General features: G+C 74.5%; 56 protein-coding genes (2 of these 56 cut by a window edge). 28 read left to right on the top strand and 28 right to left on the bottom strand.

The features are described from left to right. Both AC07A4_RS33675 and AC07A4_RS33670 read right to left on the bottom strand, forming a co-directional pair. Nucleotides 1-1,213: the 5' portion of an amidase gene (locus tag AC07A4_RS33675; protein ID WP_478606166.1), read on the bottom strand. 446 nt of this gene lie to the left of the window's left edge; only the first 1,213 of its 1,659 coding nucleotides appear in the window; it begins with the start codon at nt 1,211-1,213; its stop codon lies off the left edge, out of view. Nucleotides 1,214-1,265: 52 nt separating this feature from the next. Next, a complete protein-coding gene (locus AC07A4_RS33670; RefSeq protein WP_478606163.1) occupies nt 1,266-1,838 on the bottom strand; it encodes a PadR family transcriptional regulator in 573 nt (190 codons plus the stop codon). 152 nt (nt 1,839-1,990) lie between these two features. On the opposite strand from AC07A4_RS33670, the gene AC07A4_RS33665 reads away from it, so the two are divergent. Next, on the top strand, nt 1,991-2,443 hold the full coding sequence (locus AC07A4_RS33665; protein ID WP_478606160.1) for a nuclear transport factor 2 family protein: 453 nt from the start codon (nt 1,991-1,993) through the stop codon (nt 2,441-2,443). 52 nt (nt 2,444-2,495) lie between these two features. On the opposite strand, the gene AC07A4_RS33660 is transcribed toward AC07A4_RS33665, so the two are convergent. From AC07A4_RS33660 to AC07A4_RS33650, 3 genes are read right to left on the bottom strand one after another with little or no spacing between them, the layout of a single operon-like run. Next, nucleotides 2,496-3,839 (bottom strand): aldehyde dehydrogenase family protein, encoded by a 1,344-nt coding sequence (locus AC07A4_RS33660; protein WP_478606158.1) that lies wholly within the window; start codon nt 3,837-3,839, stop codon nt 2,496-2,498. A 14-nt stretch (nt 3,840-3,853) separates the two neighbouring features. Beyond that, complete coding sequence (locus AC07A4_RS33655; RefSeq protein WP_478606155.1) at nt 3,854-4,462, bottom strand: TetR/AcrR family transcriptional regulator; 609 nt, start codon at nt 4,460-4,462, stop codon at nt 3,854-3,856. Between the two features lie 2 nt (nt 4,463-4,464). Then, nucleotides 4,465-5,160 carry a type 1 glutamine amidotransferase domain-containing protein gene (locus AC07A4_RS33650; RefSeq protein ID WP_478606152.1) on the bottom strand — a complete coding sequence of 232 codons (696 nt, stop codon included), beginning with the start codon at nt 5,158-5,160 and terminating at the stop codon, nt 4,465-4,467. A gap of 241 nt (nt 5,161-5,401) precedes the next feature. Here AC07A4_RS33650 and AC07A4_RS33645 point away from each other — a divergent pair, with 241 nt between their 5' ends. The 5 genes from AC07A4_RS33645 (at nt 5,402) to AC07A4_RS33625 (ending at nt 10,592) form a co-directional block, all read left to right on the top strand. Next, complete coding sequence (locus tag AC07A4_RS33645) at nt 5,402-6,343, top strand: LysR family transcriptional regulator (protein ID WP_478606150.1); 942 nt, start codon at nt 5,402-5,404, stop codon at nt 6,341-6,343. Nucleotides 6,344-6,589: 246 nt separating this feature from the next. Further along, on the top strand, nt 6,590-7,096 hold the full coding sequence (locus tag AC07A4_RS33640; RefSeq protein WP_478606148.1) for a hypothetical protein: 507 nt from the start codon (nt 6,590-6,592) through the stop codon (nt 7,094-7,096). 249 nt (nt 7,097-7,345) lie between these two features. Continuing rightward, nucleotides 7,346-8,089, top strand: coding sequence for a sugar phosphate isomerase/epimerase family protein (locus AC07A4_RS33635; RefSeq protein WP_478606146.1), 744 nt, complete (start codon nt 7,346-7,348; stop codon nt 8,087-8,089). Then, complete coding sequence (locus AC07A4_RS33630) at nt 8,086-9,276, top strand: Gfo/Idh/MocA family protein (RefSeq protein ID WP_478606144.1); 1,191 nt, start codon at nt 8,086-8,088, stop codon at nt 9,274-9,276. Before AC07A4_RS33635 ends, AC07A4_RS33630 begins: the two co-directional genes overlap by 4 nt. A 107-nt stretch (nt 9,277-9,383) precedes the next feature. Then, nucleotides 9,384-10,592 carry a serine hydrolase domain-containing protein gene (locus tag AC07A4_RS33625; protein WP_478606141.1) on the top strand — a complete coding sequence of 403 codons (1,209 nt, stop codon included), beginning with the start codon at nt 9,384-9,386 and terminating at the stop codon, nt 10,590-10,592. A 38-nt stretch (nt 10,593-10,630) separates the two neighbouring features. Here AC07A4_RS33625 and AC07A4_RS33620 read toward each other — a convergent pair whose 3' ends face one another. The 3 genes from AC07A4_RS33620 to AC07A4_RS33610 form a co-directional block, all read right to left on the bottom strand. Then, nucleotides 10,631-11,191 carry a PadR family transcriptional regulator gene (locus AC07A4_RS33620; protein WP_478606138.1) on the bottom strand — a complete coding sequence of 187 codons (561 nt, stop codon included), beginning with the start codon at nt 11,189-11,191 and terminating at the stop codon, nt 10,631-10,633. Between the two features lie 62 nt (nt 11,192-11,253). After that, nucleotides 11,254-13,284 (bottom strand): FAD-dependent oxidoreductase, encoded by a 2,031-nt coding sequence (locus AC07A4_RS33615; RefSeq protein WP_478606135.1) that lies wholly within the window; start codon nt 13,282-13,284, stop codon nt 11,254-11,256. A gap of 190 nt (nt 13,285-13,474) precedes the next feature. After that, the gene (locus tag AC07A4_RS33610; protein WP_478606132.1) at nt 13,475-14,008 is read right to left on the bottom strand and encodes a hypothetical protein; all 534 of its coding nucleotides are present in this window, start codon (nt 14,006-14,008) and stop codon (nt 13,475-13,477) included. A 452-nt stretch (nt 14,009-14,460) separates the two neighbouring features. On the opposite strand from AC07A4_RS33610, the gene AC07A4_RS33605 reads away from it, so the two are divergent. Together AC07A4_RS33605 and AC07A4_RS33600 are read left to right on the top strand one after the other, a co-directional pair. Then, a complete protein-coding gene (locus AC07A4_RS33605; protein WP_478606129.1) occupies nt 14,461-14,958 on the top strand; it encodes a methylated-DNA--[protein]-cysteine S-methyltransferase in 498 nt (165 codons plus the stop codon). After that, complete coding sequence (locus tag AC07A4_RS33600; RefSeq protein WP_478606126.1) at nt 14,955-15,674, top strand: 2OG-Fe(II) oxygenase; 720 nt, start codon at nt 14,955-14,957, stop codon at nt 15,672-15,674. The genes AC07A4_RS33605 and AC07A4_RS33600 overlap by 4 nt, the downstream gene beginning before the upstream one ends. Nucleotides 15,675-15,685: 11 nt before the next feature. Here AC07A4_RS33600 and AC07A4_RS33595 read toward each other — a convergent pair whose 3' ends face one another. The 5 genes from AC07A4_RS33595 to lnt form a co-directional block, all read right to left on the bottom strand. Continuing rightward, nucleotides 15,686-16,369 (bottom strand): alpha-ketoglutarate-dependent dioxygenase AlkB family protein, encoded by a 684-nt coding sequence (locus AC07A4_RS33595; RefSeq protein WP_478606124.1) that lies wholly within the window; start codon nt 16,367-16,369, stop codon nt 15,686-15,688. Continuing rightward, complete coding sequence (locus AC07A4_RS33590; protein WP_478606121.1) at nt 16,366-17,553, bottom strand: methyltransferase; 1,188 nt, start codon at nt 17,551-17,553, stop codon at nt 16,366-16,368. Before AC07A4_RS33590 ends, AC07A4_RS33595 begins: the two co-directional genes overlap by 4 nt. A gap of 67 nt (nt 17,554-17,620) precedes the next feature. Further along, nucleotides 17,621-18,334, bottom strand: coding sequence for a hypothetical protein (locus AC07A4_RS33585; protein WP_478606119.1), 714 nt, complete (start codon nt 18,332-18,334; stop codon nt 17,621-17,623). A gap of 125 nt (nt 18,335-18,459) precedes the next feature. Next, nucleotides 18,460-18,930 (bottom strand): NUDIX hydrolase, encoded by a 471-nt coding sequence (locus tag AC07A4_RS33580; RefSeq protein ID WP_478606117.1) that lies wholly within the window; start codon nt 18,928-18,930, stop codon nt 18,460-18,462. Between the two features lie 10 nt (nt 18,931-18,940). Continuing rightward, nucleotides 18,941-20,530 (bottom strand): apolipoprotein N-acyltransferase, encoded by a 1,590-nt coding sequence (gene lnt, locus AC07A4_RS33575; protein WP_478606114.1) that lies wholly within the window; start codon nt 20,528-20,530, stop codon nt 18,941-18,943. Nucleotides 20,531-20,742: 212 nt separating this feature from the next. Here lnt and AC07A4_RS33570 point away from each other — a divergent pair, with 212 nt between their 5' ends. After that, entirely contained in the window at nt 20,743-21,771 is a 1,029-nt protein-coding gene (locus tag AC07A4_RS33570; RefSeq protein WP_478606112.1) for an O-antigen ligase family protein, read from the top strand. Nucleotides 21,772-21,896: 125 nt separating this feature from the next. Here AC07A4_RS33570 and AC07A4_RS33565 read toward each other — a convergent pair whose 3' ends face one another. Continuing rightward, nucleotides 21,897-22,448 carry a hypothetical protein gene (locus AC07A4_RS33565; RefSeq protein ID WP_478606110.1) on the bottom strand — a complete coding sequence of 184 codons (552 nt, stop codon included), beginning with the start codon at nt 22,446-22,448 and terminating at the stop codon, nt 21,897-21,899. Between the two features lie 85 nt (nt 22,449-22,533). Continuing rightward, complete coding sequence (locus AC07A4_RS33560; protein WP_478606107.1) at nt 22,534-23,322, bottom strand: glutamate racemase; 789 nt, start codon at nt 23,320-23,322, stop codon at nt 22,534-22,536. A 58-nt stretch (nt 23,323-23,380) separates the two neighbouring features. Here AC07A4_RS33560 and AC07A4_RS33555 point away from each other — a divergent pair, with 58 nt between their 5' ends. Continuing rightward, complete coding sequence (locus tag AC07A4_RS33555) at nt 23,381-24,568, top strand: glycosyltransferase (RefSeq protein ID WP_478606105.1); 1,188 nt, start codon at nt 23,381-23,383, stop codon at nt 24,566-24,568. Between the two features lie 4 nt (nt 24,569-24,572). On the opposite strand, the gene AC07A4_RS33550 is transcribed toward AC07A4_RS33555, so the two are convergent. Further along, on the bottom strand, nt 24,573-25,865 hold the full coding sequence (locus AC07A4_RS33550; protein ID WP_478606102.1) for a TerD family protein: 1,293 nt from the start codon (nt 25,863-25,865) through the stop codon (nt 24,573-24,575). A gap of 292 nt (nt 25,866-26,157) precedes the next feature. Here AC07A4_RS33550 and AC07A4_RS33545 point away from each other — a divergent pair, with 292 nt between their 5' ends. From AC07A4_RS33545 to AC07A4_RS33530, 4 genes are all read left to right on the top strand, one after another. Further along, entirely contained in the window at nt 26,158-26,628 is a 471-nt protein-coding gene (locus tag AC07A4_RS33545) for a DUF6643 family protein (RefSeq protein ID WP_478606100.1), read from the top strand. 211 nt (nt 26,629-26,839) lie between these two features. Then, nucleotides 26,840-26,974, top strand: a complete 135-nt coding sequence (locus AC07A4_RS33540) for a hypothetical protein (protein ID WP_478606097.1) — start codon at nt 26,840-26,842, stop codon at nt 26,972-26,974. A gap of 210 nt (nt 26,975-27,184) precedes the next feature. Further along, nucleotides 27,185-27,790 carry an Rv1733c family protein gene (locus AC07A4_RS33535; protein WP_478606095.1) on the top strand — a complete coding sequence of 202 codons (606 nt, stop codon included), beginning with the start codon at nt 27,185-27,187 and terminating at the stop codon, nt 27,788-27,790. 153 nt (nt 27,791-27,943) lie between these two features. After that, nucleotides 27,944-30,367 (top strand): right-handed parallel beta-helix repeat-containing protein, encoded by a 2,424-nt coding sequence (locus tag AC07A4_RS33530; protein ID WP_478606093.1) that lies wholly within the window; start codon nt 27,944-27,946, stop codon nt 30,365-30,367. Here the strand turns inward: AC07A4_RS33530 and AC07A4_RS33525 are convergent. Next, nucleotides 30,318-32,621, bottom strand: a complete 2,304-nt coding sequence (locus AC07A4_RS33525; RefSeq protein WP_478606267.1) for a hypothetical protein — start codon at nt 32,619-32,621, stop codon at nt 30,318-30,320. The genes AC07A4_RS33530 and AC07A4_RS33525 overlap by 50 nt on opposite strands. A 312-nt stretch (nt 32,622-32,933) precedes the next feature. Here AC07A4_RS33525 and AC07A4_RS33520 point away from each other — a divergent pair, with 312 nt between their 5' ends. Together AC07A4_RS33520 and AC07A4_RS33515 are read left to right on the top strand one after the other, a co-directional pair. Beyond that, nucleotides 32,934-33,827 carry a DeoR/GlpR family DNA-binding transcription regulator gene (locus AC07A4_RS33520; RefSeq protein ID WP_478606090.1) on the top strand — a complete coding sequence of 298 codons (894 nt, stop codon included), beginning with the start codon at nt 32,934-32,936 and terminating at the stop codon, nt 33,825-33,827. 130 nt (nt 33,828-33,957) lie between these two features. After that, nucleotides 33,958-34,437, top strand: a complete 480-nt coding sequence (locus tag AC07A4_RS33515; RefSeq protein WP_478606087.1) for an SRPBCC family protein — start codon at nt 33,958-33,960, stop codon at nt 34,435-34,437. Nucleotides 34,438-34,448: 11 nt separating this feature from the next. Here AC07A4_RS33515 and AC07A4_RS33510 read toward each other — a convergent pair whose 3' ends face one another. The 3 genes from AC07A4_RS33510 to cds1 form a co-directional block, all read right to left on the bottom strand. Further along, the gene (locus tag AC07A4_RS33510; RefSeq protein WP_478606084.1) at nt 34,449-34,835 is read right to left on the bottom strand and encodes a MerR family transcriptional regulator; all 387 of its coding nucleotides are present in this window, start codon (nt 34,833-34,835) and stop codon (nt 34,449-34,451) included. 90 nt (nt 34,836-34,925) lie between these two features. Beyond that, nucleotides 34,926-35,360 (bottom strand): nitroreductase family deazaflavin-dependent oxidoreductase, encoded by a 435-nt coding sequence (locus tag AC07A4_RS33505; protein WP_478606081.1) that lies wholly within the window; start codon nt 35,358-35,360, stop codon nt 34,926-34,928. 67 nt (nt 35,361-35,427) lie between these two features. Next, entirely contained in the window at nt 35,428-36,564 is a 1,137-nt protein-coding gene (gene cds1 / locus AC07A4_RS33500; protein WP_478606078.1) for an L-cysteine desulfhydrase Cds1, read from the bottom strand. Nucleotides 36,565-36,934: 370 nt separating this feature from the next. On the opposite strand from cds1, the gene AC07A4_RS33495 reads away from it, so the two are divergent. Beyond that, nucleotides 36,935-37,261 carry a hypothetical protein gene (locus AC07A4_RS33495; RefSeq protein WP_478606075.1) on the top strand — a complete coding sequence of 109 codons (327 nt, stop codon included), beginning with the start codon at nt 36,935-36,937 and terminating at the stop codon, nt 37,259-37,261. A gap of 191 nt (nt 37,262-37,452) precedes the next feature. Continuing rightward, nucleotides 37,453-37,968 (top strand): ATP-binding protein, encoded by a 516-nt coding sequence (locus AC07A4_RS33490; protein WP_478606073.1) that lies wholly within the window; start codon nt 37,453-37,455, stop codon nt 37,966-37,968. 41 nt (nt 37,969-38,009) lie between these two features. On the opposite strand, the gene AC07A4_RS33485 is transcribed toward AC07A4_RS33490, so the two are convergent. The 3 genes from AC07A4_RS33485 to AC07A4_RS33475 are packed head-to-tail and all read right to left on the bottom strand — an operon-like array spanning nt 38,010 to nt 41,757. After that, nucleotides 38,010-40,571 carry an ABC transporter permease gene (locus tag AC07A4_RS33485; RefSeq protein ID WP_478606265.1) on the bottom strand — a complete coding sequence of 854 codons (2,562 nt, stop codon included), beginning with the start codon at nt 40,569-40,571 and terminating at the stop codon, nt 38,010-38,012. Nucleotides 40,572-40,585: 14 nt separating this feature from the next. Beyond that, on the bottom strand, nt 40,586-41,476 hold the full coding sequence (locus AC07A4_RS33480) for an ABC transporter ATP-binding protein (RefSeq protein ID WP_478606070.1): 891 nt from the start codon (nt 41,474-41,476) through the stop codon (nt 40,586-40,588). Further along, entirely contained in the window at nt 41,473-41,757 is a 285-nt protein-coding gene (locus AC07A4_RS33475) for an SHOCT domain-containing protein (RefSeq protein WP_478606069.1), read from the bottom strand. Before AC07A4_RS33475 ends, AC07A4_RS33480 begins: the two co-directional genes overlap by 4 nt. Before the next feature lie 228 nt (nt 41,758-41,985). Between AC07A4_RS33475 and AC07A4_RS33470 the strand changes: the two genes are divergently transcribed. The 6 genes from AC07A4_RS33470 (at nt 41,986) to AC07A4_RS33445 (ending at nt 46,564) form a co-directional block, all read left to right on the top strand. Beyond that, nucleotides 41,986-42,567 carry a TetR/AcrR family transcriptional regulator gene (locus AC07A4_RS33470; protein WP_478606066.1) on the top strand — a complete coding sequence of 194 codons (582 nt, stop codon included), beginning with the start codon at nt 41,986-41,988 and terminating at the stop codon, nt 42,565-42,567. Between the two features lie 35 nt (nt 42,568-42,602). Then, the gene (locus tag AC07A4_RS33465) at nt 42,603-43,001 is read left to right on the top strand and encodes a (R)-mandelonitrile lyase (protein ID WP_478606063.1); all 399 of its coding nucleotides are present in this window, start codon (nt 42,603-42,605) and stop codon (nt 42,999-43,001) included. 34 nt (nt 43,002-43,035) lie between these two features. Continuing rightward, nucleotides 43,036-43,620 carry a DUF4865 family protein gene (locus tag AC07A4_RS33460; RefSeq protein WP_478606061.1) on the top strand — a complete coding sequence of 195 codons (585 nt, stop codon included), beginning with the start codon at nt 43,036-43,038 and terminating at the stop codon, nt 43,618-43,620. Continuing rightward, on the top strand, nt 43,614-44,537 hold the full coding sequence (locus AC07A4_RS33455) for a phosphotriesterase family protein (protein WP_478606058.1): 924 nt from the start codon (nt 43,614-43,616) through the stop codon (nt 44,535-44,537). The genes AC07A4_RS33460 and AC07A4_RS33455 overlap by 7 nt, the downstream gene beginning before the upstream one ends. Nucleotides 44,538-44,639: 102 nt before the next feature. Further along, a complete protein-coding gene (locus AC07A4_RS33450; RefSeq protein WP_478606056.1) occupies nt 44,640-45,239 on the top strand; it encodes a TetR/AcrR family transcriptional regulator in 600 nt (199 codons plus the stop codon). 128 nt (nt 45,240-45,367) lie between these two features. Continuing rightward, the gene (locus tag AC07A4_RS33445; RefSeq protein ID WP_478606054.1) at nt 45,368-46,564 is read left to right on the top strand and encodes an MFS transporter; all 1,197 of its coding nucleotides are present in this window, start codon (nt 45,368-45,370) and stop codon (nt 46,562-46,564) included. On the opposite strand, the gene AC07A4_RS33440 is transcribed toward AC07A4_RS33445, so the two are convergent. Further along, nucleotides 46,561-47,781 carry an ROK family protein gene (locus AC07A4_RS33440; RefSeq protein WP_478606052.1) on the bottom strand — a complete coding sequence of 407 codons (1,221 nt, stop codon included), beginning with the start codon at nt 47,779-47,781 and terminating at the stop codon, nt 46,561-46,563. The genes AC07A4_RS33445 and AC07A4_RS33440 overlap by 4 nt on opposite strands. A 195-nt stretch (nt 47,782-47,976) precedes the next feature. Between AC07A4_RS33440 and AC07A4_RS33435 the strand changes: the two genes are divergently transcribed. Next, the gene (locus AC07A4_RS33435; RefSeq protein ID WP_478606050.1) at nt 47,977-49,191 is read left to right on the top strand and encodes an MFS transporter; all 1,215 of its coding nucleotides are present in this window, start codon (nt 47,977-47,979) and stop codon (nt 49,189-49,191) included. A gap of 116 nt (nt 49,192-49,307) precedes the next feature. Next, nucleotides 49,308-50,039, top strand: coding sequence for a maleylpyruvate isomerase family mycothiol-dependent enzyme (locus AC07A4_RS33430; protein ID WP_478606048.1), 732 nt, complete (start codon nt 49,308-49,310; stop codon nt 50,037-50,039). Nucleotides 50,040-50,069: 30 nt separating this feature from the next. Here the strand turns inward: AC07A4_RS33430 and AC07A4_RS33425 are convergent, their stop codons facing one another. Then, nucleotides 50,070-50,489, bottom strand: coding sequence for a MarR family winged helix-turn-helix transcriptional regulator (locus tag AC07A4_RS33425; protein ID WP_478606046.1), 420 nt, complete (start codon nt 50,487-50,489; stop codon nt 50,070-50,072). Nucleotides 50,490-50,575: 86 nt separating this feature from the next. Between AC07A4_RS33425 and AC07A4_RS33420 the strand changes: the two genes are divergently transcribed. Together AC07A4_RS33420 and AC07A4_RS33415 are read left to right on the top strand one after the other, a co-directional pair. Further along, a complete protein-coding gene (locus AC07A4_RS33420; protein WP_478606044.1) occupies nt 50,576-52,102 on the top strand; it encodes an MFS transporter in 1,527 nt (508 codons plus the stop codon). Between the two features lie 73 nt (nt 52,103-52,175). Next, nucleotides 52,176-52,514: a DUF6332 family protein gene (locus tag AC07A4_RS33415; RefSeq protein WP_478606042.1), complete on the top strand. Its 339-nt coding sequence runs from the start codon at nt 52,176-52,178 to the stop codon at nt 52,512-52,514. On the opposite strand, the gene AC07A4_RS33410 is transcribed toward AC07A4_RS33415, so the two are convergent. The 3 genes from AC07A4_RS33410 to AC07A4_RS33400 all read right to left on the bottom strand — a co-directional run. Then, the gene (locus tag AC07A4_RS33410; protein WP_478606039.1) at nt 52,475-53,140 is read right to left on the bottom strand and encodes a response regulator; all 666 of its coding nucleotides are present in this window, start codon (nt 53,138-53,140) and stop codon (nt 52,475-52,477) included. The two genes, AC07A4_RS33415 and AC07A4_RS33410, sit on opposite strands and share 40 nt — an antisense overlap. Then, entirely contained in the window at nt 53,137-54,396 is a 1,260-nt protein-coding gene (locus AC07A4_RS33405; protein WP_478606036.1) for a sensor histidine kinase, read from the bottom strand. The genes AC07A4_RS33410 and AC07A4_RS33405 overlap by 4 nt, the downstream gene beginning before the upstream one ends. 101 nt (nt 54,397-54,497) lie before the next feature. After that, a protein-coding gene (locus AC07A4_RS33400; RefSeq protein ID WP_478606033.1) for a response regulator crosses the window boundary here: on the bottom strand, nt 54,498-54,822 show its 3' portion. Its footprint extends 197 nt past the window's final position; the window shows 325 of its 522 coding nt (coding positions 198-522); the start codon falls outside the window, past its right edge; it ends in the stop codon at nt 54,498-54,500.

The following is a 54,822-nucleotide window of genomic DNA, read 5'->3' as shown; positions in this document are numbered from 1 at the left end:
ACTCGATGAGCCCGGCGAGGTCGCGCGGGCCCTCGCGGGTGGCGAGGTAGGCGTCGATGTCGCGGTGGAACTCGCTGAGCAGCGCCGGGAACTCGAGTTCGGCGATGCGCGCCTGGTACGGGGGCGTCACCTCGATGACGACGGCGCCCGCGGCCCGCAGCCTCTTCGCGGTGCGCGTCATCACGGCGTCCACGTCGGGCCCGAGCGAGGGCAGCCGCCACAGGCCGATCCGCTTGCCGCGCAGGCTCCCCGGGCGGATCACCGTGCCGGACGGCCGCGCGTCCGCGCGGCCCGGCTTACCGCCGCTCAGGACCGCGAGGGTGAGCGCGGTGTCGACGACGTTGCGCGCCATCGGGCCCGCGGTGTCCTGCTCGGCGGAGATCGGCACCACTCCGGCCTGGCTGACCAGGCCGAGGCTGGGCTTGAGGCCCACCACGCCGTTCATCCCGGCCGGGCACACGATGGAGCCGTCCGTCTCGGTGCCGATCGCGACCTGCGCCAGGGACGCGGCGAGGGCGGCGCCCGAACCGGCGGAGGAGCCGCAGGGGTTGCGGTCGAGGACGTACGGGTTATGGGTCTGCCCGCCCACCGCCGACCAGCCCGACGTCGGCTTCGCGGCGCGGAAGTTCGCCCACTCGGAGAGGTTGGTCTTGCCGAGGATCACCGCTCCGGCCTTCCGCAGCCGCTTGACGAGCGGGGCGTCCGCGTCCGGCGCCCGCCCGGCGAGGGCCAGCGAACCGGCCGTCGTGGGCAGGCCGCGGGTGTCCACGTTGTCCTTGATGAGGACGGGGATGCCGTCGAGGGGGCCGCGGGCGCGCCCCTCGCGGTGCCGGGCGTCGCTGGCGGCGGCCTGGCGCCGGGCCGTCGGGTCGGTGCGCAGGACCGCGTTGATCTTCGGGTCGATCCGGTCGATCCGGCGCAGATAGGCGGCCGTCAGACGCGTCGGGGTCAGGGAGCCGTCCGCCATGCGGGCCTGCAGCTCCGGGATGGTCACCGTGTCCAGGTCGAGCCCGAGTCCGGTGGCCGCGGCCCGGCCTCCGTTCTCGGCGGCCTGTGCGCGGGGGCTCGGCGCCCCCGCGCAGAGCGTGCCCGCGACCAGGGCCGCGGTCACGGTCGCGACGCCCGCCCGCCGTGCGCCCCTCAAGTCGGCCCGGGCGGCCGTCCGCGAACTCCCGGGCGTCACCGGGGCCTTCGTGTCTCTCGCGCTCCTCATGGTCCACATGGGGCCTAGCGCACTACACGCGCGCGTCCCACGCAAGGGCGGTTCAGGCACGCCCCCGGGCAGCCGCCGCGCGCCGGTCGAGCAGATCCGCCGCGCGCAGGCACCACTCCCGCGTCTCCCGCTCGAAGGCGAGCCCGCGCAGACAGGTCAGATACGGGCCGATCCGCCGCCCGGTGCGCAGGAACGCGTCCTCGTCGCTTTCGCCCCGCAGCCGCTTCAGGAGCGCGCCCAGGACCTCGGTCTTGGCCTCGGCGACGGCCGCGCGCTCGCGCAGCTGCGCGATCACGGGCGCCGCGTCGACGCCGTCCACGGCCTGCACCTTGACCAGCAGGTCGTCGCGGATGAAGGACGGCTTCGCGGTGTCCGCCGCGAACCGCTCCAGTTCCGCGAGGCCCGCGTCCGTCACCGTGAACAGCCGTTTGTTCGGGCGCCCGTCCTGCACCACCTCGCGCCCGGTGACCAGGCCGTCCCCTTCGAGCCGGGACAGCTCGGCGTACAGCTGCTGCGGAAGCGCGTGCCAGAAGTTGGCGACGCCGATGTCGAAGCCCTTCGCCAGCTGGTAGCCGCTGAACTCGCCGTCGAGCAGCGCCGCGAGCACCGCGTGCCGCAAGGCCATGGCCGCGCCCTTCCTCTCGCCCGTCCCCGGGGGCCTTCCGTTCCGCGCCCCGCTCCGCCATCATAGTCAAGAATCTGAGTAGTCATATTCTTGACTATGTACGGATGAGCACGAGACACCGGCGCAGTCGCCACCCGCCCAGGAGGACCACCATGGCTCAAACCCCCCTCGCCCCGGCCGCCGACCGCTTCCGCGAGGCCGTCGAGAAGCGCGACCTCGCCGCGCTCGAAGAGCTGTTCACCGCCGACGTCCGCCTCTACAGCCCGGTGAAGTTCCGGCCCTTCGAGGGCCGCGAGATGGTGCTCGGCCTGTTCGGCGTGCTGCTGCGCACCTTCGAGGACTTCCGGTACGTCGGGTCCTTCGAGGGCACGTCGCAGACGAGCGCCGACGGCGGCGAGGCCCCCTCGGTCGTGCTTCTGTTCCGGGCGACCGTCGACGGCCATGAGATCCACGGCATCGACCTGCTCCATCTGCACGAGGACGGCCGGATCAAGGAGTTCACGGTGATGGTGCGGCCGCAGTCCGCGGTGCAGTCCCTCGGGCGCGCGGTGTACGCGGGGCTCGTCGCCGACGGCCTGGTGCCGCCGCTGCCCGAGGGGTCCTGACGCCTCACCAGACGCCTCAGGAGCCGTCTTAGGAGCCGTCTTAGGGGCCGTCTTAGGAGCCGAGCGGCACGTCCAGGCGGGCCTTGCGGTGGCTGAAGACCGCGATCGAGTGCGGGCCGTGGTAGGCGCCCATGCCGCTCTCGCCGACGCCGCCGAACGGCAGCTCGGGGACGGCGAGGTGCGCCATCGGGAGGCCGAAGCCGAGGCCGCCCGACGAGGTCTCCGCGGCGATCCGCTCACGGTGCGCCGCCGATTCGGTGAAGGCGTACAGGGCGAGCGGCTTGTCCCGGTCGTTGATGAACGCGATCGCCTCGTCGAGCCCTTCGACCTCGACGATCGGCAGCACCGGGCCGAAGATCTCCTCGCGCATGACCGGCTCGTCGGGCCGCACGCCCGCGAGGACGGTCGGCGCGATGTACTTCGCGGCCCGGTCCGTGTGCCCGCCGGTCACCACGCGGCCAGAGCCGAGCAGCGCGGACACCCGGTCGAAGTGCCGTTCGTTGACGATGCGGCCGTAGACGTCCGACGCCGCCGGGTCCGCGCCGTACAGCTCGTGGACGGCATCGGCGAGCGCGGCTTCCAGGGCCCGCGCGGTGACCGGGTCGGTGAGGACGTAGTCGGGCGCCACGCAGGTCTGGCCCGCGTTGGCGAACTTGGCGCGCGCCAGGCGCCGGGCGACCTCCCCTACGTCCACGCCCGCGTCGACGAACACCGGTGACTTGCCGCCGAGTTCGAGCGTGACGGGCGTGAGATGCTCGGCGGCGGCGCGCATCACGACGCGGCCGACGGCGCCGTTGCCGGTGTAGAAGATGTGGTCGAAGCGCTCGGCGAGCAGCGCCGTGGTCTCCGGTACCGCGCCCTCGACGACCGCCACGGCGTCGGCGTCCAGATAGCGCGGCAGCAGCCGGGCGACCAGCGCGGACGTGGCCGGGGCCAGCTCGCTGGGCTTGGCGACGACGGCGTTGCCCGCGGCGATGGCCCCGGCGACGGGGACGAGGAGCAGCTGGGCCGGGTAGTTCCAGGGCGCGATGACCAGTACGACGCCGAGCGGGTCGTAGCGCGTCCCGGCGCTCGCGGCCGCGCCGAAGACGCCGCTCACGTCGACGTGTTGCGGGCGCAGCCACTCGTCGAGGTGCTCCAGCGTGTGGTCGATCTCGCGTACGGCGAAGTCCACTTCGGAGCGGTAGGCCTCCGCGCGGGGCTTGCCGAGATCGGCGTGGAGGGCGTCGGCGAAGTCCTCGCGGTGCTCGGTGAGCAGCGCCCGCAGCCGGGTGAGCTGCCGCTCGCGCCAGTCGAGGGGGCGGGTGCGGCCGGAGCGGAAGGTCGCGCGGAGGCGGGCGACGACGGCGGCCGCCATCTCGGCGGGCGCGTCAGCGGGGGTGTCGGTGGAGCTCATGCGGTCCTCGGTCTTCAGCGGTGGTGGGGCAGGGGGGCGGGGGCGGGCAGGAGCCCCGCGAGCAGGGCGTCCGTCGCGGGGCGGAGCAGGCGGGCCGCGTCGGGCGCGGCCTGCAGGCCGACGACGAGCGCGAGGCAGATGTCGGCGGCCTGCCCGGGGGTGGCAGCGGCGGCCGGGGCGCCCGCGTCCTCGGCCCCCTGGCACCGCCCGGCCGCCCCGGCCCGCTGGAACTGTTCGGTCAGGAGCGTCCGCAGCCGGGCCGTGAACGCGTCGCAGATGTCGCCGGACAGGCGCGCGCCCGGGTCGAGGAGTTCCACGGCGTGCGGCGAGCGGCCCGCGAGGTCGAGGACCAGGTCCAGCTTCGCGGCCAGGATGCCGTGGACGCGCTCGGCGGGCGGCGCGTCGGACGCGGCGGCCGCCTCGGCCCGCTCGGCGGCCCGGTCGTGGAGCCGCCGGGCGAGCCTGCGGACCGCGTCGTCCTTGCCGCGCACGTACCGGTAGACCGCCGACCGGCTCGCCCCCATCTCGCGCGCGATGTCGTCCACCGTGGTGCGCCGCACGCCGTACCTGTTCAGGCAGGTGTACGTCGCGTCGAGCACCTCGGCGGTGCGGTCGGCGGCCACGGTCAGCCCAGGGCCTTGACGATCTCGGCGGCCAGCGGCGCGGCCGACGCCGGGTTCTGACCGGTGTACAGGTTGCGGTCGACGACCACGTGCGGCGCCCAGGGGGCGCCTTCCTGGAAGTCGACGCCGAGCGCGACGAGCCGGTCCTGGAGCAGCCACGGCGCCCGCTCCGCGAAGCCCGACTGGGTCTCCTCGGCGTTGGTGAAGGCGGTCACGCGGTAGCCAGCGAACGGCGACGCGCTGTCGTAGAGCGCGGTGGCGAGCAGCGCGGCGGGGCCGTGGCAGACGATGCCGAGCGGCCTGCCGGACGCGAGCGCTCCGGCCAGCAGGGCGCCGGACGCGGCGTTGACCGCGAGGTCCTCCATCGGGCCGTGGCCGCCGGGGTAGAAGACGGCGGCGTACTCGTCGAGCCGTACGTCCTCCAGGGCGAGCGGGGCGTCGAGGCCGGGGACGCGCGCCAGCGAGGCGGCGATCGCGTCGGCGTTCTCCTGGCCGCCGTTCGGCTCGGGGGCGAGGCTCGCGGGGTCCATGGGCGCCGGGACGCCGCCGGGGGTCGCCACCACCACCTCGTGGCCCGCGCCGGTGAAGGCCTCGAAGGGGGCGCTGACCTCCTCGGCCCAGTATCCGCTCGGGTGCGCGGTGCCGTCCGCCAGCGTCCATACGGCGGAGCCGGTCACGACCAGCAGGATCTTCGCCATGGGTGTCCCTCTTTCCTCACGCTCTGGGAGCGCGCGCGTGCAGTCGCGCGCCTGTGGGGTGTCGCGTATGCGTGGTGTCGCCTACGCGTGGTGCCGCGTGTCCGTGGTGCCGCCTATGCGCGGTGCCACGTGTCCGTGGTGTCGCGCGGTGGACGCGCTGACGTTTCGTACGCGAAGTGTCAGCCCGTTCCGCTGTCGACCGTAGGCCCCTCCCCCATAGAGATCCAATAGACTCCTCGACATGCCCCATAGGGATTCCAATGGCTCGGGTGCCCGGCGCGCCCCGCTCGACCTGTCGCTGCTGCGCACGTTCCTCGCGGTGCACCGCTCCGGCTCCTTCACGGCGGCCGCACGGCTGCTCGGCCTGTCCCAGCCGACGGTGACGACGCAGGTCCGCTCCCTGGAGCAGCAGCTGGGCCGGGAGCTGTTCGAGCGGCGGCCGCGCGGCGCGGTGCCGACGTCCGTCGCCGACGAACTCGCCGCGCAGGTCGCGGGCCCCCTCGACGCCCTCGCCGCGGTGGCCGACCGCGGCCCCCTCGCCCCCGAGAAGGCCCCGGACCCCGTCCATCTGGCCGGGCCCGCCGAGCTCCTGTGCGCCCGGGTGCTTCCCGCCCTCGCGCCCCTCGCCGACCAGGGCGTACGGCTGCGGGTCACCCTGGGGCTCACCGACGAGCTCCTCGACGGGCTCCGCGGCGGCCGCTTCGACCTGGTGATCTCCACGATGCGGCTGCGCGGGCGCACGCTGAGCGCGGTGCCGCTCGCCGACGAGGAGTTCGTCCTGGTCGCCGCCCCGTCGTGGGCGCGGCGGATCGGCCAGGAGCGGGTCGCCGCCGAAGGACCCGCCGCCCTGCGCGGGGTGCCGCTCATCGCGTACGCCGACGACCTGCCGATCGCCCGCCGCTACTGGTGGCACGTGTTCGGCGAGCGGCTCACCGCGCGCCCCGCGATGACCGTGCCGGACCTGCGCGGGGTGCGCTCGGCGGTCGTGGCGGGGGCGGGCGTGGCGGTGCTTCCGCGCTATCTGTGCCAGGACGAGCTCGCGTCCGGCGCGCTTGTGCCGCTGCTGCTGCCCGAGGACCCGCCGATCAACACCGGGTATCTCGCGCAGCGCCCGGGCAGGCCGGAGAACCCGCACGTCCTCGTCGTCCGCGACCGACTGCTCCAGACGGCCCCCTCGTGGTGACGCCGGTCCAGGCCGAGCGGGCCCCGGGTGCCGCTGACGGCCCCTCAGCACTCGGCCGGGCGAAGCGCCGGGCGCAGCACCGGACGCAGCACTCGGCCGGACGAAGGACTCCGTCACCTGCCCGGCGTCCCTCCGCATGCGGCACCGCCTGACGGCACGTTGGCTCGTCGTCAGGTAGCACGGGCGATTCCCCATACCGGCGGCGCACGGGACGTACCGCCTCCCGTGCCACCGGAGGGCAGATTCATGCGTACGAACCCGATATCCCTTCGCTCCGGACTGACCGTCGCCGCCATCGCACTCCCCCTGGCCCTTGCCGCCCCCGCGGCGCTCGCGGCACCGGGGATCAGCGTGACCGTCAACGGCAACGTCGTGCAGGTCACCACCTCCGCCTGCCCCAACGGCGGCAAGGCGGCGCTGCTGAGCAACGGCGCGGCCAACTTCGCCCAGGGCCGGCAGGTGACCCTGGCGGGCGGCAGCGCCTCCTGGCAGAACGTCACTTCCGGGAGCCATACGGTCGTGGTGATCTGTCAGGACGGTTCCTCGGCGGGCTCGCAGAGCGTCACCGTCGCCGGTGCGCCCACGACGTCGTCGACGACGGCTCCCGCGCGCGGTGTGCGCGGCGGCATCGGCGGCGCGGTCGAGGACTACGGCACGCTCACGCTCGCGGCGGGCGGCGCCCTGGTGGCCACGGCCACGGTCGGTGGCGCGTGGTACCTGCGCCGCCGTGCCGTCCGCGGCCGTCTCTACTGACACCTGCCCCCTCCGCTCCGGACAGCCGGTCCGGCGCACCCGAACCGCCGGGCCCGACGGCCCGGCCCGACCGCCCTACCGGACCGGGGCCCGCGCCCCGGTCCCGCCCCCGCCGTCGCCCCGCAGCCCGCGGGGCGACGGCGGCGGTGCGCGAGCGACACCGTGCCCCCTCCGTCAGGGCCCGCGTGCCCTTGTCCCTGCCGCCCCCGCGCCTTACGGTCCTCCCAGCCGACTGGGAGGGGCCCTTCCGTGTCACGACCGCTCAGCGTCCAGCTCTACTCCGTCCGCGCCCAGCTCGCCGCCGACCGCCCCGCGACCCTGGAACGCCTCGCGGCCATGGGATACGGCGCGGTGGAGGCCTTCGACGTCACCGATGACGCACCGGGGCTCAGACGCCTCGCCGACGGCCTCGGGCTCACCGTCTCCGGCGCCCACGTCGGGCACGCGCTCGCCGGGGAGCCGGGACCCGTCTTCGACGCGGTCGCCGCCCTCGGCACCCCGCTCGCGGTCGTCCCCGCCGGATTCCCGCACGAGGACTTCACGACGCGCGACGGCCTCGCCCGCGTCGCCGAGCGCCTCAACGCCCTGGCCCGGCAGGCGGCCCGGCACGGACTGCGGCTCGGCTACCACAACCACTGGTGGGAGGTGGAGCCACGCGTCGAGGACCGCCACGCCCTGGACGTCCTCGCCGAGCTGCTCGACCCGGAGGTGTTCCTGGAGGTCGACACCTACTGGGCGGCGGTCGGCGGCGCGGACGTGCCCGCCCTGCTCCGCCGCCTCGGCGGCCGCGTGGAGGCCCTGCACCTCAAGGACGGCCCCGGCACCAAGGACGACCCGAACGTCGCGGTCGGCGGCGGCACGATGCCGGTGCCCGAGGTCCTCGCCGCCGCGCCCGCGGCCTGGCGGATCGTCGAGTTCGACGACTGCGCGGGCGACCTGCTCGGCGAGCTCGCCGCGAGCCGCGCCTACGTCAGCGCGCTGGAGACGGCGTGAGCACGGGCCCGGTCGGCGTCGCCGTGGTCGGCGCGGGCGTCATCAGCGCCGAGTACCTGCGCACGCTCGGCCGCTGCCCCGACGTCCGCCTGGTGGCGGTCGCCGACCTCGACCTGGAGCGCGCGGCCGCCGCGGCCGGTGCCCACGGCATACCGCTCAGCGGCGACGTGCCCACCGTCCTGGCCGAGCCGGACGTCGAACTCGTCGTCAACCTCACCGTGCCCGCCGCCCACGCGCGGGTCGCGGAGGCGGCACTGCGCGCGGGCAAGCACGTGTACGGCGAGAAGCCCCTGACGCCCTCACCCGCCGAGGCCGAGAAGCTCCTCGCCACCGCTTCCGAACGCGGACTCCTCGTGGGCGGCGCGCCCGACACGTTCCTCGGCGCGGGCCTCCAGTCGGCGCTGCGGGTCATCCGCGCGGGGCACATCGGCGAGCCGGTCGCGGCGACCACCGCGGTGCAGAGCCTCGGCCCCGAGTCCTGGCATCCGGACCCGGCGTTCTTCTACCAGCCGGGCGCGGGGCCGCTGTTCGACCTCGGCCCGTACTACCTGACCTCCCTGGTGGCCCTGTTCGGCGGCGTGGCGCGGGTGGCGGCGACGGCGGCCCGCGCCCGCGCGCGGCGCACCGTCGGCTCCGGCGCCAAGGCCGGTCAGTCCTTCCCGGTGGACGTGCCGACCCATGTGAGCGCGCTCCTGTCCTTCGCGTCCGGCGCCAGCGCCAACGCGACGTTCAGCTTCGACAGTTCCCTGCCGCGCGTCCGCTTCGAGGTCACCGGCACCGAGGGCACCCTCGCCGTGCCGGACCCCAACACCTTCGGCGGCCCGCTGCGCCTGCGGCCCAACGGCTGCGACGCCTGGCGCGAACTGCCCGTCCACGGACGCACGGACGGCCGCGGCCTGGGCGTCGTGGACATGGCCCGCGCGATCCGCGCGGGCACGCGCGTCGGCGGCGGGGCCCGGGAGCTGCCCGGCACGCAGCAGGAGCCGTCCGGCACCCATCGGGAGCTGTCCAGCACGCACCGGGCGTCGGGCGCGCTCGCCCTGCACGTGCTCCACGCCATGACCGCGATCGCCGAGTCCGCCCACCGGTCCGCGTTCACGCCGCTGCCGACCCAGGTCGTGCCCCCGGCCCCGCTGCCCGAGGACTGGGACCCGACAGCGGTGACGCTCGATCCCCTGGAGGCCTAGCCACCGGCGCCACGAGCCCCCGGACGCGGCCGCCCTCACCGCGCCTTCACGCCCCCTGCGTCATGCTGGCCTCCACGGCGACCAGCGGCACATGGGGGGGGCGGCCGATGGCACGGCCAGACGCGTCAACGGCCAAGGCGTTCGGGCGAGTTGCGGTGGAGCGGCGCGCGCTGGTGCGGGGAGCGGCGCTCCTGGTGCCCGCGCTTGCGGGAGGCGCGGCCTGCGGCTCCTCGCGGGCGGACACGGCGCGCCGCCGCTCCGGTGACGTGCTCCGCCGCCGCGTTCACGCGCTGGTCTCCGCGGCGCTGCCCAAGGGCGCGAGCGCCACCGTCCTCGCGGCCCGCGGCTCCGATCCCGTGTACGCCGAGGGCTTCGGGCTCGCGGACCGGGCCCGCCGCATCCGCTGCGGGCGCGGCACGGTGTACGACATCGCCTCCAACACCAAGCAGTTCACCGCGGCCGCCGTGCTGAGCCTCGAGTCCGAGGGACGGCTGCACGTGCGCGACCGCCTCGGCGACCTGCTGCCGGGGCTGCCCGCGGACAAACGGCCCCTCACCGTGCACCAGCTGCTCACCCACACCTCGGGACTCCCGGAATTCCTGCCCGAGCGGTACGGAGACGACTTCGCCCCGCTCTCCCGCGCCCGCATGCTGCGGGCCCTTGCCGACACCTCCTTGCGCTCCCGGCCCGGCCGGGAGTTCCACTACTCCAACCTGGGGTACAGCCTGCTGGCCGCGGTGATCGAGGAGCGGTCGGGACTGCCGTACGAGGAGTGTCTCGCCGACCGCCTGTTCCGCCCGGCGGGGATGAGCCAGACCGGCTGCGTCCGGCCACGGTGGCGCGAGACGGACGTCGCCGTCGAGTACGACGACGAGGGCGCGCCCGCGGGCCGCCCCCACCGGCGGCCGTGGGCACCCGACGGCCCGTACTGGAACCTGCGCGGCAACGGCGGCATCCTCTCCACGGCGACGGACCTGTTCCGCTGGCACGTGGCCCTCGCGGGGGACGAGGTCCTCACCGCCGACGCCCGCCGCAAGCTGTTCACGCCCCACGTGTCCGAAGACGGCGAAGGCGGCGGCGACGACGGGATCGCGTACGGATACGGCTGGGCGCTCGAGCCCGGCGCGGGCGGGCACGGCGTCGCCTGGCACACCGGGCAGAGCCAGGTCGGCGGCTCCTACTCGGAGATCGCCCGGACGCCGGACGGCCGGGCCCTCGCCGTCGTGAACACCAACTTCAGCACCAGGAAGGGGGCCTGGACGATCGCCGACCTCGGCCTGGCGCGCCACGTCGTCGCCCTCCTCCTGAAGACCTGACCGACGGAGCGCCGCCGCGGAGGCCCAGCAGAAGGACCCTAGGACCTCTCAGGACCCTCCGATTCCCCCAACTGCCCCAACTCCCCCAACGTCCGCTCAAGCCACCGCGTCCAGAACGTCTCCAGGTCGATCCCGGCCCGCAGCACCGCGTGCCGCAGCCGGTCCTCGACGGCGTCGCGGCCGGGCGGGAAGTCGCGGCGCTCGATCGCCTCGTACTCCTCCAGCTGGCCCTGGTGCAGGGCGAGATGGCGGCGCAGCTCCGCCTCGATGCCGTCGGTGCCGACGACGGCCGCCGCGCGCAGGCGCAGCAGCAGCACGTCACGCAGCGGCTTGGGGTCCTGGCTCGCGGCGGTCCACCGGGACAGCTCGGCGCGGCCCGCGGGCAGCACCTCGTACTCCTTCTTCTGGCCGCGGCTCGCCTGCGCGGCGGGCAGGGCGCGGATCAGTCCCTCGCCCTCCAGCTTGCCGAGCTCCCGGTAGATCTGCTGGTGCGTGGCCGACCAGAAGTAGCCGATCGACTTGTCGAAGCGGCGGGTCAGCTCCAGGCCCGAGGACGGCTTCTCGAGCAGGGCGGTGAGGATCGCGTGCGGGAGTGACATGCGGGCATCCTAAGGATGCCGGGCGGGCCGGGAGGGTCCGGCCGCGCCCCCGCCCCGGCGCCTCACAGCGCGGCGGCCAGCTCCGTGCCCTGCTTGATGGCGCGTTTGGCGTCCAGCTCGGCCGCGACGTCGGCGCCGCCGATGAGGTGGGCGCGCACACCCCCCGCGAGCAGCGCGTCGTACAGGTCGCGCCGGGGCTCCTGGCCCGCGCACAGCACCACCGTGTCCACGGGGATGGTGCGCGCGGTGTCGTCGACGGTGATGTGCAGGCCCTCGTCGTCGATGCGGTCGTAGGACACGCCCGCCACCATGGCGACGCCGCGGTGGCGCAGCTCCGTGCGGTGGATCCAGCCGGTCGTCTTGCCGAGGCCCTGGCCGACCTTGGAGCTCTTGCGCTGCAGCAGGTGGACGGTGCGCGGCGGCACCGGCCGCTCGGGCTCGGTGAGCCCGCCGCGGTCGCGGTAGTCCATGTCGACGCCCCAGTGCCTGAAGTACGTCGCCGGGTCGAGGCTGGCCTTGTCGCCGCTGTCGGTGAGGTACTCCGCGACGTCGAAGCCGATGCCGCCCGCGCCGACGATCGCGACCCGCTCGCCGACGGGCGCGCCGTCGCGCAGCACGTCCAGGTAGCCGACGACGCTGCGGTGGTCGATGCCGGGGATGTCGGGGGTGCGGGGGGTGACGCCGGTGGCGACGACCACGTCGTCGTAGCCCGCGCCGGCGAGCCCCTCCGCCGTCACGTAGGTGTTCAGGCGCACGTCCACGCCGCGCAGTTCGAGCTGGGTGCGGTAGTAGCGCAGGGTCTCGTCGAACTCCTCCTTGCCGGGGACCCTGCGGGCGACGTTCAGCTGGCCGCCGATCTCGGCGGCGGCGTCGTACAGCGTCACGTCGTGGCCGCGCTCGGCCGCCGAGACGGCGCAGGCGAGTCCGGCGGGGCCCGCGCCGACCACGGCGACGCGCTTCGCGCGGCGGGTCGGCGCGAGGACGAGCTCGGTCTCGTGGCAGGCGCGCGGATTCACCAGGCAGGAGGTGATCTGGAGGTTGAAGGTGTGGTCGAGGCAGGCCTGGTTGCAGCCGATGCAGGTGTTGATGGCGTCCGGCTGCTCGGCGCGCGCCTTGGCGACGAAGTCGGGGTCGGCGAGCAGCGGGCGCGCCAGGGACACCATGTCGGCGGCGCCGTCGGCGAGCAGCCGCTCGGCGAGTTCGGGGGTGTTGATGCGGTTGGTCGTCACCAGCGGCACGGACACCTCGCCCATGACCTTCTTGGTGACGAAGGTGTACGCGCCGCGCGGCACGGACGTCGCGATGGTGGGGATGCGGGCCTCGTGCCAGCCGATGCCGGTGTTGATGAGGGTGGCGCCCGCGGCCTCGATCGCCTTCGCGAGCCGCACGACCTCGTCGAGGGTGGAGCCGCCGGGCACCAGGTCCAGCATGGAGAGCCGGTAGACGATGATGAAGTCCGGGCCGAGGCGCTCGCGCGTGCGGCGGACGATCTCGACGGGGAAGCGCATGCGGTTCTCGTAGGCGCCGCCCCACCGGTCGGTGCGCCGGTTGGTCGGGGCCGCGATGAACTCGTTGATCAGATAGCCCTCGGAGCCCATGATCTCGACGCCGTCGTAGCCCGCGAGCCGCGCGAGTTCGGCGGCGCGCACGAAGTCCTCGATGGTCCGCTCGACCTCGTCGTCCTCCAGGGCGCGCGGCGCGAAGGGGCTGATCGGCGCCTGGAGCGCGCTCGGCGCGACCAGGTCGGCGTGGTAGGCGTACCGCCCGAAGTGCAGGATCTGCATCGCGATCCTGCCGCCCTCGCGGTGCACGGCCTCGGTGACCGGGGCGTGCCGCTCGGCCTCCGCCTCGGTGGTGAGCTTGGCGCCGCCCTCCCAGGGGCGCCCCGCCTCGTTCGGCGCGATGCCGCCGGTGACGATGAGGCCGACGCCGCCGCGCGCGCGGGCGGCGTAGAACGCGGCCATGCGCGCGAACCCGCCCGGCGCCTCTTCCAGGCCCACGTGCATGGAGCCCATCAGGACCCGGTTCGGCAGCGTGGTGAAGCCGAGATCGAGCGGGCTGAGCAGGTGCGGGTAGCGGCTCGGGGCGTCCATGCGGCCTCTTTTCCTGCGCGGATGCGCGTGTCCCCGCGCGGATGCGCGGTCTTTCCCGCGCGGATACGCGGCGGCGCGGTTCGTCAGGACAGTTGTAGGCCAGCCCCACCCTTTATGCAACTAGTTGCACAAGGGCGGGACGCACCTCACACCGGCACGCACCTCACACCGGCCACCGCGGCGGACCCGCTCACTCCCCCGGCGCGTTGTCCTGCAGGAACCGCTCCACCTCGCTCGCGACGCCCGTCTTGGCCGTGGACGCCCGGGCCCCCACCCGGGTCGACCCCTCGTGCACCCCCAGGCCGCCGACCCACACGTAGCCGAACGCGGGCTCCCCGTCGAGCCGGGGGCTGATCTGCACGTCGAGCTGCCGGAGCTTCGCGATCGGCGCGGCGGCGTACAGCGTCGCCGTCACCCGCCGCTGCGGATAGAGGTTGAAGTCCCTGATGACGACCGAGCCGTACTCGTCGACGAAGGCGCCGTGGCCGTCCCTGCCCACCCGCACGTCGAAATGCCACGGATGGTCGTGCAGGTCGATGGTGACGAACTCGGAGCCACGGTTCTCGAAGGTGACGTCGAAGGCGACGTACGTCAGCCCCTTGGCGTCATCGTCCCGGCCACGCTTGGGAGTGGCCCGCTTGAGGCCGTGCACCCGCACGCGCAGCCCGGCCAGTTCCTCGGACTGGTACTCCTGCCAGTCCCCCACGACATTCGGTACGTCCATCTTCCCCACCCTTCGGTCGGCACAAGGCTAGAACGCCCCTCTGACCTTCCCCACGTGATCATTACCGGTCTGGACGGCTGGTTATCCCCGGGCGCACGCGTGACCGATGAGTTCACGCCGCCGCCCCCGCCCGGCACCGCGTGCCGCCCGCCACCGCCCCACGCTTCCCACGGGCCGACGCCGTCCACGCCCGCCCCGGTACGCTCACCGCGCCGACCGACCGCGCCGCGCCCCGCCGAGAGCTCACCGGCACCGCGCCGCACCGCCCGGCGAAGTGCCCCTGACCTCCCTCATCGCCCTGTCCGAAAACCGCCAGCCGCGCACTCGCGCGCGACGCAGACTGATCAGGAGGGCGGATCACCCCCAGCCGATCCGCCGACTCCAGGAACCGGATCCAGGAACCGGATCCAAGAACCGAATCCAAGAACCGAATCTGAGAGAGGACCGGCGCGATGACCGTCTACACGACCTTCGACAGCCCCCTCGGCGAGCTGCTGCTCGTCGGCGAGACGTCGGCCACCGCCCCCGGCGGCACGGCCCTCGCGTCGCTGTCGATGCCGGAGCAGAAGGGCGCCGTGGCCGTCCAGGACGGGTGGGCGCGCGACGACGCGGCGTTCGCGGCGATCACCGAGCAGCTGCGCGGCTACTTCGCGGGCACGCTGACCCGGTTCGACATCGAGTACGCCCCGGGCGCGGGCACGGACTTCCAGCGCAAGGTGTGGGACGCCCTGGAATCCGTGCCGTACGGCACCACGACGACGTACGGAGCGCTCGCCGCGCACCTCGGGCTCTCCCGCGCCGCCGTGCGGGCCCTCGGCACCGCCATCGGCCGCAACCCCCTGCTCGTCGTGCGCCCCTGCCACCGCGTGATCGGCGCGGACGGCTCCCTCACCGGCTACGCGGCAGGCCTGGAGCGCAAGCGGCGCCTGCTCGATCTGGAGGCGGCGTGAACACCGCCGTGCCCGACGCCGCCACCAGGGTCGGCGCCGCCGACTGGCCCGGCATCGCCGCCGAGCTCGACCTCCACGGCTGCGCCCTGACGCCCCCGCTCCTCGACCCCGCCGCGTGCCGGGCGGTCGCCGGTCTTTACGACGACATCGGCCTGTTCCGGTCGACGGTCGACATGGCCAGGCACCGCTTCGGCTCCGGCCAGTACCGCTACTTCGGCCACGACCTGCCGGGCCCGGTCGCCGCGCTGCGCGCCGCCCTCTACCCGAAGCTGCTCCCCGTCGCCCGGGACTGGGCCGCGCGCCTCGGCCGCCCCGCCCCGTGGCCCGACGAGCTCGACGAGTGGCTCGCCCTGTGCCACGAGGCGGGCCAGTCCAAGTCCTCTCAGATCCTGCTGCGGTACGAGAGCGGCGACTGGAACGCGCTGCACCGCGACCTCTTCGGCGACCTTGTCTTCCCGCTCCAGGTCGTCATCGGCCTCGACGTCCACGGCGAGGACTACACGGGCGGAGAGTTCCTGCTCGTCGAGCAGCGCCCGCGGGCCCAGTCCCGCGGCACCGTCACCGCGCTGCCTCAAGGCCGCGGCCTGGTGTTCACCACCCGCGACCGGCCGGTGCGCTCCGCCCGTGGCTGGTCGGCGGCGCCGGTGCGGCACGGCGTGAGCACGGTCCGCTCGGGCCTGCGGCGCACGCTGGGCCTGGTGTTCCACGACGCCTGAGGGCACGGGGTTCAGCGCAGACCGCTCACCCGCAGCGTGAGGTTCAGCCGTCCCGCCAGGCCGAGTTCCGGCGGCGCGGTGCCCGCAAGGACGCGCGGCACGCCGTGATACGCGAGCCGCGAGGGGCCACCGAACACCACCAGGTCACCGCTGCGCAGCTCGATGTCGGTGTACGGGCGCGAGCGCGACTGAGGGGTGCCGAACCGGAACACGCAGGTATCCCCGAGACTCAGCGAGACGACCGGCGCGAGGGACGTCTCGTCGCTGTCGCGGTGCATGCCCATCCGGGCGTCGGCGCCATAGTGGTTGATCAGCGCGATGTCGTACGCGTCAGCGTCCGTGCCCCCGCCCGGCTCCCCGTCCCCCGGCCCCGTGCCGTCCCCGTACGCGTCGTGCACGGCCGCGCGCCCGAGCTCCGCGAGCCAGCCGGGCATCGGCTTCACCGGCGCGCCGTCGCCGTCGACGACGGTGCGCGCGTAGCCGTACGGGTACCAGTGCCAGCCCAGGCACACCTGGCGCGCGGTCATGGTGCCGCCGCCCGGCAGCTGGACGGTGCGCAGTCCCGCGGGCGGGCGGGCCCACGCGCGGCAGGCGGCGACGAGCTCCCGCTGGCGGTCGGCGGCGAGCCAGTCGGGGACGTGCACCGCGCCCGGGGCCAGCTCGCGCCGCTCGCGCGGGAAGAGCTCGCCGCTCATCGGCCCCTGACCGCCCGCAGGATCACGAACTTGCGGTTGCTCGCGGCGACGTCGACGTCGTCGAAGAGCCGCTTGAGGCGCACGTGGTAGCCGAGGTGGCGGTTGGCGACGACCCACAGCTCGCCGCCGGGGCGCAGCGCGGCGCGCGCCCCGCGGAACATGCGCAGGGCCGTCGCGTCGGTCGTCGCCTGGTGGCTGTGGAAGGGCGGGTTGTTCAGGACCAGGTCCACGGACCGCTCGGGCACCGCCGACAGCGCGTCCCCAGCCAGGAACTCCGCCTTGGCGGCCCCGGCACCGGCCTTGGCGTTGGCCAGGTACGTGGCCTCCGCCGAGGCGAGGGCCTGGTACGACTCGTCGACGAAGGTGACGCGGGCCTCGGGGTTGGCGACCGCCGCGGCCGTGCCGAGCACGCCGTTGCCGCAGCCCAGGTCCACGACGTGCGCGTCGCCGCGGCTCGCGGGCAGGTGCTGGAGGAAGAAGCGCGTGCCGATGTCGAGGCGCTCGGCGCAGAAGATGCCCGCGTGGTTGACGGCGGTCAGGCCCGCGCCCGCGCCGGAGTCGGCCGCGAGGACGTACGCGCGCGGCCAGGGGCTCGGCGTGCGGGCGCGGTCCGGGTCCGGCGTGGTGAAGATCAGGCGTGCCTTCTGCCGGGCCAGCGAGGTGCGGGTCGGGCCGATGATCCGCTCGAAGAGCTCAAGGGTCGAGGTGTGGATCTCGGTGACCATGCCGGCGCCGACGACGACGGTGCCCGCGTGCACGGCGGGCGCGATCCGGTGCAGCTGGTCCTCCAGGAGCGCGAGGCTCTTGGGCACCCGCACCAGGAGCACGTCCACGCGCTCCGGCGGAGTGTCCCTGGTCGTCAGCAGGCGTGCCGCGTCCGGTGTGTGCCCGGCCCGCTCCAGATTGGCGCGGGTCGCCTGCCGGGCCAGGAACGAGTCGGTGATCTGCACCGGCCGGTGCGCGGCGAGGGCGGTGGTCAGCGCGCCCCACCGGTCGCCGATCACGACCACGGTGCCGTCCAGCGCGACCGGCTCGCCCGCCGCGCCCTCCGCGCCTTCCTCGTCTCCGGCCAGGTGCCGCAGCAGATAGGCGTCGGCGGCGGACCAGGCCCGCAGCTGGTCGCGCGGGTCCTCGGGGAAGCGGGTGAGGTCGTACGCACCCCATGACGTGCTCAAACGGTTCATCGTGCCCTCAGGCTACTGGTAGCGCCCGCCGCCCGGTGGGCCGGTGCGGGTCAGGAGGGCCCCGGCCTCACGAGGGGCGCGGCAGCCGCCGCCGCGGAATGGCGACCCGGGTGCTTCCCGAGTCGGCGGGGCGCTCGGGGTCGTACACCGCGAGGACCGGCCGGTCGAGCGCCCCGCGGTCCACGACGAGCCGGACGCTGTGGCGCGCGCCCCGGCGGTCGTAGAAGACGACGGTCACCTCGCCGCGCCTGCCGCGCACCGGCCGCCAGCCCACCAGGTGGGCCTCGGCCGTGGCGAAGCCGCCGCGCAGGCGGCGCAGCGCGGCGGTGCGGCGCAGGCTGACGACGGCGCCCCACAGCGCCACGCAGGCGCCCGCGGCGGCCACCGCCCACAGGAACGTCAGCCAGGCCGTGACCGTGTGGCGGCCGACGGGCGCGACGAGCATGAAGTCCGTGACCGTGCCGGAGGACACGCGGCCGTCGGCCATCGCGTCGTGCCAGCCCGCGATGGCGGCGAGCGCGCTCAGGGCGATGACCGCGCCCACCGTCGCGCGGTGCAGGAACCTTACGGCGGCGAAGCCGAGGAGGACGGCGACGCCGATGCCTATCTCGGGTGCCACGGCCGCGAGCTGGTCGCTGCCGCCGCAGTCCGCGTCGTCGTAGCAGGACCACTGGACGTTCGAGGCGTCGTACGTGCTCAGGTGCCACACGAGCCAGACCAGCCAGGCCAGCAGCGCGCAGGCGAGCCCCCGCAGCGTGACACCGAAGGTCTTCCGGCTCAACTCCCGTCCCTGCCTCGTGGTTCGGCGGCGCCTCGCGGGCGGCCACCCGGATCATCCCGTCAACATCCGTGCAGGCTACATGCTGTCGCGGCGGGCCACCATGGGGCGCCGCACACGGGTGCGCGTCAGTCGCGGGCGAACCAGGTGGGCCCGTCCGCCATCGCCTGCTTGATGCGGAACAGGCCGCTCTCGTGCACGTCCGGCAGCGCGTCGAGCGCGAACCAGCCGACGTCGAGCGACTCGTCGTCGTTGACCCGCGGTTCGCCGCCGACCGCGCGGCAGCGGACGGTGATGTCCATGAACTGGCACTCGTCGCGGTTCGGATACGTGACGCGCGGAAGCGCCTCGACCAGCACCACGCGCTCGGCCACGCAGCGCACGGCGGTCTCCTCGTAGACCTCCCGCACGGCGCACGCGGCGGGCTGCTCCCCCGGCTCGGGAATGCCGCCGATCACCGACCACTTGCCGTTGTCGACGCGCTTGCCGAGCAGCACGCGGCCCTCGTCGTCGAAGACGATCGCGGTCACGCCGGGCAGCCACAGCAGCTGGTGGCCCGCGTCGACGCGCAGGGTCTTGATGAAATCCGGTGTCGCCATGATCCGCACCCTAACCGTCGGCCCTGAGCCGCTTGCGCGCGATCACCAGGCCGATTCCGGCCACGCCGAGCCCGGCGAGCAGCACTTCGGGCCAGCCGCCGAGCCGGGTCGCGAGCGTCAGCGAGCTGCGCTTGGGCACCTCCGCGACCAGGGACTCGGCCGTGAACATCCCGGTGCGCTGGGCGACCGTGCCGTCCGGGCGGATCACGGCGCTCACCCCGCTGGTCACCGGCACCATGACGGCCCTGCCGTGCTCGACGGCCCGCACCCGGTCTATGGCCAGCTGCTGGTACGTCATCTGGCTGCGCTCGAAGGTGGCGTTGTTGCTGGGCACGGAGAGGATCTGCGCGCCCTCCTTCACCTGGTCCCGCACCACGGAGTCGAACGCGGCCTCGTAGCAGGTGACCGGCCCCACCTCGGTGCCCGCCATGTCGAAGACGACGGGCTTGTCCCCGGGCTGGAAGACGCCGGCGCGGTCGACGTCGGAGCTGAACACGCGGAAGAAGTCGCGGTAGGGCATGTACTCGCCGAACGGCTGGAGGTGCCGCTTGTCGTAGTGGGCGCCGGGGCCGGTCTTGGGGTCCCAGAGGATCTGCCGGTTGCGGGGGCTGTCGTCGCCCCTGACGACGGCGCCCACGGAGACGGGGGCCTTGATGGCCTTCACCGCCTTGTCGATCTCCGCGTAGGCGTCGGCGTTGGCGTACGGGTCGATGTCGGAGGAGTTCTCCGGCCACAGCACGAGGTCGGGCTGGGCCGCCTTGCCCCGCTTGACCCGCTCGGCCAGGCGCAGCGTCTCGCGGACGTGGTGGTCGAGGACGGCCCGGCGCTGGGCGTTGAAGTCCAGGCCCATGCGCGGCACGTTGCCCTGGATGACGGCGACGGTGGCGGTGCCGTGCTCCGCCTCCGTGGACACCAGCGGCAGCGCGGCCGCCCCCGCGGCGACGGGCAGCGCGGTGAGCGCGGCGGCGGCCAGCACACCGCGGTCGCGGGCCCGGGGCGCGGCCCTCAAGCGGCGGACGAGGTCGCCGAGGCCGAAGCCGCACAGCACGACGGCGAAGCCGAGCAGCGAGGTGCCGCCGAGCGAGGCAAGCGGCAGGAACAGGCCGGTGGGCTGGCCGAAGGCGACCTTGCCCCACGGGAAGCCCTCGAACGGGAACCGCGCCCGCGCCGCCTCCAGGAGGATCCACACCCCGGCGGCCCACACGGGCCACACCGGGAGCCGCGACACCCAGGCGATGCCCAGGCCCGCGAGCCCGAGGAACAGCGCCTCGGCCACGGCGAGCGCGACCCACGGCAGCGGCCCCACGTCCACGCCGGTCCACGACAGGAGCGGCAGGAAGTAGCCGAGCCCCATCAGCAGGCCGAGGCCGAAGCCGGAGCGGGGCGCGCGGCCGTGCAGGACGAACCCGAGGAGGGCGAAGGAGAAGGGCGCGAGCCACCACAGCTCGCGCGGCGCGAAGCTCAGGTACAGCAGGACGCCCGAGAGCACCGCGGCGGCGGCCGGAACCAGCCGTCTCCGGGCCCGCTCCGCACGGGATCGTGGTGCGGGCTGCGGTGCGGGCTGCTCCGATGTCTCACTGGGAGCGGTGGTGGCGGTCACTCGGGGAGTGTACGGCGCGCCATCTGGACGCCGACAGCGCGGTCCGCCCGGCGCGGACGGCCGCCCCGCGTGTCCGTCGCACACATCTGCTAGATCGTTTCTGCGCGAGACATCCACAACTGGTGTCATCAGCCGCTACGGTGTGCCGCAGTCCCTGACGTGCGACGGGATGGAGCCACACGGGCGGGGCCCGCAGACATCCGGGGGGCGGATTGGGGTCGACGGGGGCGGTTGCGACGGCCGGGTGGACCGGGCAGCGGCGCGGGGTCGCGGACGCGAGCGGTCTCGCGGTCCTCGCGGCGTGCGCGGCGTGGGCGCTGGTCACCGCGGGGCTGCGGGGCGGGCGCCCGGACGGCGTGCTCCTCGCGGTGCTCGCGGTCGCCGCCGGTTACGCGGGCGGGCGCATCGCCGGGGCCCTGCTGCCGGTGGCGGCGCCCTGCGTGGGCGCGCTCGCCGGTGTGGCCCTGGCCGCGGCGGCACCGCATGTGACGCCGGGTCCCACCAGCGTGTCTCCGCTCGGGCCCATCGGGGCCACGGCGGCGCTCCTTGGCCTGTCGGCGGGCGCGGCGTGCTGCGCGGCGTGGGCGGCGCGCGGGCCGGGGCTCCGGCTGTGCCTGCGCCTGCTCGCCGTCGGTGTCATGGGGGCCGCGGCGGCGCTCGGCTCGACGGCGGGGTTCCTCGCGTGCGCCGGGATCGTGCTGTGCTCCCACGCGGCGGCCCTCGCGCCCCGCCGCTCGGTCGGTCTCGCCGGGTTCGCGCTCGCGGCGACGGTGGTCGCGGGGGCGGCCTGGGCCGTCGCCGACGACGTCCTGCCCGAGGGCCTCACGGTGTCCCTGGAGGGCCAGCTCGGTGGCCACCGGGTGCAGATGTGGCGGGACGCGGAGGGCCTGGCGGCCGGGCATCCGGCGCTCGGCGTGGGCCCGGGCCGCTTCGGCGACGCGTCACCCACGGTCACCGCGGGCCTGGCCACGGACACCAAGCCCCACTCGGCCCTGCTCCAGCAGGCGGCGGAGCAGGGCTTCGTCGGCATGACCCTGCTGGCGGCGGCCTTCGTCTGGCTCCTGTTCGCCCTGTACCGCTCCCCGCGCTCCACCCCGGTCACCCTGACGGCGGCCGCGTCCCTGACGGCCCTCGCCGCGATCGCCACCCTCGGCAACGCGCTGAGCGTGACGTCGGTGACGGTGGGCGCGGGCCTCCTAGCGGGCATCGCGACGGCCCGCCCACTGGAGGAGAGCGGGTGAGGGCAGCGCCCCGAAGGGGCGCGGGGAACTGCGCGCCCAGCCACGACGCACCCGCACATACCCTCCCAGAGCCGAGCCAGGGAAAAAGGCAGGGGAAGCGGGGCACCCCCGCAAGCCAAGCCCGGTCAGGCCGCGGTCGTACCCGCGCCCCGCAGCCGGTCACGAATGACACGCACCGCACTCTCCGCGTTATCCACGGTCACCGTGAACTTGTGGCCGTCGCCCAGTTGCAGGACGACGCCCTCGCCGCGGCGGACGATGACGGCGGTGCCCTGGTCGGGCCGCCAGCGGTAGCCCCAGCCGCCCCATTGGCGGGGGGTGACGGCCGGTGCGAAGTCGGCGTCGACCACGTGCGAGAGGAGGATGCGGCGGCGCGGCACCCCGATGTGGCCGCAGCGCACCTCCAGCGAGTCCGCGTCCACCTTCACGGCGACGTGGACGAAGGCCAGCGTGCCGAACAGGACCAGCAGGCCGACGGCGATGCACCCGACGACCGACATGACCAGCGCCAGGACGCCCGAGGACCACAGGGACTCGACAGCCAGGTCGATGCCGAGGGCCAGGCAGGCCGCACCGGCGCAGGCAAGCAACCACTGGACGCGGTTCGACGCGCGCCCGGTCCAGATCTCGGTCTTGTCCTCGGCGGCAGCCCGCTCGCCGTGGGCGTGGTCCGTCATGACAACGAGACTACTCACGATCCGCGGCGAAGGCACCGCGTCGCGGAGAGTCACCCCCGCGGAGGACCGGTCCGGTCGCGCCGGGTCAGGGCCGCAGCGCCGGGGTGGCCTGCGCCAGGAGGCGTCCTTCCGCGTACGCCAGGGCGGCGGGCGGCAGCGCCGACTCGCGCCCGCTGAGGATCACGGTGAGGCCGCCGTGGCCGTCCCGCGCGCGGGCCGCCTCACCGGCCCGGCGCAGCGCCTGCGCGGCGACCGCTCCGGCCGAGCCGTGCAGGACCAGCGGCGGCAGCTCCGGCCGCTGCACGGCGGCGCGGATGCGCTCCGCGACCAGCTCGTAATGGGTGCAGCCCAGGACGACGACCCTTACATCGGGCGGGGTGAGGGCGGCGGCCGCGGCGATGGCGCGCGCGATGGCGTCCTCGTCGGCGTTCTGGACCGCGTCGGCCAGGCCCGGGCAGGGCACCTCGGTGACGGGGACGCCGTCGGCGAAGTCCTTGATGAGGCCGCGCTGGTAGGGGCTGCCGGTGGTGGCGGGCGTGGCCCAGATGGCGACGGGTCCGCCGCCCGCGGCGGCGGGCTTGATCGCGGGGACGGTGCCGATGACCGGCAGGTCCGGCTCGAAGCGGTCGCGCAGCGCGGGCAGCGCGTTCACCGTCGAGGTGTTGCAGGCGACGATCATCGCGTCCGGCCGGTGCGCGGCGGCGGCCTCGGCGACGGCGAGGGAGCGGCGGACGATGTCTTCTGGAGTGCGCGGTCCCCAGGGCAGTCCGTCCGGGTCCGAGGAGAGCACGAGGTCGGCTCCAGGGGCCAGGCGTCGTACCGCGGTGGCCGCGGCGAGCAGTCCGATTCCGGAGTCCATCAGCGCGATCTTCACCCGGTCACCTTAGTCGATCGAACACACGAACCGGGCACGGTGGGGCAGACTGCGGCGGATGAGTGCCGTTGCGTGGACCGCCGCCGCCTCGCTGGGCGCCTGGCTGTGGCTGCTGCTTGGACAGGGTTTCTGCTGGCGTACGGACCTGCGCCTTCCGCCGCGCCGCGAGCCGGACGCATGGCCGTCGGTGGGCGTCGTCGTCCCCGCGCGGGACGAGGCCGCGGTGCTGCCCGACAGCCTGCCGTCGCTGCTCGCGCAGGACTATCCGGGGCGCGCCGAGGTGTTCCTCGTCGACGACGGCAGCACCGACGGGACGGGCGCGCTCGCGCGGGAGTTGGCCGCGCGCCACGGCGGGCTCCCGCTGACCGTCACCGCGCCGGGCGAGCCGCCCGCCGGGTGGACGGGCAAGCTGTGGGCGGTGCGGCACGGCGTCGGCCTGGCCCGCGCGCGGGACCCGGAGTACCTGCTCCTGACCGACGCGGACATCGCCCACGAGCGCGACAGCCTGCGCGCGTTGGTGGCGGCCGCCGAGACCGGCGGCTATGACCTCGTCTCGCAGATGGCGCGGCTGCGGGTGGCCAGCGTCTGGGAGCGCCTGGTCGTCCCGGCGTTCGTCTACTTCTTCGGACAGCTGTACCCGTTCCGCTGGATCGCGCGGAAGGGCGGGCGGACCGCCGCCGCGGCCGGCGGCTGCGTCCTGCTGCGTACGGACGCCGCCGAGCGGGCCCGGGTGCCGGACGCGATCCGGCACGCGGTCATCGACGACGTGGCCCTTGCGCGTGCCGTCAAGGGCGGCGGCGGCCACATCTGGCTGGGGCTCGCCGACCGCGTCGACAGCGTGCGCCCCTATCCGCGCCTGGCGGACCTGTGGGGGATGGTGGCGCGCAGCGCGTACGCCCAGCTGCGGCACAACCCGGCGGTGCTCGCCGGGACGGTGGCCGGGCTCGCGCTGGTCTATCTGGTGCCGCCGCTGGCCCTGGTCGCGGGCCTCGCGGCGGGCGACGCCCCGGCCGCGCTCCTCGGCGGCCTGGCGTGGCTGGTGATGACGGCGACGTACCTGCCGATGCTGCGCTACTACCGCCAGCCGCCGTGGCTCGCGCTCACGCTCCCCGCGACCGCGTTCCTGTACCTGCTGATGACGGTGGACTCCGCGGTGCGGCACTACCAGGGGCGGGGCGCGGCGTGGAAGGGCCGTACGTACGCGCGTCCGGACGCCGCCGAGGCGGCGCCCGAGTCGCGGACGTGAGCGGTCACTTCCTGCCGGGCGTCCAGTTCATGCCCCAGCCGTACGCGTAGTCGATGGTGCGCTGCGGGCTGACGCCGCGCTCGGGCACCAGGTAGCGGGCCTCGCGCTGGACGACGAGTTCGCCGTTGGTGTTCGTGATGAGCGCGAGGGCGCACACCGTCGACGGCACGGTGCACTCGTCAAGCGAGAAGTCGATGGGCGCGCCGTGCTGCGGCGTGAGCGTGACCGTCGCGTGCAGGTCGGCGAAGCTGCGGGCGCCTTCGTAGATGGTCACGAAGATGACCATGCGCCGCAGTTCCTGGGCGTGGTCGAGGTTGACGGTGAGGTTCTCGCCCGTCGACACCGCTCCGGTGCGGTCGTCGCCGTCGAGGAGGATGTACGGGGGCTGGTTCAGGGCGCCGAAGGCGTTGCCGAGGGCCTGGACGACTCCCTTGCGGCCGTCGGTGAGTTCGTACAGGGCGCACAGGTCGAGGTCGAGGTCGGCGTGCATGGCCACGGCGCGTCCGAGCTTGCTGGCCCAGCCCTTGAACTGCTTGCGCACCTCCCAGTTGAGGTTCACGCGCAGCGCGCCCGAGGTGCCGCCCTGCTTGGTCAGGGAGACGGTCGGCGCCTCCTTGGTGAGCGTGACCTTCGTCAGGCGCACCGGCTGGGCGGGGGCGGCGGGCGGGGGCGGCGGCGCGACCGGGGCGGGGGCGGTCACCGCGGGAGCGGGAGCGGGCGCGGCCACGGGCGGTGCGGGTGCGGGCGGCGGCGTGGGCGCCGCCTGCTGCGGCTCGTCCACGGTGATGCCGTAGTCCGTGGCGAGGCCCTCCAGGCCGCTGCCGTACCCCTGGCCGACGGCACGGAACTTCCAGGCTCCCTGGCGGCGGTAGAGCTCGCCGAGGACGAACGCCGTCTCCACGCTCGCGTCCGCGCTGTCGTAGCGCGCGATCTCCGCGCCGCTGGCGGCGTCGACGACCCGGATGTGCAGGCCCGGCACCTTCCCGAACGAGCCGCCGTCCGAGGAGGCGGCGAGCACCACCGTCTCGACGGCGGGCTCCACGCGCGCGAGGTCGACGACGAGGGTGTCGGTCACGCCGTCGCCCGCAGCCTTCTTGCCCTCGTGGCGCACCGCGCCGGAGGCGTGCGTCGCCTGGTTGTAGAACACGAAGTCGGCGTCGGAGCGCACCTTGCCGGACGCGCCGAGCAGCAGCGCCGAGGCGTCGGCGTCCGGAACACCGGGGCCCGAACCCCAGCCCAATTCGACCCGTACGGCAGACGCCCCCACGGGAACATTCGAACCTTTGGCCATAGACATGTCTGCCCCCATCACCAGAGCCGGGTCCGGCAGGACCGCCGTTCCGTTCCCGCCCAACCTATTACCTGGCATTCGCGGACGCGCACGCGCCGTCCCCGAAACGGCCGACGTCAACCGCCGGTCGACCGCCGGTAACCCTTCGGGACCGCTGCCTTTACAGGATCCCTACGGCGTTGCGCGACCGATTTTCCCAGGTTCGCTCGCATTGAGGATCTGACGTCACTGCCAACACGTCAAACAACCCTCTTATCGGTCTCCCCAACCAGCACATCAAGGGCTTAACTTATGGAGCATGACCTCCCCCCGCTCCACTTATGGCGGCGGTTACTACTCCGCGCCGTCCTTCCCGGACACCCCCATCTACGACTCGCTGGTCGCCGAGCGGGGCACCCCGCAGATCGCTCCGATCCGCGTTCCGTCCGCCTATGACACGGGCAGCCACCTCCCCGCCCTCCCGGCCGCGCTGCCCGCCCTCCCCTCCGGCCCGTCGATGGGCCACTCCCCGATGGCGGCGGCGCCCATGGCCCCCGCCCACCCGAACCCCGCCTACGGCTACGCGCCCGCCCCGCAGCCCGCACCGCTGCAGCAGGCCCCCGCGCCGTACATCCCGCAGCAGGCCGGAGCCCCCCGCGGCTATCCCGGCCCGCAGCCGCAGCGCCCCATGGGGACGAACACCGGGTACGAGGCGATGCGCCCCGCCGCGCCGCGCCCGGCCCCCGCGCCCCACGAGGATCCGTACAACCGGCAGTACCGCGGCTACTGACCGCGTACGGCCGCTCCTGCCCCCGCCCACCGGCGGGAGCCGGTCGAGACGCGACGACCGCGTCCCTGTTCGGCGTTGACCGCCGTCGAGTCTCGTACCGACGGCGGCGTACGCATGCCCGCGCCCGGTCGGCGGCCCGCGCTTGCCCATGAACCGTTTCCGGCCGAATGTCGTCGCGCCCCGGCATCCTGCCCCGAGCGGCGGACGACCGATGGCGCACCGCCCTGGCCCCCTCACCGGTGCGCAGGTCAGCGGCACCACCTCTCGGCTCCGCTTCGGCCCGCCCCGCCGCTCCGAGCGCACCGGCGCCATCCGTATCGGTGACCCGCCCCCGATCCTCGAATGAATCGCGCGACAGCGGGGAACTCGACTGCGGGGCAAGGTCGTTGACGCTCGTGGGACGGTCCTGGCGGGGCCGTGGCGGGCATGTGGCGGGACGAGTCCGGAAAGCGACGAGAAGGAGGGTGATGTCACTCTCTCTTCTCGTGACCCACGCGTGAACCGTGCCGTTCCCGGTCAGGACCGTGGTGACAGACGCGGAAGGGGGTGCAAGGCCGTGCGAGCGATCGCCGGACTCTGGCGCTGGCGCCGCAACCCGCTGCGCCGCGGGACGGACCTCACCGAGGCCTGGGTGGCCCTCGTGGCCCTCCTGCTGATCGCCGTGGCGGCCCCGGTGGTCGGGGCGGTCACGGCCAGCCTCACCCATGACGCGCTGCTGCGCTCGGTGGAGGCGCAGCGCGCGGCCCGCCACGCCGTGACGGCCACCGTCCTGCAGGAGACCGACCAACCGCCCCTGGACCCCGACCCGGAGACGTCCACCGCGCGCGACGCGCACCGCCGCGTGCTCGCCCGCTGGACCGGTCCTGACGGCTCGGGGCACGCGGGCACGGTCGTGTCCGACCTCAAGTCGCCCCGCCCAGGCGACCGGTTCACCGTCTGGACCGACAAGGCAGGCCAGGTCGTCGGCCGCCCGCTCGACCCCGTCACCGCGACCACGCACGCCGCCCTCGCCGGCTTCGGCGCCGCCCTCGCGAGCGCCGGACTGGTGGAAGGCGCCCGGCGGCTGCTCCTGTGGCGCGTCGTCCAACGGCGCTACGCCCGCTGGGACCAGGCCTGGGAGCGAGCGGGCCCGGACTGGGGCAAGGCCGGTACGGGCGCCTGAGCCCGCCGCACCGGCACATGGGCAGGTGAGAGCCTGGCCATCGGGTCAACTCCCCCGCTCCGCGCGCGCTACGGTGGAGCGGGCGAACTCTTCGGCCCCCTTGCGCGCGGGCGTGAGGTCCCGCGTACGTCGAGGTGGGGGCAGAGCAACTCCATGGCACAGGGCACGGTCCAGGTGACGCACACCGGTACGTCGCGATGGCGGCGCCGCACGGGCGAGTACGCATCGCTGGCCGCCGCCCTGGAGGCCGCGGGTGACGGGGACGTCCTGACGGTCGCCCCGGGGACGTACCGCGAGAACCTCGTCGTCCAGCGCGCGGTGACGCTGCGCGGCCCCGAGGGCTCCCCCGGCTCCGTGCGCATCGCGCCCGCCGACGGCGTGCCGCTGACGGTGCGCGCCTCCGCGGTGGTGCAGGACCTGCACATCGAGGGCCAAGACTCGGCCGCGCCCGCGCTGCTCGTCGAGGACGGGGCGCCGGAGCTCACCGACATCCGCGTCCTGACGCGCTCGGCGGCCGGGATCGAGGTACGCGGCGGCGCCCGCCCGACGCTGCGCCGCTGCACCGTCGACAACCCGGGCGGCATCGGCATCGCCGTGCTCGACGGCGGGGGCGGCGTGTTCGAGGAGTGCGAGGTCGTGGCCGCGGGCCAGTCCGGCGTCGCGGTGCGCGGCGGCGGGCATCCGCGCCTGGAGCGCTGCCGGGTGCACCACGCGTCGGGCGCTGGCCTTTCGGTGACCGGCGAGGCCAGCGGCCTGGAGGCCGTCGGCTGCGAGGTGTACGAGGTCAAGGGCGCGGGCGTGCAGATCACCGCGCGGGCCACCGCGCACCTCACGGACTGCGCCGTGCACCGCACCACGTCCGACGGCGTCACGCTGGACACGGACGCGGTCCTCACGCTCGCCGACTGCCGCATCCACGACATCCCCGAGAACGCCGTCGACCTGCGCTCGCGCTCGGTCCTGACGCTGACGCGCAGTACAGTGCGCGAGTTCGGCCGCAACGGCCTGTCCGTGTGGGACCCGGGCACGCGCGTCGACGCCAACCAGTGCGAGATCCACGACAGTACGGGCGACTATCCGGCGGTGTGGGTCAGCGACGGCGCGACGGCCGTCCTGGAGTCGTGCCGGGTGCACGACGTGCCGGACGCGCTGTTCGTCCTCGACCGCGGCTCGCGCGTCGACGTCATAGACAGCGATCTGACGCAGGTCCGCAACACCGCCGTGTCGGTGAGCGACGGCGCGACGGCGCAGCTCGACGACGTGCGCATCCGGGAGGCCGCCACCGGCGCCTGGTTCCGCGACCACGGCAGCGGCGGCGTCCTCGCGGACTGCGCGATCGACGGCACCCAGACCGGGGTGATCGTCACCAAGGGCGCCGATCCGGTCCTGGAGCGCTGCACGGTCACCTCGCCCGCCGAGGCCGGTTTCTACGTCTCCGCGGGCGGCCGGGGCAGCTTCCAGCGCTGCAAGGTCACCGGCAGCGGCGGCTACGGCTTCCACGTCATCGACGGCTGCCGCACCTCCCTGAAGCGGTGCCGCACCGAGCGGTGCGCGCGCGGGGGCTATGAGTTCTCCGAGGACGGGCCGACGGCCGAGGACTGCACCAGCGACGAGAGCGCCAGCGCCAGGACCGCGCCGCCGCAGGCGGCTCCGCTGACGGCCACGCAGTCCACGGGCCTGCTCGGCGCGGTGCCCGAGCCGCGCGTCACCGAGCGGCCCGCCGCACCGCCCGCCGCGCCGCCCGCCGCGCCGCCCGCGCGCACCTCGAAGGACGTGCTCGGGGAGCTGGACGCGCTGGTGGGCCTGGAGAGCGTCAAGCGCGAGGTGCGGGCGCTCACCGACATGATCGAGGTGGGGCGGCGGCGTCAGGAGGCGGGCCTCAAGGCCGCGTCGGTCCGCCGCCACCTGGTGTTCACCGGCTCCCCCGGCACGGGCAAGACGACCGTGGCCCGGCTCTACGGCGAGATCCTCGCCTCGCTCGGCGTCCTGGAGCGCGGCCACCTCGTCGAGGTGTCGCGCGTGGACCTGGTGGGCGAGCACATCGGCTCGACGGCGATCCGTACGCAGGAGGCCTTCGAGAAGGCGCGCGGCGGCGTGCTGTTCATCGACGAGGCGTACGCGCTGTCGCCGGAGGACTCCGGCCGTGACTTCGGCCGGGAGGCGATCGACACGCTGGTGAAGCTGATGGAGGACCACCGCGAGGCCGTCGTGGTGATCGTCGCGGGCTACACGGAGGAGATGAACCGCTTCCTGTCGGTCAACCCCGGTGTGGCGTCCCGCTTCTCCCGCACCATCACGTTCGGCGACTACGCCGCCGAGGAGCTCCTGCGCATCGTCGAGCAGCAGACGGACGAGCACGAGTACACGCTCGGCGCGGGCACGGGCGAGGCGCTCCTGAAGTACTTCGCGCTGCTCCCCAAGGGGCCCACGTTCGGCAACGGCCGCACCGCGCGGCAGACGTTCGAGGCCATGGTCGAGCGGCACGCGGGCCGTGTCGCCCAGCTTCAGACGCCCAGCACGGACGACCTCACCCTGCTGTACCCGGAGGACCTGCCGGACCTTCCCGGCCTGCCGTAGGCCTCCGCCCGGGCCCTTCCATCGCCCCGTTCGGCGCGGCGTCCGGCGCCGTGGCCCGTGTCTGCGGGCGCGGCACGGGGGGCCTGAGCCGGGCGAGCAGCCGCGCGCGCTCCTCGGCGAACGCCGGATCGGCCTGGTAGTCGCCGTGCCCGAGGATGGGCGCGGGCAGCGGGTGCGCCGCGGTGCGGCCGTACGCCAGGGGGTCCTTGAGCACGGCGCGGTCGACCTGGGGGCCGCAGTCGCCGTGCAGCCGGACGGGGCCGCCGATCGGGTCGGTGTCGCGGTGGAGGTTGCGCCAGCAGTCGACCTCGCGGTGCAGGGTGCTCAGCGCGGCGGGCCCGAAGTGCGCGGGGAACCAGCGCCCGTACAGCCGCTCCAGCGGGGAGCCGTAGGTGAGCAGGGCGACGCGCTTGCGTACGGAGGGCAGCAGCTGCCAGGCCGCAGCGGCGGCGAGGACGCTGCCCTGGGAGTGCCCGGAGAGGACGAGGCGGCCGCCGGTGGCACGGGTCCAGGTGTGCATGCGCCAGGTCAGGTCCGGCACGGCGCGCTCGGCGTAGCAGGGCGGCGCGAACGGATGGGCGGCGCGCGGCCAGAACGTGCCGACGTCCCAGAGGATGCCGATGGTGCGGCGGGCGGAGGCGTCGCGGTAGGCGCGGCGGCCCCAGGTGACGAACAGTATGAAGCCGAGGCCGATCAGCCAGGAGCCGAGGGCCTGCGCGGTCTCGGCGGTGCCCGCGACGAAGGCGGGCGCGTCCTTCGCCGCCTCGGCCGGGGTCCGCCCGCTCACCCAGGCTCCGGCGAGCGCCCCAGCGCCGAGCAGCAGGGTGGTGGCGGAGGTGACGCAGACGAGCACCGGCACCCGGTCGGTGAGGGTGGCGCTGGCGCGCCTGCGCGCGATGCGGCGCGTGCGGGCGGTGTCGGGGCGCTCGCCGGGGTAGTCGCGGGGCACCTGGAGGCGTTCGCGCCGCAGTCGGCCCGCGACGCGCACGCCGAGCACGCCGCACAGGACCGCGATGACCACGAGCAGCGGCGGGATCACGGAGGCCTGCCAGGTGAGCAGGGCGGGCGGGCCCTCGATGGTGCCGCCGGTGCCGTCCAGCCAGTCGGCGACGCGCTGGGAGCCGCCGCCGGACATCACGCCGCCGAGCGCGCAGGCGAGCATCGCCACGGCGGGGCCGCCGAGGCCGCGCATCGCGGTGCGGGCGTCGGGCGCCGCGCGGTACAGGGAGGTGGCGGTCGCGGCGAGGGCCAGGACCAGGGCGCCCTGGACGAGGGCGATGCCGCCGAAGGTGGCGTTGCCCGGAAGCCCGCCCGTGGAGGTCCACTCGGGGCGCGACCAGCCGGCGTACAGGACCGCGAGGACGAGCAGGACGAGGCTGGCGAGCGGCAGGCCGCGCACGAGCGTGCGGTCGAGCCGCTGGTCGAGGCGGCGTTCGCTGCGGCCCCTGCGGCACACCACCCACACCACGAAGACCGCCGATGCCGTGAGGGCCGCTAGGAGGGTCCAGCCGAGGGCGTTCAGGAGCGCGGGGCCGCCCGGGCGCCGGTCGTAGCGGGCCGCGGCCGCGCCGACGGCGGCGGCGACCGTGAGCAGGCCGGCGGCGGTGTGGGCGCCGCGAAGGCGGGCGACGAGCCTGCGCCCGTACCAGAACCCGGGGCGGCCGAGGGCGGTGCGGCTGGTCTCCTCGGGATCCGGCTGGTGCGGCAGCGGCTGCTGGGACTCGTAGGCGCTCCAGGTGCGGTGGGACAGGTACCAGAGCAGGCCGGTGAGCGCGGCGGGCAGGAGGGCGGCGAGGGCGAGGCGGCGTCCGGGCTGGGACCACCAGCCGCCGCCCCCGGCCGCGTCCGGGGCGAGGAAGCCGAGCCAGGAGTGGTCGCTCACGCACGCGCGCGTGCCCGCGCACTGCCAGGCCGCCAGGTCGATCGCGATCTCGCAGGCCGCGGCGGTCAGGAGCACCGTGAGCGTCAGGGCCACCAGGCGCACCAGGAGGCCGTAGGCGCGGACCGTGCGCCGCATGCGGCGGGCGGTGGGGCGCATCCAGTGCGCGAGGTTGACCACCATGAAGGGCAGCAGCAGGAGCCACAGCGCCCGGGAGCCGTTGCCGGAGGTCAGGTTGGACCAGACGTAGGCCTCGGGGACCGGGCGGTCGCGGTAGTCCTCCGGGTGGGCCTCGGCGTCGACGTCGTCGGCGCGGCGGTGGACGGCCGCGGTCTCGTCGCCCAGGACGCGGACGGTCCGGGGATCGTCCAGCATCTCCTGCGGTGTGGTGCCCCCCACTCCGTGGACGAGGAGCTCCAGGGCGGTGCGTTCCACCGGACCGGCATGGCGGTCCTGAGCCGTGACGGGTGGTTCCTCGATACGGGCGGTCTGGTCCGCCGTGGCGCGCTCCACTGTTCCGCTTCCCCCGTTGTGTCGCTGTGCCGTGCAGGGGACCAAGGATCCAGGCTCAGGGCGGCGCGCGCACGGCTCTCACGTAATCTCCCCCTTCGTTATCCGCCGGTGGCGCGTGCGAGGATGAGGCGACCCGGTGCGGGGCTTGTACGAGGTGAAGGGGCTGGGCCTGACGTGAGTGAGAATCAGAACCTCCTCGCGGAGCAGCGCCGCGCCCTGATCCTGGACGAGGTCCGCCGCCGCGGCGGCGTCCGGGTGAACGAACTGACGAGGAAGCTCGGCGTGTCGGACATGACGGTCCGCCGCGACCTGGACGCGCTTGCGCGTCAGGGCGTCCTGGAGAAGGTCCACGGCGGCGCCGTCCCGGTGCCGGAGGCGAGCACGCACGAGCCGGGCTTCGAGGCCAAGTCGGGCCTCGAGCTCAGCGCCAAGGAGGACATCGCGCGCGCGGCGGCGGCGCTGGTGGTGCCGGGCACGGCGATCGCGCTGTCCGGCGGCACGACGACGTACGCGCTCGCCCACCACCTCCTCGACGTGCCGGATCTGACGGTGGTGACGAACTCGGTGCGGGTCGCGGACGTGTTCCACTCCGCGCAGCCGCTCTCGGGCCAGCGGCAGGGGGCGGCCACGGTGGTCCTCACCGGCGGCGTGCGCACGCCCTCGGACTCGCTGGTCGGCCCCGTCGCCGACCAGGCGATCGCGGCCCTGCACTTCGACGTGCTGTTCCTCGGGGTGCACGGCATAGCGGCCGACGCGGGCCTGTCGACGCCCAACCTCGCGGAGGCGGAGACCAACCGGCGCCTGGTGCGGTCCGCCCGCCGTGTCGTCGTGGTCGCCGACCACACCAAGTGGGGCACGGTGGGTCTGAGTTCCTTCGCCACGCTGAACCAGGTGGACACGCTGGTGACGGACGCGGGCCTGCCGGGCGAGGCGCGCGCGGAGATCTCCGAGCGGCTGCGCCGCCTGATCGTGGCGGGCGAGCCGGACACCTCCGAGGGCGCCGCGGGCTCGGAAGGCCCGGCGGGCCCCGTGGAGTCCGCGGGCCCCGTGGAGTCCGCGACCAGCTGACGGCGTCCGGCGGCGACTGAGGGCCCCTCAGGGCATCCACGGGCGTCAGCCGGTTCCCCTGGGCGCGGTGCGCGTGCTGCACTGGGGGGAACCTTGCTCGCTCCCTACGTCCGTTGGGGGTCCGCGTACGATGCGACGCCAGCTGAGGCCCGTCGGGCTCGAGTTCCTCGTGGAGGCGCCCGTGCGGCACGTCTTCGCGCGTGACGTCGCCGCGCCGCCGGAGAAGGTGTTCGAGGCCCTCGCCGTGGACGTGGAGCAGTGGCCCGCGTGGTTCACGGCGGTCACCCGGGCGCAGCTCACGCCGGACGGCGCGGGGCGCGCGGTCCGCCTGCGGGCCGGGGTCCGCCTGCTGGAGACGATCCTCGCCTCGGACGCGCCGGAGCGGTACGCCTACCGCGTCGACCGCACCAACGCGCCCGGGGTGCGCGCGCTGGCCGAGGAGTGGCTCCTTGAGCCCTCGGGTGCGGGAACGCGCGTCCAGTGGACCTTCGCCGTCGAGCCCAAGGGCCTGATGCGCCTCTTCTACCGCTACGGCGGCAGGGGCCTCGGCAAGAACTTCCAGGACGCCGTCCGGAACCTGGACCGGCGGCTTTCGGGCACGAAGGCCTAGGGCCTGGGGCCCTAGCGGCCCCGGCCCGCCGTCGCGACCGGGCGGCGCAGGTCGGACAGTCTGTCGAGCAGCTGGTCACGAACCTCGACGAGGTCGTTGATGCGCCCCTCGAGCAGGGCGAGCCGTTGTTCGAAGACCTCGATCTTCGGGCCGGGGTCCGCGCAGGCGTGGGCGCCGGTCAGTTCGTCCCGCAGGCATCCGTCGATCAGCTGGAGGTCCTCGGTGGTGAGTCCGGCGGCCAGGAGCAGCCGGATGTTCGCCACGACGCGCACGGCCCCTTCGCCGTAGCTGCGGTAGCCGTTGGCGGACCGGTCGGGGCGCAGCAGGCCCTGCTCCTCGTAGTACCGCAGGGCGCGCGTCGTGGTGCCGGTGGCGCGGGCGAGCTCCCCGATGCGCATCGCGCTCCCTTCTGATCACGTCGTCCTGGATCACGTCGTCCTGCGATCACGTCGTCGACGGGAGCGTAGACCGTGGCGTGGGCGTGGCGGTCAGGCGGGGTCGTGCCACGGGGTCAGGACGACCGCGGGGATGCGTCGCGTCGTACGCGCCTGGAAGTCCGCGAACTCCGGCCGGTCCGCGACCTGCCGGGCCCACAGGCGGTCCCGGTCCTCGCCGGTGGCCTCGGTGGCGCGGGCTTCGTAGGCGCGCTCGCCGACCTCCACGGTCACCCGGGGGCGCGCGGTCAGGTTGTGGTACCAGGCGGGGGCGGCCGGGGCGCCGCCGTTCGAGGCGAACACGGCCAGCCGGTCCGGGCCGTCGGGCAGATAGACCACGGGGGTGGTGCGGGGCAGGCCCGACCGGGCGCCCACGGTCGTCAGGAGGAGCAGCGACTGCCCGGTGAAGGGGCCGCCCACCTGGCCGCCTCGCGCGCGGAACTCCTCGATGACGCGCTGGTTGAACTCGTTCGGGTGTGGTGTGTCCATGGCTCAAGACTTGACCTTCACGTCGGCGTGAAGGTCAAGTCCGGCGCCCTGCGGGGTCCCCGACGGGCTACGCCCCCGCCCACTTCCCGGTGGCGAGCAGTGTCTCTATGGCCGCCGCGTACGGCGCGATGTCCAGGCCCTGCTCGGCGAGCCACGCGTCCGAGTAGTACTTGTCCAGGTAGCGGTCGCCGGGGTCGCACAGGAGGGTGACGACGCTGCCGGTGCGGCCCTCGGCCACCATCTCAGCGACGATCTTCAGGGCGCTCCACAGGCCCGTGCCCGTCGAGCCGCCCGCCTTGCGGCCGATGACCTGCTCCAGGGCGCGGACCGCGGCGATGCTGGCCGCGTCCGGGACCTTCATCATGCGGTCGATGGCGCCGGGCACGAAGCTCGGCTCCATGCGGGGGCGGCCGATGCCCTCGATGCGGGAGCCGCAGTCGCTGGTGGCGTCCGGGTCGTGGTGCGTCCAGCCGTCGAAGAAGCAGGAGTTGTCGGGGTCGGCGACGCAGATGCGGGTGTCGTGCTGCATGTAGTGCACGTAGCGGGCGATGGTCGCGGAGGTGCCGCCGGTCCCGGCGGTGGCCACGATCCAGGCGGGCTCCGGATAGCGCTCCAGGCGCAGCTGCTGGTACATCGACTCGGCGATGTTGTTGTTGCCGCGCCAGTCCGTGGCCCGCTCCGCGTAGGTGAACTGGTCCATGTAGTGGCCGCCGGTCTCGACGGCGAGGGCGGCGGACTCGGCGTACATCGTGCGCGAGTCGTCCACGAAGTGGCACTGGCCGCCGTGGAACTCGATGAGGCGGCACTTCTCGGCGCTGGTCGTGCGCGGCATCACCGCGATGAAGGGCACGCCGATCAGCTTCGCGAAGTAGGCCTCGGACACGGCCGTGGAGCCGCTGGACGCCTCGATCACGGGGCGCCCGGGCCTGATCCAGCCATTGCACAGGCCGTACAGGAACAGCGAGCGGGCGAGGCGGTGCTTGAGGCTGCCGGTGGGGTGCGTGGACTCGTCCTTGAGGTACAGGTCGATGCCCCAGTGCTCGGGCAGCGGGAAGCGCAGCAGATGCGTGTCGGCCGAACGATTGGCGTCGGCCTGGACCTTGCGCACGGCTTCTTTCAGCCAGGACCGGTAGTCCGCGTCGCTGCGGTCGACATCGAGGGTGACGGCCGGATCGCCGGTCGGGTCGTACTGGGTGGTGCTCACCGCGTGACTCCTCGCGCTCATGCCGGACGCGGTTCGATCCGGCCGGACACCTCGATGATAAACACCCACAACACCACCCTCACCTGCATAAACACTCCTTTTGGTACCTCAAAGGCGCGGCTGCCGCCGCCATCCGGACGCGCCGTCGGCCCCTCGTGGTGACGCGCGGAAGTGGCATGTGCGACGTGGCCATGCGCCCTAGTGCTCGGCGCCGGGCGCGTGCACACTGCACCGCACGGGGCCGGGGTAGGGTCCCGGGCAGGGCGCCGGACGGCGCCGCACGGACAGCGGCAGACCAAGCCCCGCGGCGCACCGCACGCCGCGGCAGACCACGAGCGGCACACCACCGCGCGCGAGGGGGCGGAGCCTCATGGCAGAGCCGGAGTTCACGGCCACGGGCGTAGGGATCGGGAAGCGGCTGCGGTCGCTGACCCGCGCGGGGCAGGTCCGGATCAACGACGGCAGGCTGGAGCTGCTCACCAGCTACGGCACGGAGATCGACAGCGCGCCGGTGCGCGCGGTGCGGGCGGCGAAGCCGTGGTTCGCCCCGCACGACCGGGCCCTGGCGGAGGTCAACGGCACCCGCTACCGCCTCACGCTCGGCGACCACGATCCGGTGCCGGGGGAGACCGGGCCGCCCACCGTCCACGCGTTCCTCGCGGCGCTCCGCGCCGCCGCCGGCGGGCAGCGGGTCTGACGCCGCCGCGCGGGGCGCGAGTTGCGTGCCCGCACCCCCTGCGTCACTCTGGTCTCACATCACTACTCTGGGTTTACCGGCGATGACGCTGCGAACCAGCCCGCCGGCCCACAGCAGGCGGCGAAGAGCGCGCGGCCCCTGCTGGATCGGAACGACGAATTCTTCCGGACCTCACTTCGGGGAGTCGCACCGTGATCAGCCAGCCAAGCAGGCAGTGCACGGTAGAGCTCCAAGTTCTGCCGTCGCGGATCGGCCAAGTCCGCAGAATCGTATCGGCGCAGTTGCGCTACTGGCATCTCGATCCGCTGATAGACCGGGCCGCGCTCGGCGTGACCGAGCTGCTCACCAACGTCCACCGGCACGCGGAGCCGGACAAGGTGTGCACCGTCGACATCGAGCTCATGCTCGGCCGGCTCCTCGTCTCCGTCCACGACCACGATCCGCGGCTGCCCCAGGTGCGCGACGCGGAGCCGTTCGAGACCTGCGGCCGGGGCCTGGCGATGGTCGCCGCGGTCAGCGAGAGCTGGGGGGTGCGGCCGGAGGGCGACACGGGCAAGGTCGTCTGGTTCGCGCTCTCGGCGCCCGCTCCCGCCGTGGACCTGACGTCGTGTCCCCCGTACCCCGGCTACCACGCCACGGGCGCGGGCGCCTTCGCCGCGCCCCCCGTCGGCGCGCACGCTCCCGCCCGGTCGGCCGTTCCTGGCTGACCGGGCGGTGACTTCAGCGGTGACTTCCCGGGGGCGCTCGCTCACTCCGCCGCGATCGCGCGCAGCACGTCGAGGCGTGCCGCGCGCCGCGCCGGACGCAGGCCCGCGAGGGCGCCCGCGATCAGGCCCACCAGCACCACCACGGTGAGCTGGAGCGGCGGCAGGGCGAACGCGAAGTCGCTGTCGGACGCCCCGTCGGACGCCTTGACCAGGACCCAGCCGAGGAAGCCGCCGAGCGCGAGCCCGCCCGCCGTGCCGAACGCGGCCACCAGGACGGACTCCCAGCGGACCATGGCGCGCAGCTGCGCGCGGGTCTGTCCGACGGCCCGCAACAGGCCGAGCTCCCGGGTGCGTTCGTGCAGGGCGAGGGTCAGGGTGTTGGCGATGCCGAGCAGGGCGATGACGACGGCGAGGGCGAGCAGCGCGTACACGAGGGTCAGCATCATGTCGATGCCTCCGGCCGACGACCGCGCGTACTCGTCGCGGGTCTGCACTTCTGGATTGCCGTACGCCTTCGCGACGTCGGAGACGGCGGCCTTGCCGTCGGCGGTGCTCACGCCGTCCTTGAAGGTGACGGAGACCAACGTGTCGGAGTCCTGGACGCGGTGCGGGGCCCAGGCCTGCCGGGTGATGACGTAGTCGCCCACGAGTTCCGAGCGTCCGTAGACGGCGCGGACGGTGAAGGTGTCCTTCTTGCCGTCGGTGAAGGCCAGCACGGTGCGGTCGCCGACCTTCAGGTGCCGTTCGTCCGCCTCCGCGCGGGTCACGGCGATGCCGTCGTCGCCGAGCCGGTCCAGGGAGCCCTGGACCGTGCCGAGGTCGAAGGACCTGGCGAGGGCGACCGGGTCGGTGACGGTCAACGCCCGGCCCTGGCCGTCCACTTCGGCCACTCCCCTGCCGAGGCCGACGGCGGTCGCCACCTGGGGGCGCTCGGCGATCGCGGGGGCGAGGCGGGGGCTGAGCCCGCTGCCCCCGGCGCCGAACGAGGGCGTGCTGACCGCGATGTCCCCGGCGAAGGACCGGGACACCGTCTGGTCCATGGTCGCCTTCAAGGACGCGCCGAAGACCGTGAACAGCGAGACCACGGCGACGCCGATCATCAGGGCGCTGGCGGTGGCGGCGGTGCGCTTGGGGCCGCGCAGCGCGTTGCGGCGGGCGAGGGCTCCGGTGACCCCGCGCAGCCGGTCCAGCGGGGCGCCGAGGAACCGGATCGCGCGCGTGGCCGCGACGGGGCCGAGGACCACGAAGGCGGCGAGCGCGAGGACGGCACCGGTCCCCGCGAGCCAGATCGACGGCTCGGCGAGGACGCCCACCAGGGCGAGCGCGACGGCGACGAGGGCGAGGGCGCCGCCCGCCACGGCCCGGGTGCGCGAGGCGCCCGCGTGGTCGACGGCGGTCTCGCGCAGCGCGGCGAGCGGCGCGGTGCGTCCGGCGCGGGCGGCGGGCAGCAGCGCGGAGGCCAGGCAGACGACGACGCCGACCGCGAGGGGCAGCAGGAGCGAGGTGCCGCTGATCACCAAGTCGCCTTCGGGGAAGGGGAATCCGATGGCGGGGAACAGCGCCTGGAGCCCGGCCGCGATGCCGATCCCGCCCGCGAGTCCCGCCGCGGAGGCGACGACCGCGACGGCGCCCGCTTCGATCAGCGTCGCCCCCGTGACCTGGCGGCGGGACGCGCCGAGCGCGCGCAGCAGGGCGTTCTCGCGGGTGCGCTGGGCGACGACGATCGCGAACGTGTTGTGGATGGAGAACGTCGCCACGAGCAGCGCGACGCCGGAGAAGACGAGCAGGAACGTCGTGAACAGCGTCAGGAACTGACCCGAGATCATCTCGGAGTTCTCGTCCGCCGCCTCCTGGCCGGTGATCGCCTCCACGCCGCGGGGCAGGACGGCGGCGAGCGCGTCGACGAGGGCGCCCTGGCTGGTTCCGGGTGCGGCCCGCACCTGGAGGGAGGAGGCCTCGCCGGGCTTGGGCATGAGGTACTTCTCCGCGTCGGCGCGGGTCATGCCGGTGAACGTCGTCTGCGCCATGCCGTCCTCGCCGGCGAACGTGGCGAGGCCCACGACGGTCACCCGTACGGGGTCGGGGGTGCGCAGCGTCGTCGTGTCGCCGATCCTCAGGTCGCCGCTCTCGGCGGCGCCGCGGTTGACGACGACCTCGCCGGACGTCGCCGGGGCCCGCCCCTCGGCGAGCCGGTAGGGGTTCAGTTCGGCGTCGGTGATCCAGTTGCCCGCGAGGGTGGGCGGGCCCTGGCCGCCGACGGGGTCGCCGTCCTTGCCGACGAGTTGCCCGGCGCCCTGGATGCTGGCCGCGACGGCCGCGACGCCCGTCACCCGCTCGAGCCGCTCGATGAGACCGGTGTCGACGGGGCGGCGGACGCCTTGGCTCTCGCCGGGCGTGGTGATCGTGTTCTCGCCGCGTACGACCGCGTCGGTGCCGCGGCTGGCGTCGCCGAACATCGTGTCGAAGCTGGCGCGCAGGGTGTCGCCCATGACGAGGGTGCCCGCCAGGAAGGCGACGCCGAGCAGCACCGCGAGGAACGTGCCCGCGAAGCGGCGCTTGTGGCCGCGCAGCGAGGTGAGGCTCAGGCGCACGGGCGCCGGCAGAGCGGGCCGGGCGGTCATGACGGTGCTCCTTCCTCGTCGTCGTCGGCGCCGGGCACGCCGTACGCCGCGGAGCCGTAGGCGTCGTAGGAGGCCACGCCGGAGCGGACCGCGCCCGTCGCCTCGAAGGCCTTCAGGCGGTCCAGGACCTTGTCGGCCGTGGGGGACGCGAGGCGGTCCACGAGACGGCCGTCGGCGAGGAAGATCACCTCGTCGGCGTGCGCGGCGGCGACCGGGTCGTGGGTGACCATGACGACGGTGCGGCCCGTCTGGCGCACCGCGCGGCCGAGCAGCCCGAGGACCTCATCGCCGGAGCGCGAGTCCAGGTTGCCGGTGGGCTCGTCGGCGAAGACGACCTCGGGCCGCCCCGCGAACGCCCGTGCCACGGCGACGCGCTGCTGCTGGCCGCCGGAGAGTTCGGCGGGCCGGTGGCGCAGCCGGTCGCCCAGGCCGACGACGTCGATGAGGGTGTCCAGCCAGGCGGGGTCGGCGGCGCGCCCCGCGAGGTCCATCGGGAGCGTGATGTTCTCGGCGACGGTCAGGGTCGGCACCAGGTTGAAGGCCTGGAAGACGAAGCCGACGCGGTCGCGGCGCAGCAGCGTCAGGCGCCGGTCGTCCAGGGAGCCGAGGTCGGTGTCGCCGATGTAGGCGGTCCCGGAGGTGAGCGTGTCCAAGCCCGCTGCGCAGTGCATCAGGGTGGACTTGCCGGAGCCGGAGGGGCCCATGATCGCGGTGAAACGCCCGGCGGGGAAGCCGACGCTCACCCCGTCGAGGGCGGTCACGGTGGTCACGTCGGTCACCGCCGCCCGTCCGCTCGGGGCGCCGGGCGAGCCGTAGACCTTCACGGCCCGCTCGACCCGCGCGGCGTAGCGGACGGCGGTGGAGGGCGCGGGGGTGGCCGTGCTCATGACCGGCCTCCCTTGGCGGCGCGGCCGAACTCCTCGTTCAGGACGCTCAGGCGCCGCCAGTACTCGTCCTCGTCGATCTCTCCGGCGGCGAAGCGGTGGCCGAGCACGGCGATCGGGGACTTCGGGTCGACGCCCGGGCCGGGCCGCCGCCAGGGCCCGCCCCGGCCGCGCCACACGGTGCGGCGCAGGACCGTGACGACGCCGACCACGACGGCCGCCCAGACCAGCGGGAAGAACAGGATCCACGGGCCGGGCCCGCCGTCGAATGCCAGGGTGTGCATGGTGTCCCTCTCCTTGGCAGCGGAAGTGGTGGAAACGGAGTGGTGCATCGGGATGGCGAGCAGTGCTGTCCGCCGCCTTCGAGCCTGGTCCTGCGCCGTCGCGAAGTCGTCGTACGGCCAGCGGCCGTACGCGTACCTCCCCGGGAGTACGCAGCGGCGACGCGCCTGCTCCCCACCCGGCCGCAGGGGGTCGCGTACCCTCTCACCTCGCACTCTGTACCTATTAGTATGTACAGTGTCGGCATGACCACTCCGGAACGTCTGATCGAGTCCACCCGCGAGCTGCTGTGGGAGCGGGGCTATGTGGGCACGAGCCCCAAGGCGATCCAGCAGCACGCGGGCGCCGGACAGGGCAGCATGTACCACCACTTCTCGGGCAAGCCCGATCTCGCGCTCGCCGCGATCCGGCGCACGGCACAGGAGATGCGCGCCACCGCCGACGCGGTCCTCGCGGGCGACGGTTCGGCGTACGAGCGCGTCGCCGCGTATCTGCTGCGCGAGCGCGACGTCCTGCGCGGCTGCCCCGTCGGGCGGCTGACGATGGACCCGGACGTCATCGCGAGCGAGGAGCTGCGCGCGCCGGTCACCGAGACCCTGAGCTGGCTGCGCGAGCGGCTCGCCGGGATCGTCCAGGAGGGCGTGGACCAGGGCGAGTTCAGCCCGTCACTCGACGCCGCCGAGACGGCGTCGACGATCGTCGCCACCGTGCAGGGCGGCTATGTCCTCGCGCGCGCCACCGGCTCCCCCGAGGCGTTCGAGGCGGGCGTGCGCGGCCTGCTCGCACTGCTCGCGCCCCGTACGACGCACTGATCACCCCGTCGCCTCCACCTCCCGAGGAACCCACGATGCACGTCACCCGCACCCGCGCCGAAAGCGTTCAGGGCCCCGCCGAGCACTTCACCGGAACCGTCTGGCTCGATGAGATCGCGAGCCCCGAACCTCCCTCCCGGCTACGGATGTTCAGCGTCCACTTCGCTCCGGGCGCCCGCACCGCCTGGCACCGCCACCCGCACGGCCAGGTCCTGCACGTGACCGAGGGCGAGGGCCTGGTGCAGCGCGAAGGCGGGCCCGTCGAGCGGATCCGGGCGGGCGACACCGTGTGGATCGAGCCGGGCGAGCGGCACTGGCACGGCGCCGCGCCGCGCACGTTCATGACGCACCTCGCCGTGGTCGAGGCGGGCGCGGACGGCACAGCGGCCACCTGGGAAGAGCTCGTCGCCGACGCGGCGTACCCGACCGCCTGAGACCCCACCGATACCCCGCCGAGACAGGAACAGCATGCACGCCAAGCAGTACGAGATCACCCTGCCCGCCGACTACGACATGGATGTCATCCGTGAGCGGGTGGCGACGAAGGGGCATCTCCTGGACTCCTTCCCCGGGTTGGGCTTCAAGGCCTATCTGATGCGCGAGCGCGGCGTCGACGGCTCGCCCGTGAACCAGTACGCGCCGTTCTACCTGTGGCACACGGCCGAAGGCCTGAACACGTTCCTGTGGGGACCCGGCTTCCAGGGCCTGTGCGACGACTTCGGGCGGCCGGAGGTGCGGCACTGGATGACGCTCGGGTACGAGGCCGGAGGCGCCGAAGGGGCCGCGCCGAGGATCGCCGTGCGCCACCGCAGGCCCGTCCCGCACGACACCGGCAGCGCGCGGCTCGCGGAGGAACTCCTGGCCGAGGCGCGGGCGTTGGCGGCCAGGGACGGGAACGTCGCCGCCGTGGTGGCCGTGGATCCGCGGCACTGGGAGGCGGTGACCTTCTCGCTCTGGGAGCAGGAGGCCCCGCAGGCGGCCGGTGAGGTGTTCCAGGTCCTGCACTGCTCCCGGCCCGAGCTCGACCGGCTGCCGCGGGGGCGGTCGTGGTGAGCGCGGCGGCGGTGCGGACGGTCACGGGCGACGTCGCGCCGGACGAGCTCGGCGTCTGTGACGCGCACGACCACCTGTTCCTGCGCAGCCCGCTCCTGCCGGGCCAGGAGCTGGACTCGGTGGAGTCCGCCGCCGCCGAACTGGCGGCCTTCCGGGCCGCGGGCGGCGGCTGCGTGGCGCAGTGGACCCCGCACGGCATGGGCCGCCGCGCGGAGGCGCTGCCCGCCCTGGCCCGGGCGGCGGGGGTGCGGATCGTGGCGGCCACGGGCCTGCACCAGGCCGCGCACTACGCGCCGGAGACGCTCGCGGCCTTGCGCGAGGGTGACTTGGCCGCGCTCTTCGTACGGGAGCTCACCCGAGGGATCGGCGACAGCGGGGTGCGCGCCGGGCTCATCAAGGTCGCGGGCGGCTTCCACGGCCTGGACGCGCACGCCCGGTGGACCATGGCCGCGGCGGCCGAGGCGCACCATGCGACGGGCGCGCCCATCGCGGTCCACCTGGAGCTGGGCACCGGCGCGCTCGACGTGCTCGACCTGCTCTGCGGGGCGCTCGACGTGCCGCCCGCCAAGGTGATCCTCGGCCACCTCAACCGCTCCCCCGACCTGGAGGTCCACGTGCAGGCCGCGGCGGCGGGCGCCTATCTCGCCTACGACGGCCCCTCCCGCGCCCACCACGCCACGGACTGGCGCATGCCGGACGCGGTCCGCGCGGTCGCCGCAGCGGGCCACGGCGCGGCGCTGCTCCTGGGCGGCGACACGACGACGGCGGCCGCGCGGTCCACGGCCGAGGGCCCCGGCATACCGCATCTGCTGCGCCGGGTGCGGCCGCGCCTTGCCGCCGCTATCGGCGAGGAGCTCACGGACCGCGTCCTGACGGCGAACCCAGGCCGGGCCTTCGCGGTGGCGTGGGCGACCTGACCGCGCGCCCGCCGGGGCGGCACAACGCCCTGCTCACCACCGCTCCGGCGGCCCCGGACACCCGTATTGCATCGCACGTTCCAAAACAGGTACGGTGGCCGCATGGCCCGACCGAGGACGTTCGACGAGGAGCGGGCCCTGGACGCGGCGATGCGCGCCTTCTGGGCGAATGGCTATGAGGCCACTTCGACCCAGGACCTGTGCGACGCCACCGGACTGGGCCGCAGCAGCATCTACAACACCTTCACCAGCAAGCACGCCCTGTTCCAACGGGCCCTGTCCCGCTACATCGACCTGATGAGCGTCCCGCAGGCGGAGATCCTGGAGGACAGCGAGCGCTCAGGCATGGACCGGATCCGCGCGCTGTTCACCCGGATCGTCGACAGCGAGTACGACTACCGCGGGGACGAGGAGCGCAGCATCGGCTGCCTCACCGTGAACACGGTCGTCGAGCTCGCCCGGCGCGACGCCGACGCGCTCGCCCTGGTCGAGCGCGATCTCGGCCTGCGGCTCGGGCTGCTGCGCGTCGCGATCGAGGCGGGGCAGCGCGACGGCACCCTCACGAACGGCCGGGACGCCGACGCCCTCGCGCGGTTCGTCAACGCGACCATCGGCGGCATGCGCGTCTCGGCCCAGGCGGGCGCGGGCCGCGAGGTCCTCGAATCCATCGCCGACACCGCCCTGGACGCGCTCCGGCCCTGAACCGCCCACCCCCGCCCGCACACCCCCCCCCACCCACACACCCGCCGCACGGCACCTTCCGGGCCCACCCCTGCCCGCATTTTGTACTGACCTATCCAATACTGGATCCGCTCATCCTAAGGAGCACCATGCCCCGCGCCGTATACGTCCTGGCCCTAGGCATCTTCGCCATGGTGACCAGCGAGTTCGTCGTCGCCGGACTGATGCCGCAGATGGCCGACGGGCTCGGCGCCACCATCCCCGAGATCGGCTATCTGATCACGGCGTTCGCCATGGCCATGGCGTTCGGCGGCCCGTTCCTGACGGCCGCCCTGCTGCGCCTGCCGCGCAAGCGGGCGCTGATGGTGATCTTCGCCATCTTCCTGGCCGGCAATGTGCTCGCCGCCCTCGCGCCCGACTACTGGACGATGCTCGGGGCGCGCGTCGTCACCGGCGTCGCCTCCCAGGCCTTCTTCGGCGTCGCCATCTCGATGGCCACCGAGCTCACCCGGCCCGAGATCCGCGGCCGGGCCGTCGCGGTGGCGCTCAACGGGCTGATGCTGGGCACGCTCCTCGGTCTTCCGCTGGCCACCGTCGTCGGCGAACACCTCGGCTGGCGCGCCGCGTTCTGGGCCATCACCGCGCTCACCGCCCTCGCCGCGGTCGCGACCATGGCTGGGGTGCCGTCCCTGGCGGGCGACCACGGCAGCGGCCAACTGCGCGAGGAGCTCGGCGCGTTCAGGAACCCGAGGCTCTGGCTGACCCTCACCACCAGCACCTTCGTGATCGGCGCGACGTTCGCCGCCTTCAGCTACCTCAACCCGATCCTGACCGAGATCACCGGCTTCGCCACCGGCACCGTGCCGCTGCTGCTCATCGCGTACGGCGCCGCCACCCTCATCGGCAACACGATCGTCGGCCGCCTCGCCGACCGGTACACCCTGCCGGTCCTGGTGACCGGGCTGCTGCTGAACCTCGGCTTCCTCATCGGCTTCGCGCTCCTCGCCGACCTGCCGGTCGCCGCCGTGGCGATGATGCTGGGCATCGGCCTGGTCGGCGTCACCATGAACCCGGCGATGGTGACCCGCGTCCAGCGCGTGGGGACCACGGGCCCGCTGGTCAACAGCGTCCACTCGTCGTTCATCACCGGCGGCATCATCATCGCGACGTCCCTCGGCGGCCCCGCGATCGACGCCTACGGCCTGCGGGCCCCGCTGTGGATCGGCGCCGGGCTCGCGGTGCTCGGACTGCTGTCCCTCCTACCGGACCTGCGGCGGCGCGCCACCGCCGCGAAGACCCCCGAGGCCGCCGCGCCCGCCCTGCGCGAGCCCGCCCGGGTCGGCTAGACCAGCGCCCCCAGGGGGTCGTCGAGCACCGGCTGCCAGGCCAGCTCGGCGGCCCCCACCAGGCTGTTGTGGTCCAGGGTGCAGGCAAGGATCGGCACCCCGCCGCTGCGGCCCCACAGGCTCCGGTCGGCGACGACGGCGCGCAGCCGCTCCGGGTCGGCCTCAAGGAGGGCGCGGTGCAGCCCGCCGAGGATGATGCGATCGGGGTTGAGGATGTTCACGAGCCCCGCGAGGCCCAGGCCCAGACGGTCGATCAGGGCCTCGGCCGCCGTGCGCACCGCCGGGTCGTCCATGCGCTCGGCAAGGAGCGTGCGGGCCTGGTTCAGCAGCCCCTCGGGGCCGGGCGCGACGCCCACCTCCCGCAGGAAGGCCAGCGGGTCGGTCTCCACGTCCAGGCAGCCGCGGCTGCCGCAGTGACAGGGGCGGCCCTCCGAGTGCACCGTCAGATGCCCGACTTCCAGGGCGAGGCCCGAACTGCCCGTGTGCAGCCGCCCGTCCAGGACCAGGGCGCCGCCCACGCCGCGGTGCCCGGTCGCCACGCACAGCAGGTCGCGCGCGCCGCGCCCGGCGCCGTGCCGGTGCTCGGCGAGCGCCGCGAGGTTCACGTCGTTGCCGGTGAACGCGGGGCCGGCGATGCCCGCCCGGCGGACGCGGTCCGCGAAGATCTCCCGCACCCGCGCCCCCGCGGGCCAGGCCAGGTGCAGCGGGTTGAGGGCGGTGCCCTCCGGCTCGGCGACCGCCGACGGCACCGCGAGCCCCGCGCCGACGCACCGCCTGCCCGTCTCGCGCAGCAGCCGCGCGCCCTCCTCGATGACCGTGCCGAGCACCTGGGCCGGGTCGGCGTCGATCGTCTCGCAGCCCGGCGCGGTGGCCACGATCCGCCCGCCGAGCCCGACGAGCGCCGCGCGGAAGCCGTCGGCGTGCACCTGTGCGGCAAGGGCGACGGGGCCGGTCTCGGCGACGGAGAGCCGGTGCGAAGGGCGGCCCTGGGAACCCGCGGCCGCGCTCGGCCTGGCGTCGACGCTGATCAGACCGAGCGCCTCGAGCTCCGCCGCCACGGCCCCTGCCGTGGCCCGGGTGACGCCCAGTTCGGCGGTGAGGACGGCTCGGGTGGGGGCGCGCCCGGTGTGGACGAGTTCGAGGGCGGGGCCGAGCGCGGTACGCCCTCGTTCCAAGCGCGTGCGCGCCTCACCCCGGGTGGCAGCCTTCCCGTTCATGAGGGCGAGTCTCCCATGATCCGTTACGCCGCCCCGCCGTTCCTTCGCCATCCGGCCTTTCCCCTCTCTTCGCCCGCCCGTGATCCATGGTTTCGTCCGCCTTCGTGCCACGGCGGCGGTGCCCGCGCCGCACCGCGGGGCGGGCCCGGCCCGCACACCTTGTCCGATACCGGGGTACGCCTCTACGCTGACTTTGTGCCGCTACTAAACAAAACCACGTCAGAGGCTTCCGAGGCCAGTTCCCGCGACCTCTCCCGGCTGCGCGCCGCGCTCACCGTCTTCTTCGCGCTCGACGGCTTCCTGTTCGCGGGCTGGGTCGTGCGCATCCCGGCCGTCAAGGAGCAGACCGGGGCGTCCGCGAGCACCCTCGGTCTCGCGCTGCTCGGGGTCTCGGCGGGGGCCGTGGTGACGATGACGCTGACGGGACGGCTGTGCGGCCGCTTCGGCAGCCATGCCGTGACCGTGGCGTGCGGCGTCCTGATGCCGCTGAGCGTCGCCCTGCCCGCGCTGACGCACTCGGCGCTCGCGCTCGGCCTCGTCCTGCTGGTCTTCGGCGCCGCGTACGGCGGCATCAACGTGGCGATGAACAGCGCGGCCGTCGACGTCGTACGGGCGCTGCGCCGCCCTGTGATGCCGAGCTTCCATGCCGCGTTCAGCCTCGGCGGCATGATCGGCGCGGGCCTCGGCGGCCTGGTCGCCGCGCATCTCTCCCCCGCCCGGCACCTGTTCGGGCTCGCGGTAATCGGCCTGCTCGTCACCGCCGTCACGGCGCCGACGCTGCTGCGGCACGAGGCACCGGCGCCACCGGCTCCGGCCGCCGGGCGTGCCGCGGCCGAGCGCGGCCCCGGCCGCGGCACCCGCGGGCTCGTCCTGCTCTTCGGGCTCGTCGCCGTGTGCACGGCGTACGGCGAGGGGGCGCTCGCCGACTGGGGCGCGCTGCACCTGGAGCAGGACCTGGACGCGCACCCGGGCGTCGCGGCCGCGGGCTACTCCTGCTTCGCGCTCGCGATGACGATCGGGCGCCTGTCCGGCACGGCGCTCCTGGAACGCCTCGGCGGCACCCGCACCGTCGTCGGCGGCGGCCTCCTCGCGGCGGCGGGGATGCTCCTCGGCTCGCTCGCGCCCTCCACGGGCGCGGCGCTCGCCGGGTTCGCGATCACGGGGCTCGGCCTCGCGAACATCTTCCCGGTGGCGATCGAGCGCGCCGGGTCCCTCGCCGGGCCGAGCGGGGTGGCCACCGCCTCCACGCTCGGGTACGGGGGCATGCTGCTCGGACCGCCCGCGATCGGGTTCATGGCGGACTGGTTCTCGCTGCCGGTGGCGCTGACGAGCGTGGCCGTGCTCGCCGCGCTCGCCGCGTGCGTCGCCGGGGTGACGAGCCGTACGCCCGCGTCGACGAGCACCGGCTGACGCCGCGCCCGCGCGCGGCCGACCGCCCCCGCGGCCACCCGCCCGCCGTCGGCCCGCGCGCACGCCGGTGCACCCCGGCGGCGCACGGGCGCGGCCCCGTCCTGCACAATCCCCGCATGGAGACTGCCGAGCACATCGAAGTCCTGGACCAGGAGGGCCGGTTGCTCGCCCTCGCCGCCGAGGAGGCGGGCACCGGCGCCGCCGTGCCCACGTGCCCCGGCTGGCGGGTGCGTGACCTGCTGCGGCACACGGGCGAGGTGCACCGCTGGGCCGCCGGGTTCGTCGCCGACGCGCACCCCTCGTACCGCGCCTTCGCCGCGGCGCCCGACCTGGACGGCGCTGAGCTGCTCGCGTGGTTCCGCGCGGGCCACGCCGACCTCGTCGCCACCCTCGCGGCGGCGCCGCCCGACCTGAGCTGCTGGACGTTCCTGCCCGCCCCGTCGGCGCGCGCGTTCTGGGCGCGGCGGCAGGCCAACGAGACGGCCATCCACCGGGTGGACGCCGAGTCCGCCCGCGGCGGGACGCCGACCGCCGTCGGCACGGAGTTCGCCGTGGACGGCATCGACGAGCTGCTGCTCGGCTTCCACGCGCGGGAGCGGAGCCAGGTGCGCTCCCCGGAGCCGCGCGTGCTGCGGGTGCGCGCCACGGACGCGGACGCGGCCTGGACGGTGCACCTGTCCACCGGGACCCCGGTCATCGAGCGCGGCGACACCGTGCCCGCCGACTGCGAGGTCGCGGGCCAGGCGGCGTATCTGTATCCGGCCCTGTGGAACCGCCTGCCGTTCCCCCAGATCACGGGCGACGCCGCCCTCGCCACGCTGTGGCGGGAGACGTCGGCGGTCGGCTGAGCGCGAGCGGCCCGGCGCCGGGGGCGGCCCTCAGGCCTCCGGCGCCGCCAGCATGCGCGCGAGCACCGCGCGCTGCACCGGCCGCACCTCGGCGTGCAGCGCCCGGCCCTTGTCGGTCACGCAGACGCGGACGCCGCGGCGGTCCGTGGCGCACATGCCGCGCTCGACGAGGCCGTCCTTCTCCAGGCGGCCGATGAGGCGCGACAGGGCGCTCTGGCTCAAGTGGACCTGGCAGGCGATGTCCTGGACCCGGAAGCCGTCGCCCCCGCCCGGTGCCTCGCTCGTCGCGAGGACGTCGAGGACCTCGAAGTCACTGGCGCCCAGGCCGTGCGCGTGCAGCTCGCGGTCCAGCTCGCAATGGGTGCGCGCGTGCACCGCGAGGATGTCCCGCCACCGCTTCACGAGCCCTTCCTCGGCCTGCGCCGCGGGCTCGGCCTTCGTCGCCGCCATGCGCGCACGGTAGCAGAGGAGAGTACTTTATTGCACAAGAATTAAATGCACTTGCATTCAATGCATGTGCATGTAGTGTCCTCCGCATGACTTCGCCCCTCCCTGCCTCCTCCGCCGCGCCGGACGCCGCGAAGGCGCCCGCGTCCGCGGAGCGCTGGACCCCGCGTCTGTGGGGCACGCTGCTCGTGCTCTGCGCGGCGATGTTCCTCGACGCGCTCGACGTGTCGATGGTCGGCGTGGCCCTGCCGTCCATCGGCTCCGAGCTCGATCTGTCCACCTCGTCCCTGCAGTGGGTCGTCAGCGGCTACATCCTCGGCTACGGCGGTCTGCTGCTGCTCGGCGGCCGCGCCGCCGACCTGCTCGGCCGCCGCGAGGTCTTCCTCGTCGCCCTGGCCGTCTTCGCCCTCACCTCGCTGCTCGGCGGGATCGTCGACTCCGGCCCGCTGCTCATCGCCAGCCGCTTCGTGAAGGGCCTGAGCGCCGCGTTCACCGCGCCCGCGGGCCTGTCGATCATCACCACGACGTTCGCCGAGGGCCCGGTCCGCAACCGCGCCCTGTCCATCTACACCACCTGCGCCGCCACCGGCTTCTCCCTCGGCCTCGTCCTGTCCGGGGTGCTCACCGAGGTCAGCTGGCGCCTGACCATGCTGCTGCCCGCGCCGATCGCGGTGCTCGCGCTCGTCGCCGGGCTCAAGCTCATCCCGCGCTCCCCGCGCGAGGCCAAGCGCGGCGGCTACGACGTGCCGGGCGCCGTCACCGGCACGGCGTCGATGCTGCTGCTCGTCTTCACCGTCGTCCAGGCCCCCGAGGCCGGCTGGGGCTCGGCCCGCACGCTCCTGTCGTTCCTGGCCGTGGCGGTGCTGCTCGCCGCGTTCGTCACCATCGAACTGCGCACCGACAACCCCCTCATCCGCCTCGGCGTGCTGCGCTCGGGCGCCCAGATCCGGGCCCAGCTCGGCGCGGTGACCTTCTTCGGCGGCTATGTGTCCTTCCAGTTCATCGCCACGCAGTACCTCCAGACGCTGCTCGGCTGGTCGGCCCTTGAGACGGCGCTCGCCTTCCTGCCCGCGGGCGTCATCGTGGCCCTGTCCGCCACGAAGATCGCCGGTGTCATCGACCGGTTCGGCACCACCCTGGTCATCGTCACCGGCTTCACGCTGCTCGCGGTGGCGTACGCGCTGTTCCTGCGCATCGACCTGACGCCCACGTACGCGGCGGTCATCCTGCCCTCGATGGTGCTGCTCGGCATCGCCTGCGCGCTGGTCTTCCCCTCGCTCAACATCCAGGCCACCAACGGCGTGCCCGACCACGAGCAGGGCATGGTCTCGGGCCTGCTCAACACCTCGATCCAGGTCGGCGGCGCGGTCATCCTCGCGATCACCACCGCGGTCATCACGGCGTCCGGCGAAGGATCGGCGGAGAGCGGCGCCTCCCCGGCGGAGGTCCTGGACAGCTACCGCCCCGGCCTGGTCCTGGTGCTGCTGTTCGCGGTGGCCGGGCTGCTCATCAACGTCACCGGCCTTCGCGCGCGGCGCCGGGGCCGGTCCCTGACGGTCGCCGCCTCGCAGCCGCGGGCCGAGGCCGCTCGCGAGCGGGTGTCGGTCGGCGACTGACGCCCGGTCATGACGCGCGGGGCCCGGCGGAACGTTTCTTGCCGCCGGGCCCTCGCCCTGTGAGACTCGCCGTATGGATGACATGGGGGCCACGGTCGGCCAGGGCCGGCGCAGCTCGGCCGAGCGGGACGCCATCACGATCGAGATCGGGTACGCGCTCGCCAGCGCGGGGGCGGCCGCGGCCCTCGTGTTCATGGCGCTCGCGGGCGGGCCCGTGCTGGTCTTCGACCTGTCGGGCACCACCGAGCGGGCGCTGCTCGGCGTAGGCGCCGTCCTCGCCGCCACCGTGTTCGTCGTCCGCCTCGTCACCGTCCTGTGGCGGTTCGCCGAGCGGTGGCGGGCGCGCCGCGCGGCCCTTCCCGGACTGCCCGCTCAGCCCAGCCAGCCGGGCCGCACCAGGCCCGACTCATAGGCGAGGACGACCAGTTGGGCGCGGTCACGGGCGCCCAGCTTCACCATCGTGCGGCTCACGTGCGTCTTGGCGGTCAGCGGGCTCACGACGAGGCGGCGCGCGATCTCCTCGTTGGACAGGCCGATGCCGACGAGCGCCATCACCTCGCGCTCGCGCTCGGTGAGGTGGACGAGCGCCTCGGCCGCCGCCGGTTCCTTGGAGCGCGCCGCGAACTCCGCGATCAGGCGCCGGGTCACGCCGGGCGAGAGCAGCGCGTCCCCGGCGACCACCGCCCGCACCGCGCGCAGCAGCTCCTCGGGCTCGGTGTCCTTGACCAGGAAGCCCGAGGCCCCGGAGCGGATCGCCTCGAAGACGTACTCGTCGAGCTCGAACGTGGTGAGCATGACCACCCGCACGCCGTCCGCGCCCGCCTCGCCGGTGATCCGGCGGGTGGCCTCAAGGCCGTCGAGGCGCGGCATGCGGATGTCCATCAGGACGACGTCGGGCCGCAGTTCCCGCACCCCGCGCACGGCCTCCTCACCGTCCGCCGCCTCGCCCGCCACCTCGATGTCCGGCTGCGCGTCGAGCAGCGCCTTGAACCCGGCCCGGACCAACGACTGGTCGTCGGCGAGCAGTACGCGGATCACGGGTCCTCCTGAGGTGCGGGTGCGGGTCCTGTGGGCAGCGCGGCGGTGACGCGGAAGCCTCCGTCCGGGCGCGGGCCCGCCTCAATCGTGCCTCGCAGGGCGGCCGCACGCTCCCTCATTCCGGCGAGTCCGTTGCCGCTGCCGCCCGCGTCGGTCCCGGTGGCCGGTCCGTCGTCGTCGACGCGCAGGGTCACAGAGCCGGGCGCGTACCGCACCAGGACGCGCGCCCGCCGCGAACCGGAGTGGCGTACGACATTGGTGAGGGCCTCCTGGACGATGCGGAAGGCGGCCAGGTCCGCGCCCGGCGGCAGCGGAGCGCGGGAGCCCTCAGTGGTGACGGTGACCGTCAAGCCGGCGCTCCCCGCCTGCTCGACGAGTTCGGGCAGGCGCTCAAGGCCGGGGGCAGGGGCGCGGGGCGCTCCCCCGGCGCCGGGGGCGGCGGGCGGGCGGAGCGTGTCAAGGACCTGGCGGACCTCGCCGAGCGCCTCCTTGCTCGCGGCCTTGATGGTGGTCAGGGCGGTGCGGGCCTGCTCGGGGTCGGAGTCGAGGAGGGCGAGGCCAACCCCGGCCTGGACGTTGATGACGGAGATGCTGTGGGCGAGCACGTCGTGCAGCTCGCGGGCGATGCGCAGCCGCTCCTCGTCGGCCCGCCGCCGGGCCGCGAGCTCGCGTTCGGCGCGCTCCTTGGCCCACTGCTCGCGGCGGGTGCGGGCCAGTTCGGAGACCGCGACGGTGGCCACCACCCAGAGGGCCACGACGAGTTCCTCGCCCCAGTCGCGGGCGCCGTCACCGCCCGGCGGCAGCCAGCGGTACAGGACCTGGGTGATGAGCACCTGCCCGGCCCACCACAGGCCGACCGCGCCCCACGCCGCGTGCCGGTGCCCGGCCACGACCGCAGCGAAGCAGCCCACGGCGACCGTGAGCAGCACCGGGCCGTAGGGGTATCCGGCGCCCAGATACACCACGGTGATCCCGGCGGCGGCATACGCCACGGGCACCGGGTGGCGGTGGCGCAGCAGGAGCACGGCGGTGGCCGCGAACAGCAGGGCCCGCGCGAGGCCGTCGACCTGCTCCCGCTCGGGCTGACCGTGCTCCGCGAAACCCGTGCCGACCTGTACGAACACGGTCAGGAGCACGGTCGTCAGCCAGGGGAGCCGCCGCGTGCCCTCGTCCCGCCATCGCCACCACGGCGGCCCCTGCCGCCCCACCGGTGACCCGGCCCAGGGCACGCCGCCGCCTCCGCGCTGTTCTTCCATGGCGCTCACGCTAGACGCCGCCCACCGCGGCGGGCGTCCGCCGGGCGTGGCGATCAGGCGTACTCCCCGGGGAGTACGCGCCGCCGCCCTGCGCCCGGCGGTCAGTCCTTCGGCTGTGCCCGCCGCAGCGCCTGCGGCCTCGCCTGGGAGGGCACCCGCAGCTTGACCGTCTCCGTCGCGGGCAGGGCGCCCAGGCTGCGGGCGCGGTAGGCCTCGACCTCGCTCTGGAGCGCGCGCAGCCGCAGATACGACTCGTGCAGGTAGCGCACCTTCGCCCGCAGGGTCCAGGGGTCGACGGGCTTGACGACGATGTCGGCCACGCCCAGCTGGAGGGCCGTCGACGCCAGTTCGTTGGTCACGTCGAACCCGGTGAGCAGGATGACCGGCAGGAGCTGCGTCTGCTCCACGCCCCGTACGTAGCGCACC

Source organism: Streptomyces sp. NPDC043996 (genome assembly GCF_056435225.1).
The sequence above is the reverse complement of the archived record's forward strand: the minus strand, read 5'-3'. Positions and strand labels throughout refer to the sequence as shown.

Coding starts and splice junctions, on each gene's coding strand:
- AC07A4_RS33420 (WP_478606044.1), top strand. CDS start 50,576: ATGACTTCGCCCCTCCCTGCCTCCTCCGCCGCGCCGGACGCCGCGAAG.
- AC07A4_RS33445 (WP_478606054.1), top strand. CDS start 45,368: ATGCCCCGCGCCGTATACGTCCTGGCCCTAGGCATCTTCGCCATGGTG.
- AC07A4_RS33465 (WP_478606063.1), top strand. CDS start 42,603: ATGCACGTCACCCGCACCCGCGCCGAAAGCGTTCAGGGCCCCGCCGAG.
- AC07A4_RS33540 (WP_478606097.1), top strand. CDS start 26,840: ATGGCGCACCGCCCTGGCCCCCTCACCGGTGCGCAGGTCAGCGGCACC.
- AC07A4_RS33580 (WP_478606117.1), bottom strand. CDS start 18,930: ATGGCGACACCGGATTTCATCAAGACCCTGCGCGTCGACGCGGGCCAC.
- AC07A4_RS33590 (WP_478606121.1), bottom strand. CDS start 17,553: ATGAACCGTTTGAGCACGTCATGGGGTGCGTACGACCTCACCCGCTTC.
- AC07A4_RS33460 (WP_478606061.1), top strand. CDS start 43,036: ATGCACGCCAAGCAGTACGAGATCACCCTGCCCGCCGACTACGACATG.
- AC07A4_RS33470 (WP_478606066.1), top strand. CDS start 41,986: ATGTACAGTGTCGGCATGACCACTCCGGAACGTCTGATCGAGTCCACC.
- AC07A4_RS33475 (WP_478606069.1), bottom strand. CDS start 41,757: ATGCACACCCTGGCATTCGACGGCGGGCCCGGCCCGTGGATCCTGTTC.
- AC07A4_RS33595 (WP_478606124.1), bottom strand. CDS start 16,369: ATGAGCGGCGAGCTCTTCCCGCGCGAGCGGCGCGAGCTGGCCCCGGGC.
- AC07A4_RS33670 (WP_478606163.1), bottom strand. CDS start 1,838: ATGGCCTTGCGGCACGCGGTGCTCGCGGCGCTGCTCGACGGCGAGTTC.
- AC07A4_RS33565 (WP_478606110.1), bottom strand. CDS start 22,448: ATGACGGACCACGCCCACGGCGAGCGGGCTGCCGCCGAGGACAAGACC.
- AC07A4_RS33660 (WP_478606158.1), bottom strand. CDS start 3,839: ATGAGCTCCACCGACACCCCCGCTGACGCGCCCGCCGAGATGGCGGCC.
- AC07A4_RS33665 (WP_478606160.1), top strand. CDS start 1,991: ATGGCTCAAACCCCCCTCGCCCCGGCCGCCGACCGCTTCCGCGAGGCC.
- AC07A4_RS33605 (WP_478606129.1), top strand. CDS start 14,461: ATGACCGTCTACACGACCTTCGACAGCCCCCTCGGCGAGCTGCTGCTC.
- AC07A4_RS33645 (WP_478606150.1), top strand. CDS start 5,402: ATGCCCCATAGGGATTCCAATGGCTCGGGTGCCCGGCGCGCCCCGCTC.
- AC07A4_RS33440 (WP_478606052.1), bottom strand. CDS start 47,781: ATGAACGGGAAGGCTGCCACCCGGGGTGAGGCGCGCACGCGCTTGGAA.
- AC07A4_RS33615 (WP_478606135.1), bottom strand. CDS start 13,284: ATGGACGCCCCGAGCCGCTACCCGCACCTGCTCAGCCCGCTCGATCTC.
- AC07A4_RS33510 (WP_478606084.1), bottom strand. CDS start 34,835: ATGCGCATCGGGGAGCTCGCCCGCGCCACCGGCACCACGACGCGCGCC.
- AC07A4_RS33650 (WP_478606152.1), bottom strand. CDS start 5,160: ATGGCGAAGATCCTGCTGGTCGTGACCGGCTCCGCCGTATGGACGCTG.
- AC07A4_RS33405 (WP_478606036.1), bottom strand. CDS start 54,396: ATGGAAGAACAGCGCGGAGGCGGCGGCGTGCCCTGGGCCGGGTCACCG.
- AC07A4_RS33555 (WP_478606105.1), top strand. CDS start 23,381: ATGAGTGCCGTTGCGTGGACCGCCGCCGCCTCGCTGGGCGCCTGGCTG.
- AC07A4_RS33625 (WP_478606141.1), top strand. CDS start 9,384: ATGGCACGGCCAGACGCGTCAACGGCCAAGGCGTTCGGGCGAGTTGCG.
- AC07A4_RS33530 (WP_478606093.1), top strand. CDS start 27,944: ATGGCACAGGGCACGGTCCAGGTGACGCACACCGGTACGTCGCGATGG.
- AC07A4_RS33505 (WP_478606081.1), bottom strand. CDS start 35,360: ATGGACACACCACACCCGAACGAGTTCAACCAGCGCGTCATCGAGGAG.
- AC07A4_RS33480 (WP_478606070.1), bottom strand. CDS start 41,476: ATGAGCACGGCCACCCCCGCGCCCTCCACCGCCGTCCGCTACGCCGCG.
- AC07A4_RS33425 (WP_478606046.1), bottom strand. CDS start 50,489: ATGGCGGCGACGAAGGCCGAGCCCGCGGCGCAGGCCGAGGAAGGGCTC.
- AC07A4_RS33620 (WP_478606138.1), bottom strand. CDS start 11,191: ATGTCACTCCCGCACGCGATCCTCACCGCCCTGCTCGAGAAGCCGTCC.
- AC07A4_RS33515 (WP_478606087.1), top strand. CDS start 33,958: ATGCGACGCCAGCTGAGGCCCGTCGGGCTCGAGTTCCTCGTGGAGGCG.
- AC07A4_RS33550 (WP_478606102.1), bottom strand. CDS start 25,865: ATGTCTATGGCCAAAGGTTCGAATGTTCCCGTGGGGGCGTCTGCCGTA.
- AC07A4_RS33640 (WP_478606148.1), top strand. CDS start 6,590: ATGCGTACGAACCCGATATCCCTTCGCTCCGGACTGACCGTCGCCGCC.
- AC07A4_RS33450 (WP_478606056.1), top strand. CDS start 44,640: ATGGCCCGACCGAGGACGTTCGACGAGGAGCGGGCCCTGGACGCGGCG.
- AC07A4_RS33495 (WP_478606075.1), top strand. CDS start 36,935: ATGGCAGAGCCGGAGTTCACGGCCACGGGCGTAGGGATCGGGAAGCGG.
- AC07A4_RS33525 (WP_478606267.1), bottom strand. CDS start 32,621: ATGCTGGACGATCCCCGGACCGTCCGCGTCCTGGGCGACGAGACCGCG.
- AC07A4_RS33545 (WP_478606100.1), top strand. CDS start 26,158: ATGACCTCCCCCCGCTCCACTTATGGCGGCGGTTACTACTCCGCGCCG.
- AC07A4_RS33415 (WP_478606042.1), top strand. CDS start 52,176: ATGGATGACATGGGGGCCACGGTCGGCCAGGGCCGGCGCAGCTCGGCC.
- AC07A4_RS33430 (WP_478606048.1), top strand. CDS start 49,308: ATGGAGACTGCCGAGCACATCGAAGTCCTGGACCAGGAGGGCCGGTTG.
- AC07A4_RS33610 (WP_478606132.1), bottom strand. CDS start 14,008: ATGGACGTACCGAATGTCGTGGGGGACTGGCAGGAGTACCAGTCCGAG.